This is a genomic window from Paractinoplanes pyxinae, from assembly GCF_026626335.1.
GTDB classification, from domain to species: domain Bacteria; phylum Actinomycetota; class Actinomycetes; order Mycobacteriales; family Micromonosporaceae; genus Actinoplanes; species Actinoplanes pyxinae.
Genome location: NZ_JAPNTZ010000012.1, coordinates 286,571 through 341,624 on the forward strand (window position 1 = coordinate 286,571; position 55,054 = coordinate 341,624).

The window sequence follows — 55,054 nt, forward strand, 5'->3', positions numbered from 1 at the left end:
CGCCGCGCGGTGCATCTGCTCACCCGCGTGCGGCCGTTCGGGCTGATCGCCGCGGCGGCCGCGGTGACGGCGGCGCCGGGGGTGGCCGAGGCCGTGGGCGGCGGGCTGGCGGCCACCGCGGCGGGGGTCGTCGCGGTTCAGCTGTGGGCGATCGCCGCCCTGGTCACGTACGCACAGGCGCGCCGGGCCGACGAGCCGGTGACCAGCCGTTCCCTGATGAACGAGCTGGCCGCCCCAGAGGACTGAGCGGTCCGGGGGCGACCGCCGTTTCCTTGCACTCGCACCACGGGAGTGCTAAACAAGTCATTGGCACTCGGGTCTGCTGAGTGCCAAGCAGGTCGGGACGGTGGGGTCTCGGTCGCGGCGCCGCCATCGGCGCCGGGGCACGGGGCCGGTCGTCGCGGGCTATCCGGCTCGGCCTGAGGACGTCACATCGCCAGGTGGTGACGTCCGCAGAGTTCCGCACACGTGCGGGGGCGGGGCCACGGCCCAGCACCTCGAATGTCCAGGAGGACACAGCCGTATGGCCAAGATCATCGCATTTGACGAGGAAGCTCGTCGCGGCCTCGAGCGTGGCATGAACCAGCTCGCCGACGCCGTCAAGGTGACGCTCGGCCCCAAGGGCCGCAACGTCGTGCTCGAGAAGAAGTGGGGCGCCCCCACGATCACCAACGATGGTGTGTCCATCGCCAAGGAGATCGAGCTCGAGGACTCGTACGAGAAGATCGGCGCCGAGCTGGTCAAGGAGGTCGCCAAGAAGACCGACGACGTCGCCGGTGACGGCACGACGACGGCGACCGTCCTGGCCCAGGCGCTGGTTCGTGAGGGTCTGCGCAACGTGGCCGCCGGCGCCAACCCGATGGCCCTCAAGCGGGGCATCGAGGCTGCCGTGGCCAGCGTCTCCGAGGGCCTTCAGCAGCTCTCGAAGGACGTGGAGACCAAGGAGCAGATCGCTTCGACCGCCTCCATCTCCGCCGGTGACTCCACGGTCGGCGAGATCATCGCCGAGGCCATGGACAAGGTCGGCAAGGAAGGCGTCATCACCGTCGAGGAGAGCAACACCTTCGGCCTCGAGCTCGAGCTCACCGAGGGCATGCGCTTCGACAAGGGCTTCGTGTCGGCCTACTTCATGACCGACGCCGAGCGCATGGAGGCCGTCTTCGACGACCCCTACATCCTCATCGCGAACAGCAAGATCTCCGCGGTCAAGGACCTGCTGCCCGTCCTCGAGAAGGTCATGCAGGGCGGCAAGCCGCTCGTCATCATCGCCGAGGACGTCGAGGGCGAGGCCCTGGCCACCCTGGTCGTCAACAAGGTCCGCGGCACCTTCAAGTCGGTCGCCGTCAAGGCCCCCGGCTTCGGTGACCGTCGCAAGGCCATGCTCGAGGACATCGCCATCCTCACCGGTGGCGCCGTCATCAGCGAAGAGGTCGGCCTCAAGCTCGAGAACGCCGACCTGAGCCTGCTGGGCCAGGCCCGCAAGATCGTCATCACCAAGGACGAGACCACCGTCGTCGACGGCGCGGGCAACGCCGAGCAGATCCAGGGCCGGGTCAACCAGATCCGCGCCGAGATCGAGAAGTCGGACTCCGACTACGACCGTGAGAAGCTGCAGGAGCGCCTGGCCAAGCTGGCCGGCGGCGTTGCGGTCATCAAGGTCGGCGCGGCCACCGAGGTCGAGCTCAAGGAGCGCAAGCACCGCATCGAGGACGCCGTTCGCAACGCGAAGGCGGCCGTCGAGGAAGGCATCGTCCCCGGTGGTGGCGTGGCGCTGGTTCAGGCCGGCAAGACTGCGTTCGACAAGCTCGACCTGGTCGGCGACGAGGCCACCGGCGCCAACATCGTCAAGGTCGCGCTCGACGCCCCGCTGCGTCAGATCGCCGTGAACGCCGGCCTCGAGGGTGGCGTCGTGGTCGAGAAGGTGCGCAACCTGGAGGCCGGTCACGGTCTCAACGCCGCCAACGGCGAGTACGTCGACCTGCTGGCCGCGGGCATCATCGACCCGGCCAAGGTCACCCGCTCGGCGCTGCAGAACGCCGCGTCGATCGCCGCGCTGTTCCTCACCACCGAGGCCGTCGTGGCCGACAAGCCCGAGAAGACCCCGGCTCCGGCCGGCGCCCCGGGCGGCGGTGACATGGACTTCTGAGTCCAGTCCTAGCAACAGGGAAAGGGCGGGTCGCTTCGGCGACCCGCCCTTTCTGCTTTTGTCAGCCGCGGTGGCGGCCCGGGCGGTGGCGACCGGGGCTGCCCAGCAGCGGGACGCCGCCCGCCATCAGCAGGAACCCGCCGACCAGGACGGCGATGCCGCCCGCGGCCACCACGCTGATCACGTCGAGGCCGGTCTTGGCCAGCTTGCCGTCGCCGGTGTGGGCCGCGACCTCGTTGACCGTGACGGTGACGATCGCGGTGGCGGTGCCGCCGTGGCCGTCGCTGATCGTGTACGGGAACGAGTCGACCCCGCCCGCGTACGACTTGTTCGGCGCGTAGGTGACCGTGCCGTCCGGGTTGAGCACCGCCGTGCCGTGCCGCGGCTTGCCGATCTTCACGACCTTGAGGGCGTCGCCGTTGGCGTCCTTGTCGTTCTTGAGCGGCGCGATCACCACGGAGTCGCCGGCGTCGACCGCGACCGCGTCGTTCTTGGCCGCCGGAGCGGTGTTCACGCCGGCCACCTTGATGGTGATCGTGCCCTCGGCGACGTTGCCGTCGGCGTCGACCGCCTGGTAGGTGAAGCTGTCGGTGCCGCTGAAGCCCTTGGCCGCCAGGTAGGTGACCGTGCCGTCGGCGTTCAGCTTGGCCGTGCCGTGCTTGGGCTGGGTGATCGAGCGGACCGTCACCGGCACGCCGTGCTCGTCGGTGGTGGGCAGCGTGATCTTCACGGCCTTGCCCGGGTGGGCGGTGAGTGCCTTGTCCGGCACCGCGGGCGGCGCGCCGACGGTGATCGTGACGGTCGTGGTGACGTGGTTCCCGTCGCCGTCGACAGCCGTGTAGCTGAACTTGGCCACGCCGGTGAAGTCGGCCGGCGGCGTGTACCTGACCTGGTTGCCGACGATCGTGGCGGTGCCGTGGTCGGGCGTGGTGACCGTGTCCAGCTTGAGGCTGTGGTCCGGGTCCAGGTCGTTGGCCAGCACCGGCACGGTGACCGGCTTGCGGTACGGCGTGGTCCGCTCGTCCGGCACGGCGACCGCGGCCCCCGAGCTGACGGTGACGGTGACCGTGGCCTGGGCGGTGCCGCCGTGGCCGTCGCTGATCGTGTACGTGAAGGTGTCGGTCCCGGCGAAGTCGGCCTTCGCCGTGTAGCGGATCTTGCCGCCCACGATGGTCGCCGTGCCGTGGGCCGGCGTGCCGACGGCGGTCACCGTCAGCGTCTGGCCGGTGTTGGCGTCGGTGTCGTTGGCCAGCACGTCCAGGTCGGCGGACTTGCCCGAGAGCACCGCGGCCGCGTCGTCGGCGGCCACCGGGGCGGCGTTGGCCACGGTGACGGTCACCGTGCCGGTGGCGGTGTTGCCGGCGGCGTCGCGCACCACGTAGGTGAAGGTGTCGGCGCCGCTGAAGCCGGTGGCCGGCAGGTAGCGGACCTTGCCGTCGACGACGGTGGCCTGGCCGTGGGCCGGGGTCGAGACCGAGACCAGGGTCAGCGCGCCGCCCTCGGGGTCGGTGTCGTTGCCGGTGACCGCGATGTCCACGACCGTGCCGGCCGCCGTGGTGGCGGTGTCGGCGTTGGCGGTGGGCGCCGCGTCGATGACCACGGTGACCGTGCCGGTGTCGGTGGCCCCGAGGTCGTCGGTGACCACGTAGGTGAAGGTGTCGGTGCCGCCGGTGAGGGCGTTCGGGCGGTAGCTGAGGGTGCCGTCCGCGTTGCGGGTCAGCGTGCCCTTGGCCGGGGTGCTGAACGTCGAGACGGTCAGCGCCTGGCCGGTGTTCGGGTCGCGGTCGTTGGCGAGCACGTCGAGGACGGTGGTCAGACCCGGGCGTACGGTGAACCGGTCGTCCACCGCGATCGGGGCGGCATTGCGGACGGTGACCGTGACCAGCGCCGAGTCGGTCAGACCGTGCGCGTCGCGGATCGAGTAGGTGAACGTGTCGATGCCGAAGAAGCCGGCCCGCGGGGTGTAGGTGACGGTGTCGTCCGCGGCGAGGACGGCGCTGCCGTTGGCGGGCGCGGTGACCGCGGTGACCTTCAGTGCGTCGCCGTTCAGGTCGGTGTCGTTGCCCAGCGGCGTGATCACGACGGCGGTGTCGGTGTCGGTGCCGGCCGCGTCGTCGCGGGCCACGGGCGCGGTGTTGACCACGCCGACCGTGACGGTGGCGCCGGCCTGGCCGCCGTGGCCGTCGTCCACTGTGTAGTGGAACGAGTCGGCGCCCAGGTAGCCCGCGGCCGGGGTGTAGGTGACCTTGCCGTCGGTGCCGACCGTGGCCGTGCCGTGGGCCGGCGCGACGTCGATGGTGACGGTCAGCGGGTCGTTGTTCGGGTCGCTGTCGTTGGCCAGCACGTCGATGGTGGCGACGGTGCCGCCCGGGACGGTGACCGAGTCGGGCTGGGTCACGGGGGCGCCGTTGGTGACGACCACGGTGATTTTCTTGGTGTCGGTGCCGCCCTGGCCGTCGTCGACCGTGAAGTCGAAGCTGTCGGTGCCCGACCAGCCCGGGTTCGGGGTGTAGGTCAGGGTGCCGTCGGCGTTGCGGGCCAGGCTGCCGGCCGTCGGGGTGGTGAAGCCGCTGACGGTCAGCGGGTCGCCGTTGGGGTCGTTCGATCCGAGCAGGGCGTCGATGCGGACGGCGGTGTTGCAGGCCGTGTGCACGGACTGGTCGGCCGCGGTGGGGGCGGCGTTGGCCACGGTGACGGTGACGGTCGCGGTGTCCTCGTCGGTGCCGTCGGTTACGACGTACGAGAAAGTGGCCTGGCCCGAGAACCCGGCCGGCGCCTGATAGACGACCTTGCCGCCGGCGATCGTCGCGGTGCCCTTGCTGGGCGCGCCGACCGACTTGATCGAGAGGGTGTCGCCGTTGGCGTCGGTGTCGTTGTGCAGCACGTCGACGGTGACGCTGCCGCGGTAGGCGACGCCGGCCACGTCGTCGGCCGCGTGCGGCTTGGCGTTGCCGACGATGACCTTGATCTGGCCGGTGGTGCGGGCGCCGAGGCTGTCCTCGACGACGTACGTGAAGGTGGCGGTGCCGGTGAAGCCGGCGGCCGGGGTGTAGGTGACCACGTCGCCGGTCAGCGTCGCGCTGCCCGCGCCGGCCTGGGGCTGGGTGATCGAGTCGACGTGGATCGGGTTGTTGTTGGGGTCGGAGTCGTTGTCCAGCACCGGGATGTCGATGCGGGTGCCCGAGGGCGTCGAGCGGGTGTCGTCGATCGCCACCGGGGCGGCGTTGGCCGTGGTCACGGTGACGGAGCCGTTGGCGCTGGCGCCGTGGCCGTCCGAGACGACGTAGCCGAACGAGTCGGCGCCGGTCCAGCCCAGGTCGGGCGTGTAGGTGATCGTGCCGTCGGCCTCGACGACCGCGTGGCCGTGCGTGGGCTGGGTGCCCAGGGTGACGACGAGGTCGGTGCGGGCGTCGTCGGGGTCGCTGTCGTTCGCGCGTACGTCGATCGAGACCGGCACGCCGTTGGTGGTGCTCGCGGTGTCGGCTCCGGCGGTGGGCGCGGCGTTGACCCGCAGCGCCGCCGAGGCGGTGTTGTTGGCGGCGACCGCGTCCGAGCCGGCGCCCGAGACCTTGGCCGAGGCGACGGCGCTGGGGTCGGCCGACGAGCCGGCCGAGGCCGGGATGACGAAGGTGGCCTGGCTGCCGGCCAGCAGGGCGCCGGCCGAGCAGGTGACGACCGGGGCCGCGAGCGAGCAACCCGACGGCAGCGGGCCGGCGGTGATGCCGGTGGGCAGGGTCAGCTCGGCCTTGGCCGCCGGCTCCAGGTCGGTGCCGTTGTTGGTGACCACGACGGTGTAGGTGACGGCGTTGGGCGAGGTGGCACGCTGCACCGCGGTCGGCGAGACGCTGACCGCGACCGAGAGGTCGGCCTTGGGCTGCTGCACGGTCATCCCGTTGCTGCCCGGGGTGCCGTTGATCATCATGTGGGTGAACTGGGCCTCGTAGGTCGAGTTGGCCACGTTGGTGATCGTGTAGCCGGCCGGGGTGTCGGTGTCGACCCGGACCCGGAACGTGACGTACGAGGTGTCGTTGTGGGCCAGCGTGCCGCCGGAGGTGCCGTTGGGCGACGAGCCGACGCCGAAGGTGGCCGTGCCGCCCGCGAACTGCGCGGTGTCGTCGCCGGAAGCGTCGGTCTTGGCCGTGCCCTCGACCTTGAGCGAGCCCGGGATGTAGGTGGTGTGCGTCGGGATCGCGTTGGACAGCACGGTGTTGAGCGCGACGTCGGTGCCCTCGTTCTTGACCGCGATCTTGTACTCGATCACGTCGCCCGGCAGCAGGTCGCCGCCGTCGACGTCGGTGCCGGTCACGGTCGAGACCACGTCGGGCGCGAACAGGTCGGTGGTGAAGGTGACCACGCCGGGGTAGAAGGTCTCGCCGCCGGTGGTCAGGGTCAGCTGGGCGCTGTGCGCGCTGTTGAGCAGCTTGCCGCTCGCGTCGAACTGGTCGATGTCGACGCCCATCAGGTTGTTCTTGCCCGGCGAGCGCCCGCTGTTGAGCTGCGTGCCGGCCTCGCTGACGGTGCTGTTGAAGAAGTTGTCCTGCGGGTTCACGGCGTCCGACATCTTCTGGGTGTCGAGCGTGAGGGTGTCGCCGGTCAGGCCCAGGTCACCCTCGTAGACGACGGTGCCGATGCTGGCGTGCACGGTGCCGCTCTGCGGGGTCTCGAAGCCGCTGACCGGGATCACGACGCTGGTGTCGCTGCTGCTGACGACGCCGAAGCCGTCGAAGATGCGCAGGCTGTGCATCGGCTCGGCCGAGTTCTGGTACGCGATGGCCAGCGCCCAGCCGGCGTAGCGGTCCTTGCCCGTGCCGGCCTGGATGTCGGCCACGCTGTAGACGCCGTTGCCCGCACCCGAAACCAGCGCGGTCACGTCGGCGAAGCCCTGGTAGGCCGAGTTCGTGGTGTTGGTGAACACCTTCGAGGCGGTCACCGGCTGCCAGGCCGCGACGGGCGTACGGAACTTGACCGTGCCCTTGTCGGCGGCGCTCCTGGCGACGGCGCCGCTGCCACCGGCCGACGTGTCCGCGCTCCAGTAGAGGCCGGCGAACAGCACCTTGCTGCCGGCCGGCATCGCGATGGTCGCGGTGCTGTCGTTGAACGTGGCCGCGTCGTTGTCCGCGTCCGCGTACTCCATGACGTAGTTGTTGTTGTTCAGCGACGCGGTGGTGCCGGTCACCGTGCCGTCCTGGCCGGCCGAGCAGCCGGTCGCCGCGGCCGGGCACACCATGTTGGTGTTGCCGCGCAGCAGGATCGAGCCGTTCACGTTGGCCTCGAAGCGCGAGCCGAACGCGGTGGTGAGCGCGGCATCGGCCCGGTTGCCGAGCAGCGTGATCGTCGCGGTCAGGGCGACGGCGATCACCACCACCAGGATCAACGTTCGATAGGCCTTGGAGCGCAGAACGGCTCGGTGCATGAAGGTCCCCGTCGTCTCGCTGAAGGGCCCCGACTCCGGTGGTCAAGGCATTGAGAACGACGCTAGGAACCGCGAAGAGCGGAACGGTTGCAGCGGCGAGCGAGTTCGGGAGCGGCGCGAGCGCTACCGTGGGACTCGTGCGCGAACCATTCGTCTCCCGCTACGCGGCCGGCCGTCTGTCCCCGATCCGGCGCGTGGCCGACCTCCGGCGCCTGCGTGACGAGCAGTTCGACGTGCTGGTCATCGGCGGCGGCGTCACCGGCGCCGGGGCCGCCCTGGACGCGGCCTCCCGCGGGCTCAAGGTGGCGCTGGTCGAGGCCCGTGATCTCGCGGCCGGCACCTCCAGCCGCTCCAGCAAGCTGATCCACGGCGGTCTGCGCTATCTGGAACAGCTCGAGCTGCACCTGGTGCACGAGGCGCTGACCGAACGCGGGCTGCTCTCGACCCGGCTGGCGCCGCATCTCGTCCGGCCGGTGCCGATCCTGGTGCCGCTGCCGGCCGGCAACCCGGCGGTGCGGGTGGGGCGCCGGGCCTACTACGGGCTGGGCGTGGCGGCGTACGACGTGTTCGCCGGCGTTTTCGGCCCCGGGCGCGGCATGCCGCTGCACCGGCACCTCAGCCGTGACGGCGCCCGCCACATCTTCCCCAGCCTGCGGGCCGACACGGTCAGCGGCGCCATCCGCTACTACGACGGCCAGGTCGACGACGCCCGCCTGGTGGTCAACCTGGCCCGGACGGCGGCCAGCCTGGGCGCGGCCGTGGTCACCAGCGCCCGCGTGGTCGGCTTCGTGCGCGAAGCCCGCGAGGTGGTCGGCGTCCGCGTCCGCGACCTGGAATCGCCCGACTCGCCGGAATTCGAGGTCCGGGCCCGTACGGTCGTGGCCGCCACCGGCGTGTGGAGCGACGACATGTCGCAGATGCTGCGCGACGTCGGCGTCCGCCCCGGGCTGCGGGTCCGCGCGTCCAAGGGCGTCCACCTGGTCGTGCCGCGCTCGGCGATCACCGGCGAGGCCGGGCTGATCCTGCGCACGCCCACGTCGGTGCTCTTCGTGATCCCGTGGGGCGGCCATTGGATCATCGGCACCACCGACACCGACTGGAAGCTCGACCGCTCGCACCCGGCCGCCTCGGCGCGCGACATCCGCTACCTGCTCGACCAGGTCAACACCGTGCTCGACCGGCCGCTGACGACCGACGACATCGAGGGTGTGTACGCGGGTCTGCGGCCGCTGCTCTCCGGTGAGGCCGACTCGACCTCCAAGCTGTCGCGCGAGCACGCGGTGGTCGAGCCGATGTTGGGGCTGTTGCTGGTGGCCGGCGGCAAATACACGACCTACCGGGTGATGGCGGCCGACGTCATCGACCGGGCGGTGCGTCGACTGGGCGTGGAGAGGCCGTCCCGTACGGCCGACCTGCCGCTGCTCGGAGCCGACGGGTACGCGGCGGCCTGGCGCGACCGGCAGGACACGGCCCGCCGGCACGGAGTGACGACCGGGGTGATCGAGCACCTGCTCGAGCGCTACGGCACGCTGGCGGTGCATCTGCTGGCCATGATCAAGGCCGACCCGGCCCTGGCCGCTCCGCTGGCCGGGGCGCCGGAATACCTGGCGGCCGAGGTGGCGTACGCGGCCCTGGCCGAAGGCGCCTTGCACCTCGAAGACGTGCTGACCCGGCGTCTGCGAATCTCGATCGAGACGGCCCACCGGGGCAGCGAGTCGGTGGCGCACGCGGCGCAAGTGATGGGTGAGGCGCTGGGCTGGGACGACGCGGTGCGCGAGCGCGAGATCGAGCACTACGTGGCCCGGGTGACGGCCGAACGGCAGAGCCAGACGATGGACGACGACGTGGCGGCCGATGCAGCCCGGCTGGGGGCGGCCGACGTGCGCGGCTACGCCGCCGACCGGGGGATCGACCTGCTGCAAGTCGACCTTTGATCCTCGTCGACGAGCCGCTGTGGCCGGCCCGGGGCCGCCTGTGGTCACATCTGGTCAGCGATTCCAGCTACGAAGAGCTGCACGTCTTCGCCGAGATGCTGGGCGCCCCGCGCCGGGCCTTCGACCGCGACCACTACGACATTCCGGACATGCGCTTCCGGAGCGCGTTGTGGCTGGGGGCGACGCTGCTGCCGTCCCGCGAGCTGGCTGCGCGTCTGCGAGCAGCCGGCCTGCGCCGCCCCAAACACCTCAACCGTTGAGTTCGCGTTCCAGGTTGGCCCGGGCCTTGGCCTCCCACTGCTCACGCAGGGGCGGCAGCCGGTAGATCGACGGCAGCTCGAGCAGCGCCTTGAGCACCTGCGCGCGGCCGGCCTTGAAATCGTCGTCGGGCACATGGGCGTACTCGCGCCGGATGGCCGCCGTGTAGGCCGCATAGGCCTCGTCGTCGCCCGCCAGCACGGCCAGATCGGCGTCGCAGAGAAGTTCGCCGTCCGGGTCGTCCTCCTCGGTGGCGTGCCCCGCCGTCAGCCCGACCAGCCGAGCCACTTCGGCCGCCGTCTCATCCGGTACGCCCAGCGTGACCAGCAGGCCCTCGGCGAACTCGGCGCTGTCCCGCTCATTGGCGTCCCCGAGCGCGCGCGGGTCGTAGACGGCGTCGTGCATCCAGGCCGCCAGCCGCACCCGCTCCGGGTGAGGAGCCAGCTCGGCGAACCGATCAACCACATCGAGCACGGCGGTCAGGTGCGCCACGGTGTGGTACTGCCGCTGCGGCTCGGACCAGCGCCCGATCAGATAGCCACCGGCGGCCTCAAGATCCCCGTCGGGCGCCGTGGCCCCCGCCGCCCGGACAGCCTCACGGAACCGGCCCACAAGATTCTCCACGCGCCAATCCTGACACCCCGCCGGATTACTGCTCCTAGCCAGCCCACCCGCCCGGGGTGCGGTCAACTTACATTTTTCGTCAAGCCGGTGAAGCCAGTTGTCCACAGGCGCTCGGTTGGTGTCTGTAGGGACAGTTGAGGACCTAGGGTTTGAGGTCATGACCGAGGTCGCACGGCAGGGGCGGGTCGCTCGGGCCGGGGTTCGAGCCAGAACCGGCGTACGTGAGGGGCTGAAACGGGCCCGTCACGGGCTGGCGCTCGCCGTGCAGGCGGGGCTGGCGGCCGGGATCGCCTGGTTCCTGGCGCACGACGTATTCGGGCGGCCGTCGCCGTTCTTCGCGCCGATCGCGGCCGTGATCACGCTGGCCTCTTCGGTCGGGCAGCGGGCCCGTCGCACGGCCGAGCTGGTGCTCGGGGTGGCCATCGGCATCGGCATCGGGGACGCGCTCATCCTGCTCATCGGCAGCGGTCCGTGGCAGATCGGGCTGATCGTGCTGCTTGCGGTGGTCGTCGCGACGGCTGTCGGCGGCGGTACGCCGTTGGTCGTGCAGTCGGCCTCGTCGGCCGTCCTGGTCGCCACGCTCACTTCGAGTACGGGCCTGCCCTGGACGCGGTTCTTCGACGCCCTCGTCGGCGGTGGCGTCGGGCTGGCCGTGATGACGGTGCTCCTGCCGCTCAACCCGCTCAACGTCGTACGCCGGGCGGCCGACCCGGCGCTGCGGGCCCTGGCCGACGGGCTGCACGAGATCGGCACGGGCATGGCCGAGCGCAACCGCGACACGATCGGCGACGCGCTGAGCCACCTGCGCGGGGCGGAGACGTCGTTCGCCGCGTTCTCGGCCGCTGTCAGCGCCGCCCGCGAGAACGTCGCCTTCGCGCCGGCCCGCTGGCGCAGCCGGGGAGCGCTCGCCCTCTACGTCGACGGGGCCAACCACATCACGTACGCGTTGAGGAACTGCCGCGTGATGAGCCGGCGGGCCGACACCGCGCTCGGCGACGACGAACCGATCCCCGAGGTGCTGGCCGTCTCGGTCGGCCTGCTGGGCGACGCGGTCGAGCTGTTGCGCCAGGAGTGGGCCAAGGGCGTCGAGCCGGTGGCCGCCAGGGAAAGGGCCCTGCGCGCCGCGGCCGAGTGCGGCCAGGCGTACGAGGAGGGCGTCGGCTTCTCGGGCGGTGTCATCGTCGCCCAGGTACGCACGGCAGCCACCGACATCCTGCGGGCCAGCGGCGTCGACTACGCCGAGGCGCCGCGCCTGGTCCGCCGAGCTGTCGGCCGCCCCCACTCCAGCCGCCGCCGGCCGTCGTCCCGCTCCGCCTTGGGCCACCCACCGACCTGACCCGCTCCGGCCTGCGGTCACCCGCCTGCCGTGCCGATCGCGCTACACGCTGCACGACGGCGCGCGCCTGCGGGCCGCCGCACGCGACGGGCTGACGTCGTCAGCCTGCGCGACGGGCTGACGTCGTCGGCCTGCGCGCGGCGGGCCAATGCCGCCGGCTTGCGCGATGGGCTGACGCCGCCGGCCTGCGCGACGGGCCGATGCCGCCAGGCTCGCCGACCTGATCATGCGACGTCGCAGACGGTGCGCCGAAGGCTCTGAGGCGATCGGCATGGTCCTCAGCCCGCCGTGATCATCCTTCTCGCTCGTCTCGCCCCCCGCCGGCGGTTATTGCTGCTGCGGGTCGGTCGGGCGGTTCTCCGGATCGGTAGTCCCGGCAGCGGCTTCGGAGGGCGACGGCGCGAACGGCGGCGGGGTCGGGTACCCCGCAGAGGCGGGCTGGTGACCGCGATCGGCGGGGTAGCTGTAGGTCGGCTGGGTGCCGTCGCTGGCTTGGCCTCCGTGGTGCGGCTCAGCGCTGTCGGCTGGCTGGGTGCTGTCACCGGACTGGGCGCTCAGTTGGGAGCCGTCGCCGGGGTGAACGGCATAGGTGGGCTGGTCGCCGTTCGCGGTTGGGGGGCCGTAGCCCGGTTGTGCGCCATGACCATGCGAGGGCTGGCTGCCGTGACCGGGCTGTGTTCCGTAGGCAGGCTGGCTGCCGTATCTGGCCTGATCTCCGTAACTCGCCTGGCTGCCGTAACCCGCTTGGCTGCCGTAACCCGGCTGGGCTCCGCCGCCCGGCTGAGGGGCATAGCCCGGTTGCCCGGCGTATCCGGGCTGGCCGCCATACCCCGGCTGAGTGCCGTATCCGGGTTGAGGGCCGTAGCCGGGCTGTGTTCCGTGCTCGGGCTGGCCGTAGGCAGGTTGTGCCCCGCCGCCGGGTTGAGGGGCATAGCCCTGCTGCCCGGCAGATCCCGGCTGACCGCCGTACCCGGGCTGGCCGCCGTACCCGGGCTGGCCGCCGTACCCGGGCTGAGTGCCGTACCCGGGCTGAGTGCCGTACCCGGGCTGAGTGCCGTACCCGGGCTGAGTGCCGTACCCGGGCTGAGTGCCGTACCCGGGCTGAGTGCCGTACCCGGGCTGAGTGCCGTATCCGGGCTGAGTGCCATACCCGGCCTGGCTGCCATATCCCGCCTGGCCGCCGTAAGCAGGTTGGGCCCCTTGTTCGGGCTGGCCGTAAGCGGGTTGTGTCCCGTAGCTGGACTGGGAGGCGGAGCCCTGTTGCCCGCCATATCCGGGCTGGCCGCCATACCCAGGCTGGGGGCCGTATCTGGGCTGGGGGCCGTTCCCAGGCTGGGAGCCGTATCCGGGCTGAGCGCTGTATCCGCCGGGGTGAGCGCCGTAGCCGGGCCAGGGGGCGTAGCCGGGCGGTGGGCCGTAAGCGCCGCTGGTCGGCTGGGGGCCGTAGGCCGGTTGCCCGGCATAGGGGTGAGCGGGTCCGGCGTACGCCAATTGCGGGACGCGGATCGGTAGCGGGACCACCGGCTCGGCCGGGGGTGGCACTGTGCGCGTCACGCCGTCCGGGAAGGCGATCTGGTAGTTGTGGCCGTCCCAGAAGGCTTGCGGCGCCTGGGGGTCCTTGGCTGTGAAGACCGATCGGTACTCGAGGATTTCGGTGAGTAGGCGCTGTTCCTCGGCCGCCGCGCGGTGCAGGTCTTGTGGCTTGCGGTCGAGGCCGCGGTTCATGCCGTCGCGTAGGAGGGCCAACTGCGTCGAGGCGAACTGGAAGCTCTTCATTGCCTTCTGGCCGGCGTCGCCCGCTACCCGGCGGGCCCACTGGCGGGCCGAGTAGCGCCGGCCCAGACTGCCCAGCGCGGCCACCTCGGGCGGCGAGAACCAGCCGGTCGAGACGTAGAACGGCAGCACCCGTTCGGTGAGCCGGCCCTCCCAGGCGCGCAGCGCGATGGCGAAGCCGACGACCGCGAAGAAGAACGGGACCATGAAGCCCAGATAGCCGTACAGCATGATCAGCGGTTGCGACAGGTTGACCGAGAGCGTCGGCAGCAGATTGAACGTGCCGTGCAGGATCATCGCCAGCAGCAGGCCGGCGATCGGCGCCAGCCAGCGCACCCGGCGGTCGCCGGAGCGGGCCGCGATGCCCAGGCCGATGCCGGTCATGGCCGAGAACAGCGGGTGGGCGAAGCCGGTGAACAGGATGCGCACGATGAAGATGGCGAACAGGTTCTGCAGGCCGGTGGCGGGACCGTACTGCTCGACGCCCGCCTGGTAGCCGTGTTCGCCCAGGTAGAGCACGTTTTCCACCATGGCGAAGCCGAGCGCCGACATGCCGAGGTAGACGATGCCATCGGTGATGCCGGACCATTCGGCGCGCCGCCGCCAGAACAGCAGGAGCGGGCCGGCCGCCTTCATCAGCTCTTCGATGAACGGCGCCACCAGCACCGCCACCAGGGCGTCGGGCAGGCCGATCTTTTCGAACAGGATGGCCGAACCCGTGTTGACCAGCAGCGCCACGGCGGTGGCGATGGCCGCGCCCCAGGCGAAGCAGAAGGCCAGGTAGCGGATGGGCTCGGGCTCGTAGCGGTCGAGCCAGAGGAAGGCCGCCACCAGCAGCGGAACCGGCAGCACGGCGGCCGTCAGGCCGATGACCAGGCCGGTGACGCCGATGTTGACGCCCAGGAACAGCAGCATGCCGATGGCGCCGGCCAGCAGGAACGAGACGACGCCGGCGATCGGCAGCCACCGCCGCCACCCGGTCCGGCGTGCCGCGACCGACAAGCCCGTACCCGGCATGACATCAGTGGCGACGCCCGCGGTCGGCTCAAAAGAAGGAGCGGCGGCCGCGGTCGGCTCCAGGGAGGAAGCAGAGGAGGGCGCGACGGCAGCAGTCGGCTCGCCCTGAGAAGACGCCGGAGAGGCCGGCGGGGAGGAAGGCGGAGGAGCTGACTGGTCGGGCGGGACGTCGGCCATGTGGCCAGCGTAGTCACCCGATAGGCGACAAGCCGCCCCGAGTCGCTTCCTGCATGATCAAGACAGGCGTCAGAGATAGAGCCCGGTGCCATCCGGTTCGACCCTGACGGCGGCAACGGCGTGCACGTCCCGCTCGCGGAGCAGCACATACTCCCGCCCGTGCAGTTCGACCTCGGACCGGTCGTCGGGATCGAAGAGAACCCGGTCGCCCACGACGATCGAGCGGACGTTGGGCCCGACACCCACCGCGGTGGCCCACGAGAGCCGCCGGCCCATCGACGCCGTGGCCGGGATGACGATGCCGGCCGTGGAGCGCCGCTCGCCCTCGCCCCCGTCCTGACGGACGAGTACGCGGTCGTGCAGCATGCGGATCGGCAGTCCGCTCTCGGTCCGGGTGTCGGTGCTCACGACTGCTGACGGTACGCCGCTCGCCGTGGCAGCCACCGTGGGGGAGCGTGCAGCCACTAGGTTGTACCGGTGAGCCGGTTGCAGCGAGTCCGGGAGAATTTCAAGCGCGCCTATGAGTCGGGCCGCGATTCGGTGCGCCTGGCTCGCGAGGATTCGCACACCGAGCCGGACGCCGAGGTCGAATTCGCCCCGCCGCCGCCCGAGCCGGACGAGGTGCACCACTCGACCAGCAGCCGGGACGACGCCGAGGTGCCGCATTCGCTGCGCATCGCCGCGGCCTGGGGCTGGCGGCTGATCGTGGTCGGCCTGGTCGGCTGGGCGTTGCTGCGGTTCGTCGGCATCATCAGCGTGGTCGTCATCCCGCTGGCGGTGTCGCTGCTGCTGTCGGCCCTGCTGGCGCCCGCGGTCGGCTGGCTGCGCCGGTTGCGCCTGCCGCCGTCGCTGGCCACGTTCTTCGTGTTGATCTGTGGCCTGGCCGCGGTGGCGGGAACGCTGACGCTGGTGATCACCCAGTTCGTGAACGGTCTGCCGCAGCTCACCGAGGGCGCCACGGCGGGCATCCGGACCATTCAGGAGTGGGCCAAGACCGGGCCCCTGCACCTGTCGGACGACCAGGTCAACCAGGCCATCGACAACGCGCAGGACTGGATCAACTCGAACACCGCGTCGCTGACCTCGACCGGCATCGCCACCGCGGCCACCGTGTTCGAAGTGCTGACCGGCGCCGTCCTGGTGCTGTTCTCGACGTTCTTCTTCCTGCGGGACGGCCGCAAGATCTGGCGTTTCATCGTGCGGCTGTTCCCGGTGAACGCCCGGTGGTCGCTGGCCGACGCCGGGGACGCCTCGTGGGTCACGCTGGGCGCCTACGTGCGGGCCACCGTGCTGGTCGCCTTCATCGACGCCGTCGGTATCGGCATCGCCCTGGTGATCCTGGACATCCCGTTCCCGTTCCCGCTGGCCGCGCTGGTCTTCCTGGGCGCGTTCATCCCGATCGTGGGCGCGAGCATCTCGGGGGCGGTCGCCGTGCTGGTCGCGTTGGTCGACCAGGGCTGGGTGATCGCGCTGATCGTGCTGGGCGCGGTGATCCTGGTCCAGCAGGTCGAGGGGCACATCCTGCAGCCGCTGATCATGGGCCGGGCGGTGGCGATCCATCCGCTGGCCGTGATCGTCGGGATCGCCTCGGGAGTGGTGCTGGCCGGCATCATCGGCGCGTTGATCGCCGTGCCTCTGATCGCCGTGCTCAACACGGGCGTACGCCGTCTCGCGCGCCGCAGACCAGAAGTGCCGCCGTCCGCCGTGGTGGTGGCGGGCGGCGGCACTTAAAAAACAACTAAGCGGGGCTGACGCTGAGGCCGACCTCGTTGACGCCGACCGTGGCGTCCACGACGACCTCGCCGTTACCGCTGCGCGAAAGGGCGCGCAGCGTCCACGAGCCGGGCGCCGCGAAGAAGCGGAAGACGCCCTCGGGCGACGAGACCACCTCGGCGGTGAACTCGCCGGTCGAGTCGAGCAGACGCACGTACGCGCCACCGACGGGTTCGCCGTCGGCGTTCTGCACGATGCCGGTGAGCACCGTCTCGCGGTTCAGGTCCACGTGGGCGGGCACGGGCGCCGACTGGTCGGGCGCCGCGCAGCCGGCCGCGACATTGGGAGAAGTCATGGTCACGCCTTCCCGGGCTCGTCGCCGAGGGCGATCGGCACGCCGATGAGCGAGCCGTACTCGGTCCACGAGCCGTCGTAGTTCTTGACGTTCTGCTGGCCCAGCAGCTCCTTGAGCACGAACCAGGTGTGCGAGGAGCGCTCGCCGATGCGGCAGTAGGCGATGGTGTCCTTGCTGCCGTCGAGGCCGGCGTCGCCATAGATCTTGGCCAGCTCGTCGTCGGACTTGAAGGTGCCGTCCTCGTTGGCCGCCTTGCTCCACGGCACGCTGATCGCGGTCGGGATGTGGCCGCCGCGCTGCGACTGCTCCTGCGGCAGGTGGGCCGGGGCGAGCAGGCGACCGGCGAACTCGTCGGGGCTGCGCACGTCGACCAGGTTCTTGACGCCGATGGCCTCGACGACCTCGTCGCGGAAGGCGCGGATCGACAGGTCGGGCGCCTGGGCCGAGTAGCTGGTCTTCTCGCGGACCGGCACGTCCTTGGTGTACGGGCGGGCGTCGAGCTCCCACTTCTTGCGGCCACCGTCGAGCAGCTTGACCTGGTCGTGGCCGTACAGCTTGAAGTACCAGTACGCGTACGCGGCGAACCAGTTGTTGTTGCCGCCGTACAGAATCACCGTGTCGTCGTTGGAGATGCCGCGCTCGGACAGCAGGGCGCCGAACTGCTCCTGGTTGACGAAGTCGCGCCGGACCGGGTCCTGCAGGTCCTTCTTCCAGTCGATCTTGATGGCGCCGGGGATGTGTCCGCCGTCGTAGGCGGTGGTGTCCTCGTCGACCTCGACGAAGACCAGGCCCGGGGTGTCGAGGTTCTGCTCGGCCCAGTCGGCCGAGACGAGTGCGGTGTCGCGACTCATCAGGTCACTCCCTTGTCAGGTGAGAGATAGGGGTGAGTCAGCGCACGGAGTTTGGTGTCGCACCGCGCGCGGGACCCAGTGGAGATGGAATGGATCTCGAGCTGTCGTGCGACGGCGCCACGAATCCGGCTGCGTTGCCGGCGGGGAGAGAGCTAGAAGGTGCTCAGCACACGTGGCCCCGTCAGATGACGGGGCGACACAGGCAGGCGGCCATGCGGCACAGGTCGACCGCACGCCTCTTGGTGAGCAACAGGCTCATGAGAACGGACCCTACCAGCGCTTCACGTGCTGGTAACAGAGTCCGACCACGATCCGGGAAGGAGGCCGAGCTCACAGACCGCCCGCGTTGAGTGACACGTTGTCGGCGCCGGCGGTGAACCGGAGGCCGTCGGGCGTGGGTTCGACCTTCTGCACGGCGAGCTTCAGCGGCAGCTCCGGCACCCGCAGATCGACCGAGAGCTTCTGTACGTAACTGTTGATCAGATTGCGGATCAGCGGCACGTTGGGCAGGTTCGCCGCCGTGACGTCGGAGAAGCGCACCTGCACCACGCCCTCCTTGACGGTCACCTCGGCCGTGCCGGAAACGTCGAAGGTCTGACCCAGAGCCTGTACGGGCGCGCTGCCCACGAGTTTGCCGTCGCGCTCGGCCAGCTTGAGCCCGGGCTGGCCGATCAGCTCGGCCAGCTGCGGATAGTCGATCACGCCGGTGCCGGTCACCGTCTTCGCCACGATGTCGCCGTTGCCGCTGCGGATGGTGTCGAGCGGCGCGTTGACGTTGTCGGCGTTCACGTCCAGGTTGCCCACCCGGACGGTCCGGTTGTTGCCGGCCGGGCCCGAGAGGTTGGCCAGCTTGATCCGGATGCGCTCGTAGTTCCCGTCGAGCACCTGGGTCAGGAAGGGCACGCCCTCGATCGTCACGTCCGGCTTCTCGCTGGTCGCCTTCTGATCGGCGATCTGCTCACTGACCCGGTCGCCGATCATGCGCTCGGCGTAGCCGGCGGCGAACCGGTCGAGCGCCACCAGGACACCGGCCAGCAGGATCAGCAGCACGATCAGGGTGATGAGCAGGCGGCGTCCCCACCGCTTCTTGCGCGGGCGCTCAGTGCCGTAGACCTCGCCGCTCACCGACCGTCCTTCCGCCGAACTGCCGAGCCGAAACTGCCGAGAACCGTACATGCCCCTATCGAGGGCCCGGCGAAACTGCTAAGCGAGGAACCAATGGCTCAGGGCGTACGTGACCGGGGCGAGCAGAGCGAAAGCGCCCAGCGGCCCCTGCATGTGCCGGGCCACCCAGAAGGTCGGCGCGTCACCGGCCAGCCGGCGGTCGGCCTGCCCGAAGTTGACCGCCAGGTCGACCAGGTGCGCCACCAGCACCGCGATCAGGCCCAGCACGGCGCCCTTGGCCGGCGTGAACGGCAGCACCAGCCGGCTGCCCAGCGCGGCCGCGGCCAGCGTGCCGAGCATCGCCCCGAGCACGATCCCGGCGGCGCCGCGGGGCACCTGGGCGGCCAGGCGGGGCTTGGGGAAGACCGCGTCGGTGCCGCGGGCGACCAGCAGAGCCACCCCGGCGGCGACGGCGCACACGGTCAGAGCCTGCGTGCCCACCTCCTGCCGGGTCAGGATGATCGGGATCGCGTACGCGACGACGCCCGCCACGATCACCAGCGTGGTCCGCCACGAGTCGGTCACGCGCTTGCGGTCCTCGGCCCGGATGAGCTGGCCGAGCACCGCCGCGACGAAGCCGCCCAGGGTCACCCAGACCATCGGCAGGAAGGCGGCCCGCGTACTGGTGACGGCGATGTAGTCGGCCACCAGGGCGACCACCACGCAGACCCCGGCCGTGATGGCCGCGGCCGGCGGGGCCAGCGCCATCACCCAGGCCAGCAGGGCCAGCAGCTGAACCCCGAACAGCACGATGGCGTACGGCATTCGCGAGTCGGGCGCCGAGGTCAGGGCGCCCAGCACGAGGCCGGCCGCGAGCAGCCCGGCGAACCCGGCGATGGCCAGCGACAGCTCGCGGCGGACGGGAACGACCTCGACCTCGCCGAACTCGTCGTCCTCGCCCTCGTCGGGTTCGTTCTGGCTGACGACGTCGGGTTCGGGCTCCTCCCGGAAGCCGGCGGACGGGCGCTTGCCGCCGCCCCGCGCGATCTCGCGTGAGGCGTCGGCGTCCCAGGACTCGTCCTGCGGCATGGTGGGGAACACGCAAGCGATCGTGCCAGAACGAACGCGAAGGCCCAATTCGGCCGGCTGTGTAAAACCCCTGTTACGAAACTGCCGAACGTCGCTCTTTAGAGCGTTCACTACATCACTCAGACAAACGATCGAGGCGTTCCCGGTGATGCATCGGTTAAGGTAAGCCCAGCCCACCCGTCGGTGACGCCGGGAACTGTCCGCCGATGACGGAACCGAAAAGTAACGCCATCGAGTCACCCGAGCGGCCTCGCGCCGCAAGGACGGAGGTGAGTGTGGAAATCCTTCTGTTGGTGACGGCACGCGACGGTGAGCCGTCGGCTGTGCTGCCCGCGCTGGATCTGCTTCCCCACTCCGTACGCACCGCCCCCCGCGACGTCCGCACCCTGGTCTCCGGGCCCAGCCCCGACGCCGTGCTGGTCGACGCCCGCTCCGAGCTCTCCGAGGCCCGCGCCACGTGCCGCATGCTGCACGCGACCGGCATCGGCGTCCCGCTCATGGCCGTCGTCACCGAGGCCGGCCTGATCGCGCTCAACGCCGACTGGGGTGTCGACGACGTCATCCTGGCCGCCGCCGGCCCGGCCGAGGTCGAGGCCCGGCTGCGTCTGGCCGTGGGCCGCCTGAGCAACGCGACCGCGGGCGCCGGCGGCTCGATCCGCGCGGGCGAGCTCAACATCGACCCCGACACGTACGCGGCGAAGCTCAAGGGCCGTCCGCTCGACCTCACGTACAAGGAGTTCGAGCTGCTCAAGTTCCTCGCCCAGCACCCGGGCCGGGTCTTCACCCGCGACCAGCTGCTGCGTGAGGTCTGGGGCTACGACTACTTCGGCGGCACCCGCACGGTCGACGTGCACGTCCGTCGCCTGCGGGCCAAGCTGGGCTCCGAGTACGAGTCGATGATCGGCACCGTGCGCCAGGTGGGCTACAAGTTCGTGGTGCCGCCGTCCGGCCGCCAGCTGCCCGACAACGCGCCGGTCTCGCTTCCGGTCTAGTGTCGAGGGCATGACGACCGTCCGCCCGCTTGACCGGTTGAGTGCTGCTGAGGCGGCCGAAGTTCTGGCCTTGGCGGCCGCGGCCGAGCAAGCCGACGGGGTCTACCCGCTATCTGAAGATGTAGTTCTGCGTGTGCGCGGTGGGGGCGACCCTTCCGCGCACACTCACTTTCTGGCCTACTCCGGCGACGATCACCTCGCGGGCTACGCCTACCTCGAGCGTGGAGGCTCGGGCGAGCTGTTCGTGCACCCGTCCGCCCGCCGCCACGGCCACGGCACCGCCCTGCTGGCCGCGGCCGGTGGCGGGCCGCTGCGCTTCTGGGCGCACGGCGACGAGCCCGGTGCCCGGGCCTTCGCCGAGAAGAACGGCTTCGAACGCGTACGGGTTCTGTGGCAGATGCGCCGTTCGCTGACCGAGCCCCTGCCCGACATCCCGCTGCCGCCCGGGGTCACGCTGCGCGGTTTCCGCCCCGGTCACGACGAGCAGGCCTGGCTCGGGGTCAACTCGCGGGCCTTCGCGCACCACCCCGAGCAGGGCCGCTGGACGCTCGACGACCTGCGCCTGCGCGAGGCCGAGCCGTGGTTCGACCCGGCCGGCTTCCTGCTCGCCGTCGACATCGAGGACACGCTTCTCGGCTTCCACTGGACCAAGGTGCATCCCGCGTCGGGCGACGACCCCGCCCTCGGCGAGATCTACGTGCTGGGCGTCGACCCGGCCGGGCACCGGCGGGGCCTGGGGGCAGCGCTGAGCGTCGCCGGCCTGAGCCACCTGGCCGCCCAGGGGCTCACCGTGGCCAACCTCTATGTCGACGAGTCGAATGCCGCCGCCGTCGCGCTCTATCGCCGTCTTGGCTTTGCCATTTATAAGACGGACATCTCCTACTTCCGGCCATAATTCCTGGTAGGTGGCCTTCGCCACAGCGCACGGTGAGACGGCGAACCTCAGGAGTAACGAGCCGGACAAGGACGTGTCTCAGGGCGATAACCTCCGCCCGGATATGTCGGACAAGTCGGTCTCTAGTCACTCAGTTCACGCAACGGACAACTCGCCCTCAGGGTAAGGCCACATTCGAGCGTCGACGTGTTCACCGCGCGTTCATTTAGGCCCGGCTAACCGGCTACCTCGCGCTTTTAGCTTCGGTGATGCCGGTGCGACGCCGGCGTGCACACCACCGAAGGGAATATTGTGAAGCTCCAGCGGTCCGGTTTTCTCGCAGCCGGCATTGCTTTGACTGCGACGCTCGCGCTGACCGCGTGCGGTTCGGACAACAACGAGCCGTCGAGCGGGGGCGGCGAGTCCGCCGCTGCCGGCAACTGTGTCGCCGGCAGCCTGACTGCCCAGGGTTCGTCGGCGCAGAAGAACGCCATGGACGAGTGGATCAAGACCTACCAGGGTCAGTGCGCTGACGCGAAGATCGACTACCAGGGCACCGCCTCGGGCGCCGGCATCCAGGCGTTCATCGCGGGCACCGCCGACTTCGCCGGTTCCGACTCCGCCCTCAAGGAGGAGGAGCAGCCGCAGGCCGACGCGAAGTGCCCCGGTGGCGCCGCGCTCAACCTGCCGATGGTCGTCGGCCCGATCGCCGTCGTCTACAACGCCGAGGGCCTGGACAACCTCCAGCTCGACGCCCCGACGCTGGCCAAGATCTTCGACAGCAAGATCACCAAGTGGAACGACCCGGCGATCGCGGCGCAGAACTCGGGCGCCAAGCTCCCGGACACCGCCATCACCGCCGTGCACCGCTCGGACGAGTCGGGCACGACTGACAACTTCACCAAGTACCTGAGCAAGACCGCCGAGGCCGACTGGACCTACGGCAACGCCAAGGCGTGGAAGGCCAAGGGCGGCACCGGCGCGGCCAAGTCGGACGGCGTGGCCACCGCGGTCAAGAGCACCCCGGGTGCCATCTCCTACGTCGAGCTCTCGTACGCCGAGAACCAGGACCTGCAGAAGGCCAAGATCAAGAACGGCGCCGGCGAGTACGTCGAGCTGACCGGCGAGTCGGCCGGTAAGGGCATCGAGGGCGCCAAGATCGAAGGCACCGGCAACGACCTGAAGCTGAGCATCGACTACACCGCCACGACCGCGGGTGCGTACCCGATCGTTCTGGCCACGTACGAGATCGTCTGCAGCAAGGGCAGCGCGAAGGCCAAGGAGCTGAAGGCCTTCTTCACCTACACCTCCAGCACCGGCGGACAGCAGGCGCTGAACGACCTGGGCTACGCCCCGCTGCCGGAGAGCATCCGCAGCAAGGTCGAGACCGCGGTCGCCTCGATCTCCTGATCTGACTGAATCCCTCCGAGACGACAGCGAGCGAGCAGATGGGTGACAACCCCTCCCGCTCGGAGAACGCCACCGCCGGCGACCTGGGTGTGACTGGACGTCACGCCCGGGGCGCCGGCACCGGTGTTTCCCCGAGTAGCTACGAAGAACCCCCATTCGGCGGCGGGGGCGCCCTGCCCAAGAAGACCCGCTTCGGCATGGAGGCCGGCTTCAAAGGCCTCTCCGTGGCTGCGGGCGCGATGGTGCTGGTCATCATCGTCGCCATCGCGGTGTTCCTGATCTCCAAGGCCGTGCCGGCGATCAACGCCGACACCGAGAACTTCCTGACCTTCAACCAGTGGTTCCCGAACGAGACCCAGCCGCGGTTCGGTATCGCGGTCCTCGCCTTCGGCACCGTGCTGACCTCGATCATCGCGTTGCTCGTGGCGGTGCCGATCGCTCTCGGCATCGCGCTGTTCCTCTCGCACTACGCGCCCAAGCGGCTGGCCACGCCGCTCGGGTTCGTGATCGACCTGCTGGCCGCCGTGCCCAGTGTCGTCTTCGGCCTCTGGGGCCGGGACGTCTTCATGGAGCCGGTCCGCAACTTCTCCGCGTGGCTCAACGAGTACTTCGGCTGGATCCCGATCTTCGGCGGCGACGGCCCGTTCGGCCGCTCGGTGCTGCTGGGCAGCCTGGTCCTGGCGATCATGGTGCTGCCGATCGTCACCTCGCTGTCCCGTGAGGTCTTCATGCAGACCCCCGGCATGAACGAGGAAGCCGCGCTGGCCCTCGGCGCCACCAAGTGGGAGATGGTCCGCACCGCGGTCCTGCCCTACGGCAAGCCGGGTGTGATCGCCGCGGTGATGCTCGGCCTCGGCCGGGCCCTCGGCGAGACCATCGCCCTGGCCCTGACGCTGGGCGTCGTCTTCAACATCTCGTTCAACATCATCGAGAACGGCGGTAACTCGATCGCCGCCAACATCGCCAACGCGTTCGGCGAGGCCAACGAGACGGGCCGCGGCGCCCTGATCGCGTCCGGTCTCGTGCTCTTCGCGATCACCCTGGTGGTCAACATGGCGGCGCGGGCGATCATCTACCGTCGGCGCGAGTTCCGGGACAGCGCGGCATGAGCGACTGCACCGAGCGGCACTCAGCCGCACCGATGAACGGCCTCGCAGGCGAGGGCCAGGAGCGCATGCCCCAGGGAGCACAGCATGAGCCTTCTTGAACGTGAGTCCTCCGGCGTCGTCATGACGACGGACAACATCCGGTCCCAGAAGCTCCACGTGGGCCTGAACATCGGCATCGCCGCGGCCGCGCTCGTCGTCGGGCTGGCCCTGGCCTACGGCTTCGGCATCGGCAACTACGTGCTCGGCGTCGTCCTCGGCGTCGTCATCTACCTGATCGGCCTGCAGATCGTGGCGGGCCGCATCGAGGGCCGGCGGGCCGCGCGCGACCGCATGTGGAAGACGCTGATCTACGCCGCCTGCGTGCTCGCCATCCTGCCGCTCGCCTCCGTGGTGTGGACGCTGATCTCCAAGGGTGCGGGCCGCCTCGACGGCAACTTCTTCGGCTCGTCGATGAACAACATCGGCGCCCGGGACCCCGAGGGCGGCGCCTACCACGCCATCATCGGCACCCTGGAGCAGGTCGGCATCGCCACCCTGATGGCGGTTCCGCTCGGCGTCCTCGGTGCGATCTACCTGGTCGAGTACGGCCGGGGCAAGTTCGCCACCACCGTCCGCTTCTTCGTCGACGTCATGACGGGCATCCCGTCGATCGTCGCCGGCCTGTTCATCCTCTCGTTCTGGGTGCTCATCGTCAGCCCGTGGTTCAACAACGGCACCCCGCGGTTCTCCGGGTTCGCCGCCTCGCTGGCGCTGACCGTGCTGATGCTGCCGACGATCGTGCGCTCCACCGAAGAGATGTTGCGCCTGGTGCCAGGGCCGCTGCGCGAAGGTGCGTACGCCCTCGGTGTGCCGCAGTGGAAGACGATCCTCAAGGTCGTGGTCCCCACGGCCCTGCCCGGCATCGTCACCGGCATCATGCTCGCCGTCGCCCGTGCGGCCGGCGAGACGGCGCCGGTGCTGCTGGTGGCCGGGGGCGCAGCGGCGATCAACTTCGACCCGTTCGCCGGCGGCCAGCAGTCGCTGTCGCTCTTCGTGTACCAGCAGGCCGGTGACGCCTCCCGGTACGCCCCGGCGCGGGCCTGGACCGCCGCGCTCACCCTGGTCGCGATCGTGCTCGTCCTGACGGTCGCCGCCAAGCTGCTCGCCCGTCGCAACAGTCTGTCGAAGTAGAGGTAACCCCACATGGCCAAGCGCATCGAGGCGAGCAACGTCTCGTCCTACTACGGCTCGTTCAAGGCCATCGACAGCGTGTCGATGGTCGTCGAGCCCAAGACCATCACCGCCCTGATCGGGCCGTCGGGTTGCGGCAAGTCCACGTTCCTGCGGTCGATCAACCGCATGCACGAGGTGCTGCCCAACGCCCGCATCGAGGGCTCGCTCACGATCGACGACCAGAACATCTACGACCCGGACGTGGACGTCACCGCCGTCCGCCGCCTGATCGGCATGGTGTTCCAGCGCCCCAACCCGTTCCCGACCATGTCGATCTACGAGAACGTGGTCGCCGGTCTCAAGCTCAACGGCGTCAAGAAGAAGTCGGTTCTCGACGACGCCGCCGAGCAGTCGCTGAAGTCGGCCAACCTGTGGAACGAGGTCAAGGACCGCCTGGGCCGTCCCGGCGCCGGTCTCTCCGGTGGTCAGCAGCAGCGTCTCTGCATCGCTCGCACCATCGCGGTCGAGCCGCAGGTCGTGCTGATGGACGAGCCCTGCTCGGCCCTCGACCCGATCTCGACGCTGGCGATCGAGGACCTGATGTTCAAGCTGAAGGACCGCTTCACGATCATCATCGTCACGCACAACATGCAGCAGGCCGCTCGTGTCAGCGACAAGACCGGCTTCTTCTCGATCGACAAGACCGGTGACCCCGGCCGCCTGATCGAGTACGACGACACCCAGAAGATCTTCAGCAACCCGACCGAGAAGAAGACCGAGGACTACATCACCGGTCGCTTCGGCTGATCCTTCGTTCCACCGGCGGCGCCCTACTGGATGTGCAGGAGGGCGCCGCCGTCGTCTGTCAGTTCCACGCGCGGCATGACGGGCGTTGCGGCATCGCGACGGCTCGCGGCCGCGACTATTTGCGCCATTTCCCCGTACGCCGAGAGTGAGTCGACCGTGCGCCGGGTGGGCGGCAGCATGGGCAGGCCGGCCGTGGTGCTCGCGGTGGCCCAGGTGGCCTCGGTGACCTCGCCGGAGACGTCCCGAGCGGACTGGCCTTCGGGCAGCAGCGAGACGAAGAACCAGGTGTCGTAGCGCTTGGGTTCGAATTCCGGCGTGACCCAGCGGGCCCACGGGAACAGCAGATCGTCGCGCAGGCGCAGCCCGCGCCGGCGCAGCAACTCGTCCAGGGTCAGCTCGCGGGCGGCGACGGCGGCCCGGTCGGCCTCCCAGTCCGGGGTGCTGACGTCGCTCAGGGTGCGGTCGGGCTGCCCGGCCGGGCCGGCCAGCAGGACGCCGGTCTCTTCGAACAGCTCCCGCACGGCGGCGCCGACCACCGCGTGGGCCCGGCCGGCGGGCACACCGAGGCGGTCGGGCCAGTCGGTGCGGAGGGGTTCCGGGCGGTCGGACGGGTCGACGCCGCCGCCGGGGAAGGCGTACAGGCCGCCGAAGGCCATCGTCTTCGCACGCTTCAACACGTACAGCTCGAAGGAAGCGCCCGCCGGGCGCAGAAGCACGACGGTGGCCGCGTCGCGCACCGGGGCCGGATCGCCCGAGAACTCGCGTGCCCTCTTGACCATTGCCGGGGGAAGCCGCACAGGCGTCGGATCGGTCACGTCCCGATCGTCCCACCCGAGGGCGGAGGAACGATACCGTAAGGATCATGACGGAACAGAAGGTTCGCTGGGGAATCCTCGGCCCCGGCGGGATCGCCGCCCAGTTCGCCGGTGACCTGTCGCTCGTGCCCGGCGCCGAACTGGCCGCCGTCGGCTCCCGCCGGCCCGAGACGGCCACCGCGTTCGCCGAGCGGTTCGGCTTCGCCCGGGCCCACGGCTCGTACGCCGACCTGGCCGCCGACCCCCGCGTCGACGTCGTCTACATCGCGACGCCGCACGCCTTCCACGCCGAGGCGGCGCACCTGTGCATCGAGGCCGGCAAGTCCGTGCTGGTGGAAAAGCCGATCACCCTCGACCTGCCGTCCACCGCCCAGCTCGTGGCCCACGCCCGCGAGAAGAACGTCTTCCTGATGGAAGCGATGTGGATGCGGCTCAACCCGGCCATCCGCAAGATCGCCGAGCTGGTCGAGGAGGGCGCGATCGGCTGGGTCAGCGCTATCCACGCCGACTTCGGCCTGCAGGGCCCGTTCGAGGCCGGCCACCGCCTGCGCGACCCCAAGCTGGGCGGCGGCGCCCTGCTCGACCTGGGCGTCTACCCCCTCAACTTCGCCCAGCTGATCATGGGCGCGCCGGCCTCGGTGCAGGCCTGGGCCCACCTCACCCCCGAGCGGGTCGACGAGAACACCGGCATCCTGCTGGGCTGGGAACCGGGCGCGGTCGGGGCGCTGACCTGCAGCATCAACGGTCAGAGCCGCAACAACGCCACGATCACCGGCACCGACGGCCGCATCGAGCTGCCCGAGGGCTTCTTCGTCCCCCGCACGTTCACCCTGCACCGCCCCGGCCGCGACCCCGAGACCTTCGACCTCGACTTCCCCGGCCGCGGCTACCAGTTCGAAGCGGCCGAGGTTCAGCGCTGCCTGCAGGCCGGCGAGCTCGAGAGCCCGCTGATGTCGCACGCCACCACGCTCGAGATCATGACCCTGCTGGACACGATCCGCGAGGAGATCGGCGTCATCTACTGAGCCGGGGCCTCAGGAGAAGACCGGGCGGAAGAGGAAGTAGAGGGCGCAGGCGATCAGACCGGCCGCCGGGAACGTGGTTATCCAGGCGATGACGATGTTGCCGGCCACGTTCCAGCGGACGGCGTTCAGGCGCTTGGTGGCGCCGACGCCCATGATGGCCGACGTGATCGTGTGGGTCGTCGAGATGGGGGCGTGCAGCACGTACGCGTTGAAGAAGAGCACCGTGCTGGCCACCGTCTCGGCGGCGAAGCCCTCGGCCGGCCCCAGGTCGATGATCTTGCGGCCGAGTGTGCGGATGATGCGCCAGCCGCCGGAATACGTGCCGGCGGCCAGCATGGTCGCCGTCGTGATGTAGACCCACCACGGGATGTCGGTGGCGTTGTCCTGGAAGCCGCCCGTGTAGAGGGCCAGCACCACGATCCCCATCGTCTTCGCCGCGTCCTGAATGCCGTGGCCCAGCGACATGAGCGCGGCCGAGAGGGTCTGGGCGACGCGGAAGCCGCGGTTGAGCCGGCCCGGGTTGCCGCGGCGGAAGATCCACATGATCGCGACCATCACGGCGAAGCCGAGCAGGAAGCCGACGACCGGCGAGGCGACCATCGGGATGAGCACCTTGTCGACGATCGTGCGCCACTGCACCTCGCCCAGGGCCGGCCCGGCCACCAGAGTGGCCCCGACCAGGCCGCCGAACAACGCGTGGGACGAGCTCGAGGGCAGGCCGAACCACCAGGTGATCAGGTTCCAGGTGACCGCGCCGAGCACGCCGGCGAAGACGATGCCCAGGCTGGGCACGCCGAGGTCGAGCTTGACCAGCCCGTCGCCGACCGTCTTGGCCACGTCGCCGCCCAGGTGGGCGCCGATGAAGTTGCCGACGGCGGCCATGGCCAGCGCGATCCGCGGGGTCAGGGCCCGGGTGCTGATGCTGGTGGCGATGGCGTTGGCGGCGTCGTGGAAGCCGTTGGTGTAGTCGAACGCCATCGCGGCGACGATCACCGCGAGGACGGCGAAGAACTCGGGCGACAAGGCCTAGGACTCCTTGACCGCGATGGTCTCGACGGTGTTCGCCACGTGCTCGAACGCGTCGCAGGCGGCCTCGAGCTCGTCGGCCACCTCTTTCATCTTGAGCACCGTGAGGGCGTCGTACTCGCCCGAGAAGAGCCGGACCAGAAGCATTCGGTACGACCGGTCGCCCTCGTTCTCGAGCCGGTTGATCTCGATCCAGTACTCCTCGAGGCCCTTCATCGCGCGCAGCTTCGGCATCGCGTCCGCGGTGATCTTGGCCTGCTGGTCGAGCACGTCGGCCAGTTCGTGCATCTCGCGCGGCAGCGACGGCAGCTCGGTCAGCCCGTACAGGTAAAGCAGGTTGCCGACCGCCTCGAGGTGGTCCATCACGTCGTCGAGCTGCGAGCCCAGCGAATAGATGTCCTCGCGGTCGAACGGCGTGATGAAGGTCGAGTTGATCTTCTTGTAGAGAGCGTGGGTTATCTGGTCGCTGTCGTGCTCGACGTCGGTCAGCCGGTCGCTGACCGATTGCACGTCGACGCCGGGCAGCGCCAGCTCGTTGAGCAGCGCGGTGCCCTTGACGAGGTTGTTCGCGGCCTGGGTGAATAGGTCGTAGAACGCGCCCTCGACCGGGCGGAAGGAGAACTTCACGGGGCGAACCTCGTTCGACGGACGACGGTTTGATCTCCGGAGATGCTACGGCCTCCCCTGGTTCACCCGTTGGTCGCCTGTTAAACGGGTTCGTGGCGCCGATCCGCCCGGGCCGGGTGGGGCCGCGGCGAGCCCCGGCGGACGGCCCGGGTGGGCAGGGATTCCCGCCCTTCCCAGCGGTCCACCGGGTGCCGCCGCAGGTGCCGGGCCAGCCCGCGCTGGTCGCGATCGGCGATCACGTCGACGCCGGCCGCGCCCAGCTCGGTCCAGATCGCGGCCCGCGCCTTGCGGGGCCCTTCGGGCAGGCCCGAGATGCGCACCGTACGGCCGTCGTCGTGGGCCGAGCGCACCATGGCGTGCAGCAGATGCCGTTCCTCGGCCGGGATCGGCTCGAGCCCGTCCCAGCCGAACCGCCGGCTCCAGGGCTCGCTGATCATCGGTACGAGCGAGGCCGGCGCCGTGCGCGAGCCGATGTCGTCGAACGACCCTTCGGCGAACGCGTACCGCAGCTCCTGGGCCGCCAGCAGCTCACGGACGTCGACGATGCCGGTCACCGAGACGGTCACCGCGCCCGGCGCCGGTTCCCCGCGGTCGCAGTGGCTGAGCAGCGCGGCGTGGTCGCGCAGCTGCTGGTCGAGGATCCGGTAGGCCCGCAGGAGCGTGTCGGCGTCGCGGACCGAGCCGGTGATCTCGACGACGAGCCGGAACGGCACCTGCTGGTCGCGGGCGAGCCGCCCGCCGTTGCCGCGGGCACGGGCGAACAGCGGGGTGAGCACGAGCCGGCGCAGGGTGCGGCCGGGCTGCGGGGCACCGGGTCCCAGGAAGAGTTCGCCGCGGGGGCCGGGAGTGACCGGCACGGTGAGACCGCCGAGCCCGCGCTGGAACACCTTGGGCAGCGGGTCGACGTCGTCCGGGCGCGCCAGCGCGTGCCCGGCGGCCAGATAGGACCCGCGGCGGTGCCGCAGGGCGAGTCCGGCCGCGGTTACTCCGGCCAGGCCCGCGACCCCGGCCAGGCCGCCTGCGATCGCAAGCCCGTTGTTCACGTCACACACCATCCGATTCGGGCAAAAATGGGCGTTTTATACTCTGACACAAGTGCTACCCGACCCCGGGAATGTCGCGCAGAATTCCCTCATGCCACCGTCCGCCGAGGCCTTCGAGGCCGAGCGTCCGCACCTTGTCGCCGTCGCCTACCGGATGCTCGGCAGCATCGCCGAGGCGCAGGACGTCGTGCAGGAGGCCTGGCTGCGCTACATGCGGGCGGGCGACGACATCCGCGACGTACGGGCCTGGCTGACCACGGTCACCGGCCGGCTCTGCCTCGACGTGCTCAAGTCGGCCCGCGTGTCGCGCGAGGCCTACACCGGCCAGTGGCTGCCCGACTACTTCGTCGACCCCGACATCGGCCCGGCCGGGCAGGCCGAGCAGCGCGACCAGGTCGGCCTGGCGCTGCTCGTCGTGCTGGAAAGGCTCACCCCCGAACAGCGGGTGGCCCTGGTGCTGCACGACGCCTTCGCGGTCCCGTACGGCGAGGTGGCCGAGGTGCTGGGCACGACCGAGGCCACCGCCCGGCAGCACGCCTCCCGCGGGCGGCGGGCGGCCGCCGAGGGCACGGTGCGGCACAACGCCGGCCTGGCCGAGCAGCGCCGCGTGCTGGCCGCCTTCATCGACGCCGTGAACAGCGGGGACATGCAGGCGCTGGCGGCCGTGCTGGCCCCCGACGTGGTGTCGATCAGCGACGGCGGCGGCTTCACCAGCACCGCGCTGCGCCCGATCGTCGGGGCCGACAAGGTGTCCCGCTTCTTCGTCGGCATCGCGCACGGCCGCCGCATGGAGGGCGCCGTCCTGGAGCCGGCCCTGATCAACGGCACCGCGGGGGTCTTCGTCCGCGGGAACGGCCTCTACGGCGCGCTCGGCGTCACCGTCGCCGACGGCCGCATCACCGGCCTGTTCCAGCAGCTGAACCCGCAGAAGTTGCTAGTCAGCGACCTTCTGTAGGTACTGGTGGAAGTGGGTGGCGAACGGCTCACTGCCGTCGCCCAGCGCCACCAGCAGCTTGTCGGCGGCGGCGCGGGCCTCGCGGACCAGGTCGTCGGGGTAGCCGAACTGGGTGCGGTGCTCGTCGAACTCGTCCTCGTCGCGCAGCTCGACCACGCCCGTGGTGCGCCGGCGCACCACGTCGAGGTCGAGATCGATGATGTGGACGGTGTCGCCCTCCCAGCGCGCGGGGGTGGTGATGTCGCAGTAGACCTCGCTGGTGCGCGGCTGCGGGTTGAACATGCCCGTCCACCACGCGTGGTGGGGGATGAGCAGCACGAACGGGATCTGCTCGACGGACGGGCGGCCGTGGTAGACCGACGCCGTGCCCTTGGTGACGCCGACCCACACCCCGAGCTCGTCGGAGTGAAAACGGCGGGCTGGGTAGTCCCGATGGGCCGAACCGTCGTACTTCGTGTAGACGACCCGGACCGTGTCACTCGGCATGCGAGAACACTAACGGTGGTCGGCTTCTGTCGGTGGTGGCGGGTACCGTCTGCCCGTGCCCGCAGCAACGAAGAAGCCGGTGTCCGCAGAACAGCTCCTCGAGGCCGCCGTCGGCGCCGTGCCCGGCGGTTCCTCCCGCCCCGGTCAGCAGGCCATGGTGGCCGCCATCGACAAGGCCGTCCGCGAGCGTGAGCACCTGCTCGTGCAGGCCGGCACGGGCACCGGCAAGAGCCTGGCCTACCTGACACCGTCGCTGCTGGTCGACGGCCCGGTCGTGATCTCGACGGCCACCCTGGCCCTGCAGAACCAGCTGGTCGAGCACGATCTGCCCCGCCTCGCGGCCGCGGTCGAGCCGGTGCTCGGCCGCAAGCCCACCTATGCCGTGCTCAAGGGCCGCCACCACTACCTCTGCGTGGCCAAGATGGAACACGCCGACGAGGAAGAGCCGACCGACACGCTGTTCGACGACGCGCCGCCCAAGGCCACCCAGTGGCTGGGCGAGGCGGGCCGGCTGGGCAAGCAGATCCAGCGGCTGCAGGCCTGGGCCGAGAAGACGAAGACGGGCGACCGCGACGAGCTCGATCCCGGCGTCGACGACACGGCCTGGCGCCAGGTCTCGATGCCGGCCCGCGACTGCGTCGGCGCTCAACGCTGCCCGTACGGCGCCGAGTGCTTCGCCGAGGCGTCGCGCGCCCGCGCCCGCGAGGCCGACATCGTGGTCACCAACCACAGCCTGCTCGCGGTCGACATGCTGGCCGACCGCCACATCGTCCCGCCGCACAAGCTGCTGGTCATCGACGAGGCGCACGAGCTGGCCGACCGGGTCTCCTCCGCCGCCCAGGCCGAGCTAACGCCCGAGGCGATCGAGCGCTCCTCCCGCCGGGCCCGCACGCTGCTGTCCCCGGCCGCCGTCGAGTCGCTGGCCGAGGCGGCCGACGCGCTCACCGTCGCGCTGGCCGAGGCGCCCGCGGGCCGCATCACCGGCGGCCTGCCCGAGCCGCTGGCGGTGGCCGTGGCGCTGATCGAGTCGTCCACCCGGGCCGGCCTCACGGCAATCGGCGACGTCAAGTCCGACGACCCCGACCCGGTCCGCAAGCAGCAGGCCAAGGCCGCCTTCGACGATCTCAACGACACCGCCCAGCGCCTGCTCGAAGAGTCCGACTTCGACGTCGCCTGGGTCGAGAAGTCCGACCTGGGCAACGGCCGCCGCGCGCTCGTGGTGGCCCCGCTCTCGGTCGCCGGCACGCTGGCTCAGGGCCTCTACGCCGACCGCACGGTGGTCGCCACCTCGGCCACCCTCACGCTCGGCGGGCGGTTCGACACCGTGGCCCGCTCGCTCGGCCTGCCGGTGGCCGCCGCGCCCGCGAACGGCCCCGAGACCTCGGGCGACGGCTGGACGTCGCTCGATGTGGGCTCCCCGTTCGACTATCCCCGCCAGGGCATCCTCTACGTCGCCGCCCACCTGCCCCGGCCGCAGATGTCCGGCCTGCCCGCCGCGGCCGGTGAAGAGCTGGTCAAGCTGGTCGAGGCGCTGGGCGGCCGCACGCTGGGCCTGTTCTCGTCGCGCCGGGCCGCCACCCAGGCCGCCGAGCTGCTGCGTGCCCGCACCGACCTGCCGATCCTGCTGCAGGGTGAGGAGTCGCTGCCGGTGCTGGTCCGCAAGTTCCGCGACGACAAGGCGAGCTGCCTGTTCGGGGTCATGTCGCTCTGGCAGGGCGTGGACGTGCCCGGCGACGCCTGTCAGCTGGTCGTGATCGACCGGCTGCCGTTCCCCCGCCCCGACGAGCCGCTGGCCGCCGCCCGGGCCGCCGCCGTCGACGCCGGTGGCGGTTCCGGCTTCGCGTCGGTGAGCGTGCCGATCGCCGCCGTCCGGCTGGCCCAGGGCGTCGGCCGCCTGATCCGGTCCACAGGCGACAAAGGCGTGGTCGCCGTGCTCGACTCCCGGCTCGAGACGGCCCGCGGCTACGGCGCCTTCCTGCGCAAGTCGCTGCCCCCGTTCTGGTACACGACCCGGTCCGAGGTTGCCATGGGCGCCCTGCAGCGCCTCGCCGGCCAGTGAGGCCCACGCGCCGCTGGTGGCTGATCGGCCTCGTCGCGGTCTGGATCGCGGTGGTGGGCGGGCTGGCCGTCTGGTCGGTCGGCCACGAGCGGGCCACCGTGCCCGAGCAGCGTGACATCGGGCTGGCCGTGGCCGACCTGCAGCGGGCCGCCGGCACCGCCTACGCTGCCGCGACCGGCACCGACCGGGCCGTGGTGCTGGGCGAGGTCGAGCTGGCCCGCGACTGCCGCATCACGCCGGTCCGCTCGGGCCTGGCGGCCGCCCGTGCCGTGACAATCTACGTCGACGACACGAAGGCGCCCGAGGTGGTCGAGGACATCGCGGCCCGGCTGCCCGGCGACTGGGCGGCCGACTGGGGGCTCAGCAGCGGCGGCACCCGCATCTCGCTGCACGCCGACGCGGGCAACTTCGTCGGCCTCGACCTGAGCGCCGCCGCGGTGGCCAGCACGCTGACGCTGCGATTGACCACCGGCTGCCGTCCCCTCGACGGCGCGGCGCCGAGCACGGCCGACGCCTCCGCCGCTCCGGCCCCGGCCCGGCTGGCCACGGTGGTCAAGGCACTGGGCGCTCAGCCGGCCGCGTCCGTCGCCCGTACGGTCGTGTGCCCCTCGGGCGGCGTGGCCGGCTCGTGGACGGTCGACGGGCTGCCCAAGCAGGACGGCCGGAAGGTTCCGGCCCAGCCCGTCCGGGTCGACGACACGCTGGGCGCCTATCTGGCCGGCGCCGATTCGGTGGTCGTCCGGCACGACGCCGACCAGCTCAGCGTGACCGTGAGCACCGCCTGTCAGTAGACGAGCGCCTGCGCCCCGTCCGACATGATCTCTTCGACGAAGACGGCGGCGCCGGCGATGCGGATGCCCGGCAGCACGTCGTCCGGCGTGATGCCGCGGCGGGCCGCGCACTGGGTGCAGGCCGTCACCCGGCCCGCCGAGAGCAGCAGGTCGAGCAGGTCGGGCAGGGGAGCGGCGTGCGGCAGCTCGAACTCGGCGGCCCGGCCCGGCACGGCGAACCAGGCCGACTCGCCGGTGAGCCAGAACGACACGTCCACGCCGGACGACAGGGCCGTGCTCGCCACCGTGAAGGCCTGCGAGCAGCGTTCCGGGGCGTCGGTTCCGGCGGTGGCCTTGACGACCAGCAAGCGTGCCATGAGCGCCAGCATAGGATGGGCCGGTCATGGTTACCGAAATCGGGTTCGTGAGCCTGCTGGTCGCCGGTCTCGGCGCGCTGGCGGGCGGCTTGGGCTATCTGGCTGTGCGCGTTTCGAGGGGGCGTTGGTGAGCGATCAGGAAAACCCGCTGGGCCCGCCGCCCTGGCTGAACGCCCCGCCGGTCGACCCCTATCCGTACGAAGAGACGCACGACCTGCGTCAGGGCGCCGACCTCAACCCGGCGCTGCTCGGCCTGCTGCCGTTCGTCGGGCTGTGGCGCGGCCGCGGGCAGGGCGGCTTCCCGGCCGAGAAGGACTACGACTTCGCCCAAGAGGTGCGGATCAGCCACGACGGCCGGCCGTTCCTGCGCTACGAGTCGCGCTCGTGGCTGCTCGACGACGAGTCGAAGCCGGCCGGCGAGTGGATCGTCGAGTCGGGCTTCTGGCGCCCGGTGCCCGATGCCGAGGGCCGCGCGACCGACGACATGGAAGCCGTCATCGTCACTCCCGAGGGCACGGTCGAGATCTACGTCGGCAACACCGTCGGCACCACCCGGCTCGAGATCGACACCGACGCGGTGGCCTACACCCCGACCGGCCAGCACCTGACCGGCGCGCGGCGGCTCTTCGGCATCGTCGAGGGCGCCCTGCTCTACGCCCACGAGGTCTCGATCGACAAGAGCGATCTGCAGCCGCACATGTCGGCGCGGCTGCTCAGGGTCGGCGGATAGGTAGCCCGACGGCGTAATCTCGTAGCGTGTCCGCCACTTCGCTTGCCGCCATGCTCCGGGAACGAGGGCTGCGTCTGACCCCGCAGCGTCAGCTCATTCTCGAGGCGGTGCACGAGCTCGGCCACGCCACACCCGAGCAGGTGCACAACCATGTGCGCGAGCGCGCCGCCGGCGTCAACATCACCACCGTTTACCGCACCCTTGAGCTGCTGGAAGAGCTCGGGCTGGTCACCCACACCCACCTGTCGCACGGCTCGCCCACCTACCACGCGGCGGGTGAGGATCAGCACGTTCACCTCGTGTGCCGTGGCTGCGGGTCGATCAGTGAGGTAGACCCGAGTGTGATGCAGCCGGTGACCGACCGGTTGTTGAACGAACGGGACTTCCGCGTCGACGTGGGCCACGTGTCCCTGTTCGGGGTGTGCGGCGACTGCAAGGAGCTGTGACATGACCGTGGTGATGGTCGAGGATCTCGATCCCTCCGCCGCCGACGCCGGGGTGCCGGCCCACTACGGCGATCCGATGCGCGAGCAGCGCACGCTGGCCACCGCCGTGGGTCTGGTCGACCGCTCGAACCGCGATGTCATCGCCGTGCCGGGCGAGGAACGCGCGAGCTGGCTGCACACCCTGACCACTCAGCATCTGTCCGATCTGTCGCGCGGGCAGGGCACCGAGCTCCTGGTCCTCTCGCCGCACGGGCACGTCGAGCAGCACGCCCTGGTCACCGAGGACGGCGAGACCACGTGGCTCGACACCGAGCCGGGCGCCGGCGCCGGGCTGCTCAAATACCTCGAGATGATGCGGTTCTTCACCAAGGTCGAGCCGCGCGATGCCACGTCCGAGCTGGCCGTGCTCTCGCTGGTGGGCCCGGGCGCGGCCGACGTGATCCCGGGGCTGGCCGAGCCGCGGGTGCAGCCCGTGCCGGGCGCGAAGTTCGCGGCCGGTGATGTCCGGCCCGAGGCGACGAGTCTCTACGACGTACGGGAAACCGAATTCGGCCTGGCTCGGCGCGTGCCCTTCGGCATTGATCTGCTGGTCCCGCGTACGGAAAAGACCGCAGTCATCGAAAAGCTCGGCGTTCCCCTGGCCGGCCTGTGGGCCTACGAGGCGATCCGCGTCGAGCAGCGCGTCCCGCGGCTGGGGTGGGAGACCGACCACCGCACGATCCCGGCCGAGGCCGAGTTCATCGCGGCCGCCGTCCACCTCGACAAGGGCTGCTACCGCGGGCAAGAGACGGTGGCTCGCGTGCACCACCTCGGCCGCCCGCCCCGCCGGCTGGCCCTGCTGCACTTCGACGGCATCGCCACCGACCAGCCGCCGGCCAAGGGCACGCCGGTGATGCGCGAGGGGCGCGAGGTCGGCTTCGTCGGCACCGCCGTGCGCCACCACGAGCTGGGCCTCATCGCCCTCGCCGTGCTCAAGCGCAACGCCACCGACGAGCTCACGGTCGGCGAGTCCGTGGTGGCGGTCGATCCGGCCTGAGGCCAGGTTAAGGTCTGTCCCATGACCGGGACCGTGATCACCGTTGCTCCGACCGGCGCCGAAAGCAGCAAGGCCGACGTGCCCGCGCTGCCCGTCACGCTCGACGAACTCGTGGCCACCGCCAAAGAGTGCGAAGCGCTGGGCGCCGCCATCATCCACGTCCACATCCGGGACGACGACGCCGCACCGACGCTCGACCAGGGCCGCCTGCGGGCGACAGTGGCCGCGCTGCGAGAGTCGACCGGCCTGATCGTGCAGCTGTCGTCGGGCGGCGCGGTCACCGACCCGGAATCGGACCGGCTGGCCGTGCTCGACGCCGGCCCCGAGATGGCCTCGTGCACGATGGGCACGGTCAACTTCGGCGACGGCGTGTTCCTCAACCGCTGGGAGTTCATCGTCGACCTGCACACCCGCATGCAGGAGCGGGGCATCGTGCCGGAGTACGAGATCTTCGACCTGGGCCAGCTCACCACGCTGCAGCGGCTGCTGAGCAAGTACGACCTGCCGTCCGGCGGCCACGTGCACGTCGACCTGGTGATGGGTGTGCCGGGCGGGATGCCGGCCACCACGGCCGCGCTGGTCGCGTGTGAGCAGGCGATCCGCGACCTGCCGGCGGGCACCACGTTCTCGGCCACCGGCATCGGGCGCGGCACCATCCCGGTCATGCTGGCCTCGCTGAGCGCGGGTGGGCACCTGCGCGTCGGCATGGAAGACACGATCACGTACGCCAAGGGCCGGCCGGTCGAGTCGAACATGCAGCTCGTGGCCCGCGCCGTCGGCTTCGCCCAGCTGGCCCAGCGCCCGCCGCTGACCGCCCGTGAAACCCGCGAGCTTCTGGGGATCCCCGCCCGATGATCATCGCTGAAGTAGTGCGCTCCGGGTTCGTCGAGAGCGTCCACCACGGTTCGGTCTTCTCGAGTGCCGGCAGCCGGGGCGACGTGACCACCCCGATCTTCCCGCGCTCGTCCAACAAGCCGCTGCAGACGGTCGGCATGCTGCGCGCCGGCCTGGTCCCGCGCGACGACGCCGACCTGGCCCTGATCAGCGGCAGCCACTTCGGCGAGGCTTTCCACGTACGCCGGGTCCGCGAGATCCTCGAGTCGGCCGGCCTGACCGAGGACGCCCTGCGCTGCCCCACGTCGCTCCCGCTCAACGAGGAGTCCCGCGACGCCTGGCTCCGGTCCGGCGGCGGCCCCGAGCGGGTGCTGATGAACTGCTCGGGCAAGCACGCCGGCATGCTCGCGACCTGCGTGGCCAACGGCTGGCCGCTCGAGACGTACCGCGACGCCAAGCACCCGCTGCAGGTGGCGATCACCGAGGCGGTGGCCGAACTGGCCGGCGAGCCGATCACCGCCACCGGCGTGGACGGCTGCGGCGCGCCCGTGCTGGCCCTCTCGCTGACCGGGCTCGCCCGCGCGTTCGAGCGGCTGGTCGAGGCCGAGCCGGGCACCCCCGAGCGGCGGGTGGCCGACGAGATGCGCGCCCACCCCGAGCTGGTGGCGGGCACCGGGGCCGACGACACGGTGCTGATGGCGACCGTGCCGGGCCTGCTGGCCAAGGGCGGCGCCGAGGGCGTGGTGGCGGTGGCCGTGCCCGGCCGCGGCGCCGTCACCATCAAGATCGACGACGGCGGCATGCGCGCCCGAACCCCCGTCCTGCTCAAGGAACTGCAGCGCCTCGGCGTCGACGCACCCCAGATCGGCGAGCTGGTACTGGGCGGCGGAGAACCAGTAGGGGAAATCCGCGCGGTCTCGTGAGCGAGCACCCGCACATCGACCTCCCAGGGGCGAAGTGCCCGCCGAGCGGAGCGAGGCCATAATCACAGCTAGCTAGAGTTAGCACTTTGCTTGCAATAGCTAGCACTCCGAGCTACGTTCGGATGCATGGCCACACCCAAGGATCTGCCCGAGGACATCGGCGGTTTCATCCGTGACCTCCGGCAGACCGCCAAGATCTCGCTGCGCCAGCTCGCCGACAAGGCGGGCGTGAGCAACCCGTACCTCAGCCAGATCGAGCGTGGCCTGCGCAAGCCCAGCGCCGAGGTGCTGCAGCAGATCGCCAGCGCGCTGCGGGTGTCGACGCCCGCGATGTACCTGCGGGCGGGGCTGCTCGACAGCGAGGGCCAGCAAGGCGTGCTGGCCGCGATCGCGGCCGATCCCGAGCTGACGATCGCGCAGAAGCAGTCGCTGTCGCAGATCTACGAGACGTTCCGCAACGAGAACGCGCGCAGCAAGCCCGAGGCCGCTCCGGCCGAACCCGAGTCCACTCCCGTCACAGAGGAGCAGAAATGACCGAGCAGACCAAGACCCGCTTCCCCGCCCCGCTCTACGCCGCCGCCGGCGCCGGTGACATGGCCGTCGAGCAGCTGCGCAAGCTGCCCGCCGTGCTCACCGAGCTCAGCGAGCGCGCCGAGGCCGCCCTGCGCGTCTACAACGAGCAGGCCGGCACCAAGGCCGCCGAGCTGCGGGACAAGGCCTCCACCACCGACTTCGTCGCGCTGCGGGGCAACGCCGCCAGCGTCGCCACCTCGTTCGCTCAGATCGCTCAGGACCGTGCCCTCGCGGCGTACACGGCCCTGATCGCCCGCGGCGAGCGCGTGGTCGGCACCGGCGTCGTCGAGGCGGCCGACGTCGTGAATGCCGACATCGAGACCACCGAGGAGCCGGCGGCCATCGAGGCCCCCGCGGCCGAGAAGAAGCCCGCCGCCACGCCCAAGCCGCGCAAGCGCGCCGCGGCCAAGTGACGACCCGGTAAAAGATGATCAGCGGGGCCCGGCATGCGCTGGGCCCCGCGGCATAGACTTTCCGTCATGGCCTCTTCCGCGCCGATCTTCTACGACATCGCCGTCGGCTATATCAACCTGCTCATTCTCATTTTCTCGCTGGTCGTCCAGGCGGTCGCGCTCATACACTGCCTCACCCAGCGGGGCGACGGTTTCCAGGCCATCGGCACTTTGCCCAAGGGCGCTTGGGCGGCGATCCTCGCCATCTGCATCGTGCTGACGCTTCTGGTCAGCAGCGCGGTCGGCATCTTCAGCCTGATCGGCATCGCCGCGGCGCTGATCTATCTGCTTGACGTGCGTCCGGGCCTGAAGGATCTGTCGGACGGCAAAGGCTTCTGGTGAGGCGGTTCGGTCCGCCGCCACCCGACGGCGGGCCGCGTCTGCATCGTCGTGAGCCGACGGGGCCGCGTTCGGGCCGCCCCACTCTTCCCGAGCCCCCGACCGAAATGGTGTCGACCCCTTCCGGCGTACGGCTGGAGGGTCTGACAACCGGCGTCGGTGATCCCGTCACTGTGTTCGCCCATGGGCTGGCCGGTGACATCGCCGGCACCAGGCCGCTGGGCAGCGCGGTGACCGGGCGCCGGGTCTTCTTCCACTTCCGCGGGCACGGCCGTTCCGACGCGCCGCCCGGCCCCTGGAGCTTCGCCGACCTGGCGGCCGACCTGCGCGCCGTCGCTGACCTGAGCGGGGCCACGCGCGCGCTCGGCGTCAGCATGGGCGCCGGGGCGCTCGGCCGGTTGCTCAGCGATACGCCCGAGCGGTTCGAGCGGGTGGTCTTCTATCTGCCCGCCCCGCTGGACGGTCACCGTCCCGCGGCGGCCGAGGCCAGGCTTGACCGGTTGCTGGCCGCGGTGGAGTCGGGCGAGGCGGCGTCGATCGCGGCCGCCGTCGAGCCGGAGTTGCCGCCCTCGGTGCGCAACACGCCGGCCGGGTGGAGCTTCCTGCGGCAGCGGGTCGAACAGCTGCAACGGCACGGCCTGGCGCCCGAGCTGACCACGCTGTGGCACGAGCCCGCGGTGGCCGACGAGTCGGCGTTGCGAGCCTTCCGGGGCCGGGCGCTGGTGCTGGGCTGCGTGGGCGACGAGCTGCACCCGGTCGCCTGGGCCGAGCGGCTGGCGTCGCTGCTGCCGGGGGCCGACCTGCACGTCTACGACCATCCGGCCGTGCTGTGGACCAATCGCCGCGAGCTGCGCGAACGCATCTCCACGTTCCTCAACGACTGAGGGCCCGCCCGGATCCTCCGGACGAGCCCTCGGCGGTGCTGCGGATGCTCAGCTGCTGATGAACGCCGTGGCGATCTTCATCGGACTGACGTTGCCCACCTTGTCGAAGACCCAGTAGTAGACCTCGAGGTGGTAGCCCTTGGACAGGCCGGAGGCCGGCACCGACCAGGTGCCCGACGAGGTCACCGGCGTGATGGCGGCCGCCGCGTCCGGCAGATCGGCCGCCGGGTTGGTGATCTTCACCCACTTCTTGCTGGTGAAGTTGTAGTAGTAGTCCGACGACGCGTTGTACTTGAACGCGATCACCTGGGCGATGTCCGCACCGGACTGCGAGTCGCGGCCGGTGCCCTTGAACGCCTTCCACGAGCTGCCCTTGCCGGCGCTCGGCGGGAATGTGAAGCCCGAGGACGGCGGGGTGTCGTCGATGTTGACGTTGAGCACCTGGGCGTCCTGCGGGGTCGCCTGGCCGTACTCGTTGGACAGCTGCACTCGCGGGATGAACCGGCCGGAACCGAAGTAGTGCGGCACGGTGGTCGAGGTGGCGTCCTGCTTGAGCAGGCTGAGCTCGCCGTCGCCCCAGTCGGTCCACGCCTCGTCGGCCGACAGCGGCAGGTTCGACGGCGTGAAGACGGCCTCGGTCAGGTAGGTGCCGCCCAGGCCGTCGCTGGTGGTGTAGACGGTGTTCTTCTGCCAGCCCAGGGTGCCGGGGCCGTCGACGACCTTGACCGTGGGGGAGGGGACCGTGCCGGTGCCGGTGCCGGGGACGGTGCCGTCGTTCAGCTCGACGACCACATCGTAGGAGCCGGAGCCGTTGTACTGGTGCTTCCACGACGTCTCGCCGGCCACGGCCGTGGTCTCGACGCCGTCGCCCCACCGGATCTTCCGGCTGATCTCGGCGGGCGGGATGTCGTCGTCGTCCAATGCGGTCTGCGTGAGCGTCACCGTCTGGCCGGACCACAGCGAAGTCGTGTTGAGGGTGAAGGTGCCGGTGGGCGCCGCGCCGGCCGCCAGCGCCGGGGTTCCGGCGCCGATCACGCCGGCCGCGAGCACCGCGGCGCACAGGCCCGGTAGGGCCCGGCGGTAAACGAGTTTCATGTGTCCCCCGTTGATGTGTCCCCCCGTCCCGACAGAGGGGAGCCAGCGGACAGTACCGGCCCGTAACCTCATTGATCAAGCCCGTTCTGCCTGTTGAGCCGTAACCTTTTTCGGCTCCCGGCACGTTGTCTACAACGTGCGGCTATCCCCCAAATCAGTCTTTGTCGGACTCGTGGCGTTCGGACTGCCGATCGCCGTGGCGGTCGGCTGGAACCTCGCCGTCCCGGCCCAGCGCCCCGCTGCAGTGGGCGTTCCCGGTGGCGAGGGCATGCTCGGCGCCGCCCCGGCGCCGGCCGGAACCGAGCCGGTGGCCGTCCGCTACTCGGCTCGCCCGTACCGCCCGATGCCCTCCACGTCCACGTCCCTGTCCACGTCGGCGATCCCCATCCCGTCGACCCCCGTCCCGGCCACCACGTCCTCCGCCGTCGTCGTGACTTCCCCAGCGACGCCGTCCACCACGCCGACCGAGGTCACGGAGGTTCCGCTTCCGCCCCTCGACGAGCCACCCGTCCCCACGCCCACCGACCCCGGCCCCGGACCCGGACCGTCGGATCCGAGCGGCCCGCGCGAGGTCGAATCCCCGTCATCGGCCCCCACCGCCGAGTTCTCGTCCTTCGTCCCCGGTGGAGTGGCCTCGGACCATCGCCGCCGCTTTTTCCACAACCACCCCTGACAGGCCGCGTCTGGCCTGTGGACAACTCGGTCGCCACTCAGCCCCCGCCGATAGACTGACCACATCCGCCCCTCCCAGGGTGGGCGGGGGTGGTGGTGGCACACCCCGGGTGATCGTCGCGATCGTGATCACGGCGAAGCTTTCGGGGCTGCTCTACGCTGCTGGGCGTGAATGCTGATCCCGGCCGGCCGTTGGGCGTCGTCAAGCAGTTCTTCCTCGGCGCGGGGCTGCTCGGGCGCGGGCTCGGCATCGTGCTGCGCAGCCCCAAGCTGCTGGGGCTCGGGCTGGTGCCGGCGCTCATCGCGGGCGCGCTCTACGGCACCGCCCTGTTCTTCCTGATCGACTTCCTGCCCGAGCTGTCGGAGCAGGTCACCTGGTTCGCCGACGGCTGGGCCCAGGGCGTCCGGGACGTCGTGCGGGTGTTCGCCGGGCTGGGGCTGCTCGGGCTGTCGGTGCTGCTCGGCATCCTGACCTTCACGGCGGTCACTCTGCTCATCGGTGACCCGTTCTACGAGCGGATCTCGGAGCTGGTCGAGGACAGGTTCGGCGGCGTGCCGGACGAGGTCGAGGTGGGCTTCTGGCCCTCGCTGCGGCGCAGCCTGGTCGACTCGTTGCGGCTGATCGGACTGTCCATCCTGATCGGTGTGCCGCTGTTCCTGCTCGGCTTTCTGCCGGTGGTCGGCCAGACCGTGGTTCCGGTGCTGGGCGGTGCGCTCGGTGGGTGGCTGCTCGCCGTCGAGCTGACCGGCGTCCCGTTCCAGCGGCGGGGGCAGCGGCTGCGTCAGCGGCGGGCCGTGCTGGGCGCGAACCGGCCGCTCGCGCTCGGCTTCGGCGTCGCCGTCTTCTGCTGCTTCCTGATTCCGCTGGGCGCGATCCTGCTCATGCCGGCCGCCATCGCCGGCGCCACCCTGCTGGCCCGGCTGTCGCTGGGCCACGACGTCGCGGGCCGGCGCCCCGGCTCAGGCCGACTCGCGGACCACCAGCTCGGTCGGTAGCACCACGGCGTCGGGCAGGCCGTGCTCGCCGTTGATCAGGCGCAGCAGCTGGCGGGCCATCGTGCGGCCCATGTCGGCGATCGGCTGGCGGACCGTGGTCAGCGGCGGGTCGCTGTAGCGGCTGATCTCGAAGTCGTCGAAGCCGATCACCGCCACGTCCGACGGCACCCGGCGCCCGGCGTCCTTGAGGGCGATCAGCGCGCCGTGGGCCATCATGTCGGAGGCCACGAAGACGGCGTCCAGCTTCGGGTCGTCGGCCAGCAGCGTACGCATGGCCTGGATGCCCGACTCGCGGGTGAAGTCGCCGAGCGCGACGTGCTGGGCCAGACCCGCCTCGTCCAGGGTGGCCTGGTAGCCGGCCAGGCGGTCGATGCCGGCCACCATGTCCTGCGGGCCGGCGATGGTGGCTATCCGGCGGCGGCCGGCGGCGACCAGATGACGTACGGCGGCACACACCCCGCCGAAGTGGTCGACGTCCACATAGGGCACCTGCGTGCCCCTCAGATTTGGCAAGCTCAGCGGTCGGCCGCTGCAGATGACCGGGATCCCCAGCGAGGCCAGCGTGCCGGGCAGCGGGTCCTCGCCGTGCATGGAGGCGAACATGACGCCGTCCACGTGGCCGGCCACGGCGTACCGCTCGACCCGGCCGTGACTCTTCAGGGAGCCCGCCATCATCAGCACGAGCTGCTTGTCGGCCGCCTCGAGCTCGACGCCGACGCCACGGATGATGGCCGGGAAGAACAGGTCGTCCGAGAAGACCCGGTTGGCCGTCTCGGGCAGGATCAGCGCGATCGACTCGGTGCGCTGGGTGACCAGGCTACGAGCCGCCTGATTGGGCACGTAGCCCAGTTCGTCGACGGCCCGGGTGACCGCCTCGCGGATGGAGGCGGCCACCGAGGTCGAGCCGTTGACGACGCGGGAGACGGTCGCCCGGGACACCCCGGCGCGGCGCGCCACTGCTTCCAGGGTCGGCCGCTCCCGCGTCACCACTGAAACCTCACCCCTCGCTGGAGTCCGACGCCGCGATGCCGTTGCGCCGGATCACCTCCCGGTACCACTTCGCGCTGTCCTTGAGGGTCCGCTGCTGGGTGGTGTAGTCGACGTGCACGACACCGAACCGCTTGCGGTACCCCTCGGCCCACTCGAAATTGTCCATCAGCGACCAGACGAAGTAACCGCGCAGATCGACGCCGGCCGCCAGGGCATCATGGCAGGCCCGCAGGTGGCCGTCGAGGTATTCGACCCGCCGGCTGTCGTGAACCTCGCCGTCGGCCGACGGTCCCTCGGGGTACGCCGCGCCGTTCTCGGTGATCAGCAGGGGCACGCCGGGGTAGTCGTCGTTGATGCGCTTGAGCAGGCCGGTGAGCGCGGACGGCTCGATCAGCCAGTTCATGTCGGTGACCGGGCCGTCGGGCGCGCGCCAGGCGATGCCCTCGCTGCCCGGCTGGTCGAGCGCCGACGGGGCGCCGGGCTTGGCCGACACGTACGACGGTTGGTAGAAGTTGATCCCCAGCACGTCGATCGGGGCGTTGATCGTGGCCAGGTCACCGTCCGCGATGTACGACAGGTCGGTGAAGCGGGCCATGTGCTCGAGCATGTCGGCCGGGTACTGACCCTTGAACAGCGGGTCGAGGAACATCCGGTTGGAGAGCCCGTCGATGATCCGCACGGCCTCCTGGTCGGCCGGGCTGGTCGGGTCGACCGGCAGCGCGACGTTCGGGTTGAGCGTGATGCTGATGCTCTGGGCGCCGGCCGAACGCAGCGCGCGAGCGGCCAGGCCGTGACCGAGCAGCAGGTGGTGCACCGCCGCGAAGACGGCCGCCGGGTCCTGCTTTCCGGGTGCGTGTACGCCGCTGCCGTACCCGAGGTAGGCCGAGCACCAGGGCTCGTTCAGCGTCGTCCAGGTCTTGACCCGGTCGCCGAGCCGGGCGTGCACGATCTGGGCGTACTCGCCGAAAGCCTCCGCCGTCAGACGGTTGGCCCAGCCACCGAGGTCTTCCAGGGTCTGCGGCAGGTCCCAGTGATAGAGCGTGACGACCGGGTCGATGCCCTTGCCCAGCAGTTCGTCGGTGAGCCGGTCGTAGAAGTCCAGGCCCTTGAGGTTGACCGGGCCGGTGCCGTCGGGCTGGATCCGCGGCCAGGCGACCGAGAACCGGTAGGACGCCAGGCCGAGGTCCGCCATCAGAGCCACGTCGTCGACGTAGCGGTGGTAGTGGTCGCAGGCCACGTCGCCGGTGTGCCCGTTGAAGACGCGTCCCGGCGTACGGCTGAAGGTGTCCCAGATCGACGGGCCTCGACCGTCCTCCCGCGCCGCGCCTTCGATCTGGTACGACGCCGTGGCGGCGCCCCAGATGAAGTCGTCGGGGAAGGTGATCGCGGCGAGGGCCGGCTGCGCCGACGTGGACGTGACGGTTGCCGTCATTCGTGCCCCGCTTCCTAGTTAGATCGCGAAACCTCAACTTAACCGGTTAATCATAGGGGCGGAACCGCTCCCGGCTAGACCGGTAAGTTGAATGTAAGCGCGCTAGCCCGTGCGGAGGGCCGAGATGAGGCGGGAGTCCCCGGTCACTACCAGGCGTTCGGTGTCGATCCGCCCCATCAGCATCAGCAGCAGATCGCTGGCCGTGCCGGTCGCCTGACCGCGGGCGTGATGGTCGTCGGAGTCGAGGATCGTGCCCGTGTCGAGCAGGGCCACCCCGGGGCCGCGCAGCCGCACGAACCACTCGTAGGCCGCGTCCGTCGCCACCAGGTGGACGACGCCGTGCAGGTCGGTCGGGCCCTTGCGGCGGCCGGCCGGCAGCCACGTGTCCAGCACCTCGTTGACCCCGTCGGCGGCCAGCTTGGCCTCGATCGGCGTGGCCCGCTCGGCCGCCGATTCGGCGTCCCAGCGGTGCACCGAGACCTCGTGGGCCATGCGGCGCTGCCAGAACGACGCCTTCTTGGCCTGCGGCGCCCAGTTCCACGCGGGGAAGTCGGCGTCCAGGGCCTCGAGCGTCTCGATCGTGCCGGTGAGCTCGCGGCGCAGGCCGTCGAGCGCGGCCTCCCACTCGGGGCGGGGCGGCACCTCGGCCGTCTCGGGCCGGTCGGTGACGCCGCGGGCGGCCACCTCGCGCACCCAGTGCAGTTCGGAGGTGAGGTGCTCGACCAGGTCGGCCACCGTCCACCCGGGGCACGAGGGCACGGGCGCGGCCGGGCCGGCCTGGGCGACGGCGTCCTGCAGCGCGGGGCTGTCGGCCCGCAACGCGGCCAGCCAGAAGTCCTTTGTCGCGTGCAGCCTGTTCATCGCCTTGCTCTCCGCTCCACCGGACCGCCGATGAGAATGCCCCGAACCGTTGAGCCTAGGGTGGTTGCCGTGCCTGACGCTACCGCCGCCCCGCAAACCGACCTCTCGGCGTACACGACGCTACGCCTAGGCGGCCCGGCCGGCATCTTGACGGTCGCCACCGAAACGGATCAAGTGGTTGATACGGTGCGTAACTCCGCCGGCAAGGTGCTGATCCTGGCCGGCGGCAGCAACGTGGTGATCGGCGACAAGGGCTTCGACGGCACCGTCCTGCTGCTGCGCACCCGGGGCGTACGGGTGGTGGAAGAGCACGAGAGCAGCGTCGTGGTCCGGGTCGCGGCCGGCGAGCCGTGGGACGACTTCGTGGCGTACGCGGTGGAACGGGGTTTCTCCGGCGTCGAGTGCCTGAGCGGGATCCCCGGCTCGGCCGGCGCCACCCCGATCCAGAACGTCGGCGCGTACGGGCAAGAGGTCGCGCACACCATCGTGGCCGTCCACGCGTACGACCGGGAAACCGGCGCCATCCGGGTGATGCCCGCGGCCGAGTGCGGCTTCGCGTACCGGGCCAGCGTGTTCAAGCACAACGACCGCTACGTGGTGCTCGAGGTCGACTTCCGGCTGGCCCGCTCGTCCGAGTCGGCGCCGATCCGCTACGCCGAGCTGGCCCGCAACCTGGGCGTCGAGGTGGGCGACCGGGTTCCGCTGCAGCTGGCCCGCGACACCGTGCGCAAGCTGCGGGAGCAGAAGGGCATGGTGCTCGACCCGGACGACCGCGACACCTGGTCGGTCGGCTCCTTCTTCACCAACCCGGTGGTGAGCGCGGCCGAGTGGGCGGCGCTCGGGCTCGACGCCCCGCACTGGCCGGGCGACGACGGCACGGTGAAGATCCCGGCGGCGTGGCTGATCGAGCACGCCGGCTTCGCCAAGGGCTTCGCCGGCGACGGGGTGGCCATCTCGAGCAAGCACACGCTGGCGCTGATCAACCGCGGCCCGGGCACCACAGAGGCTTTGCTCGGCCTGGCCCGGACGGTTCGTGACGGCGTACGGGCGAAATTCGGGGTTGAACTGCACCCCGAACCCGTGCTGATCAACTGTGCGCTGTAGGCCTCAGTCCCAGCCGAAGACCTGCGTGTAGTACGGAACGCCGTTGGTCGCGTAGACCACGCCGGTGCCGATCGAGTGGGCGCCGCAGTTCAGCATGTTGGCGCGGTGCCGCGGGCTGGCCATCCAGGCCCGGATGACCTCGCTCGCGGTGCGATAGCCCCACGCGATGTTCTCGCCGGCGGGCTGCTCGTAGCCGGCCAGATGTGACCTTCGTACGAAGGTGGTGCCGTCGCTCCAGACGTGGCTGAACCGGCCGGTGCGCGCCATGTAGAAGCTCTGCCGCACCGAGGCGACGGTCAGCTCCCTGTCCACCGCGAGCAGGCGCCGGCACCCGTTGGCCCAGCGCTGCTGGTTGGTCATGGTGACCACCTGGGACATCAGCACGCGGGGCGAGACAACGCCGGGCGCCTCCGCGTGGGCCGCCACGGGTACGGCCAGCGACGCGGCCGTGGTGACGGTGAGCAGGACGAGACGTCGCACCACCAGGTGGAGCACGGTTGCCTCCTCTTTCCGGGGCCGAGTCGCCCACCAGGGCTGAGTTGCCCCATAGAGACATGGCATCCGTTTTCTGGCCGTACGTCCCATCTTTGCCGGAAACCGGAATCCCGGGCCGAAAAATTTGTCAGGCTGAAGGGATTCGCGTGATCGCGCAGCCGGCAAGGTTTAGCTCGCTAAACTTTCACTGTCCGTAAATAGACCGTGACATCACGCTATCGTGAGCTTTGCGCGGTTGATTCCGCCGCCGACGGTCGCGCCGACGGCGCCGAGCACACGACAACGACCCTCTCACCGGGCGCCTAGGCGCGCGGCGGGCGGTCGTGTCCGGACACGAGCACCAGCGAGGGGTGGGGCAGGGTGAGCACAGGATGAGTCGCCTACTCGTCGTCGAGGACGATCCGGACATCGCACTGGCTCTGCGGATGCTGTTCAGCCGGGCGGGCTACGAGGTGGCGCACGCCGGGGACGGCCGTACCGGTCTCAAGGAGGCGTACGCCGAGCACCCCGATCTGGTGGTGCTGGACGTCGGCCTGCCCGAGATGGACGGCTGGCAGGTGCTCGAGCGTCTGCGCGACGTCTCCGACGTGCCGGTGCTGGTGCTGACCGCGCACGGCCAGGAGGCCGAGAAGGTGCGCGGCCTGCGCGGCGGCGCCGACGACTACCTGACCAAGCCGTTCGCCAACAACGAACTGCTGGCCCGGGTCGAAGCCCTGCTGCGGCGCTCGTCGAGCGGGCAGAACAGCTGGGCCAGCCAGGTCTACGACGACGGTCTGGTGCACCTCGACCCGACCAAGCGGCGGGTCTATGTCAAGGGCGACGAGAAGCGCCTCACGCCCACCGAGTTCCGGCTGCTCAACGCCCTCGTGCGGCACGCCGGGGCGGTGCTCAGCCCCAACCAGCTGCTGACCCAGGCCTGGGACGACCCCACCGGCATCGGGCAGGAGCGGGTGAAGTTCGCCGTGCTGCGGCTGCGCCGCAAGCTCGGCTGGTCCGATCCCGACGAGTCGCCCATCGAATCCGTACGCGGGTTCGGCTACCGCTACCGCCGGCCCGGCGGAGAGGCCTGATTTCCCTTCGGGAGTGGAACAGGTGCGCTCAGGTGACCCGGACCCGGGTCGATGAGGGCCTTGGACCGCCGAGCAGGAGGTAACGAGCGTGGAAGACCTTGGTGAGATCGTTGGCGAATTCCTCATGGAAAGCCACGAGAACCTGGACCAGATCGACCGTGATCTGGTGGAGCTCGAGCAGGACCCGAACTCCCGCGATCTGATCTCGCGCATCTTCCGGGCGATCCACACGATCAAGGGCACCAGCGGCTTCCTGGCCTTCGGGCGCCTCGAGAAGCTGGCCCACGCCGGCGAGTCGCTGCTGTCCAAGTTGCGCGACGGTGTGCTGCCGGTGACGCCGACGACGATCACCACCCTGCTCGCCACCATCGACGGCGTGCGCTCGATCCTGGCCTCCATCGAGGAGACACAGGCCGAGGGCGACGTCGACATCGAGAGCATCATCGAGCAGGTCAACGCCCAGATGAACGCGGGCGAGGCGCCGCCGGCCGCCGCGCCGGCTCCGGCGGCGGAAACCGCTGAGGCGCCGCAGCCGCTGGAGGAGACGCCCGTACGCCCGGCGCCGGAACCGGTCGAGAACCAGCGCAAGCCGATCGGCGAGATCCTGGTCGAGACCGGCGCGGCTCAGGCCCAGGACGTCGGCTCGGCTCTGGCCCAGCAGATCGAGGGCGACGAGCGCAAGCTGGGCACGATCCTGCTCGACGAGGGCAAGGCCCAGCCGGCCGCGGTCAGCGAGGCCCTGCAGGCCCAGACGCCCAAGCGCAGCATCGCCGACAGCGCCATCCGGGTCGACGTCGACCTGCTCGACACGTTGATGAACATGGTCGGCGAGCTCGTGCTGGCCCGCAACCAGCTGGTCCGGGGCGTCATGGAGACCGGCGACGCCACGCTCGTGCGCAGCGCCCAGCGGCTCGGCATGATCACCAGTGAGCTGCAAGAGGGCATCATGAAGACCCGCATGCAGCCCATCGAGCACATCTGGTCGAAGCTGCCGCGAGTCGTCCGGGACCTCAGCCAGTCGCTCGGCAAGCAGGTCCAGCTGGTCATGCAGGGCAAGGAGACCGAGCTCGACCGCAGCCTGCTCGAGGCGGTCAAGGACCCGCTGACCCACCTGGTGCGCAACGCGGTCGACCACGGCATCGAGAACCCGGACCAGCGGATCGCCACCGGCAAGGGCCCCGAGGGCACGCTCACGCTGCGCGCCTATCACGAGGGCGGGCACGTGGCGGTCGAGGTGGCCGACGACGGCGCCGGGCTCAACGTGGAGCGGATCGCGCAGAAGGCGGTCGAGAACGGACTGCTGCGGCCGGATCAGATCCCCAACATGGACCGCCGCGACATCATGGCGATGGTCTTCCAGCCCGGCTTCTCCACGGCGGCCAAGGTCACCAACGTCTCCGGCCGCGGCGTCGGCATGGACGTCGTCAAGACCAACATCGAGAACATCGGCGGTGCGGTCAGCGTCGACTCCACGCCCGGCGAGGGTACGGTCTGGCGCCTCACCATCCCGCTGACCCTGGCCATCATTCAGGCCCTGACCGTCGACTGCGGCGACCAGCGCTACGTCGTGCCTCAGGTCGCGGTCCTCGAGCTGGTCTTCATCGACGGGCAGTCCACCAAGATCGAGTACGCCTCAGGCGCCCCCGTCTACCGCCTGCGCGGCAAGCTGCTCCCGCTGGTGCGGCTCGACCGGGCGCTGGGCCTGGACGTCGGGGCCGACGAGGGCGTCTACATCATGGTGCTGCAGGCCGACGGCCGCCGGTTCGGCCTGGTCGTCGACCGGGTGCTCAACACCGAAGAGGTCGTCGTCAAGGCGCTCAACAGCCGGTTCAAGGACATCGGCCTGTACGCCGGCGCGACCATCCTCGGCGACGGCAAGGTGGGCCTGATCCTCGATGTCTCGTCGCTGGCCCGGCGCAGCCACCTGACCGCGGACGCCGAGCGGCAGAACCTGGAGGCCTCGGCCCGGGCCGGCAAGGGCGCCGGATCGGGCGAGCGGCTGCTGGTCACGGCGGTCGGCGAGCGCCGGGTGGCGATCCCGCTCGACACCGTCACCCGGCTCGAGGAGTTCCCGCGCAACCGCATCGAGCACGCCGGCTCGCGGGAGGTCGTGCAGTACCGCGGCCAGATCCTGCCCCTGGTGCGGCTGTCGCACCTGCTCGGGGCGTACGGCGAGGAACCCGAGGGCGACACCGTGTCGGTCGTCGTCTACAGCGAGGGCGCCCGCAGCGTGGCCCTGGTCGTCGACCGGATCGTGGACATCGCCGAGAACTCGACGACGGCCCGCCGCGACGCCGAGGAGGACGGCCTGGTCGGCACCGCGGTCATCCAGCAGCGGGTGACCGAACTGCTGGACGTGCGCCGGGCCATCCTCGCGGCCGACCCCAACTTCTACACCGACCTGGAAAACGACGAGTTGCTGGTGGAGGCCTGAGATGGCGAGCCGACAATTCGCCACGTTCGAGGTGGCGAACCAGCTCTTCGGGGTCGAGGTGCACACGGTGCAGGAGGTGCTCTCGTACAGCGAGTACACCCCGGTGCCCCTCGCGCCGCCGGCCATCGGCGGGCTCTTCAACCTGCGGGGCCAGGTGATCGCGGCGGTCGACCTGCGGGTGCAGCTCGGCATGGCCCGCAAGGCGCTCGAGGGCCAGGTGATGAACGTGATCCTGCGCGGTGACGGCGAACCGGTGAGCCTGGTCGTGGACCGGATCGGCGAGGTGGTCGACCTCGACGACGACACGTTCGAGCCGCCGCCGGACACGCTCAGCGGGCCGACCCGGGAACTCGTGGTCGGAACGTTCAAGCTGGACGGCCGCCTGATGCTGGCCCTCGACGTCAACCAGGCCGTCGACACGCAACGCGTCACCACCTGATGTACAGCCTCGTCAGCGCCCCGGTGCTCGGCTTCGACCTGACCCGCCTCACCGGCGGGTCGGCCACGGCCGAGGTGATGCTGCGCGGCCTCCGGCTGCAGGCGGCCGACCTGCCGGTGCTCGCCGACCGGCTGCCGGACGAGGGCGTCCGGGGCCCGCTCTGGGTCGAGGTGGAGAGCGCCGCCCGCCGGATGCCGTCGCTCAAGGGACTCAACAAGGACGACGCCGCGGGCAGCCTGGCTCTGGTCGAGCGGGCGCCCATCGGCACCGTCGACTCGCTGCTGACCTGCCTGCGGTACGACGTGATGGCCTGGACCTGGACCGGCACCGGGCGTGACGCGCAGCAGAGCGAGGTGGCGGCGTCGGCGACGGCGCTGCTGTGCGACGCCGCCGTGGCCAGCTATCTGCGCGAAGTGCTCGACGCCGACACCCGCCGCGGGCTGGGCGCCGGCTGGGTCGCCGCCATGCGCAAGCTGCCGACGGGCGCCCCGATCGACCTCGGCCCGCACCACTACACGGTCTCCGCCCTGCTCGACCGGCTGCGGTCGCTGCGCTCGAACGATCTGAGCCGGCTCATCGCCTCGGCCGAGGACTCGCGGCGCAATGCGGGCGGCTGGTCGCCGGCCGTGCATTCGGCGTCCTGGGCGGCCTATCTGTCCGATCGGGTCCGTACGGCGGCCGCAGCGCAGATGCTGTTGGTGCAGGCCGTCGACACGGCCGGTATCCCGCTGGCCGACCGGGCCGGCGGTGTCTGGAACATGCTCAGCGGCGCGGTGCAGGCGCTGGTCGTACGCGACCTGCTCGACACCTCGACCGCTCATCGGCTGCTCGCCCCGGTGGTCGCGGCCCTCGGCCCCGCGTGGCTCGGGTAAGGGAGGTGACCGGATGATTTCGGTCCTCGTCGTCGACGACTCGGTGGTCGTCCGTCGCTTGATCGTCGACGCCCTCGGTGGCGCCGAGAACATCGAGGTCGTCGGCACGGCGTCCAACGGGCAGCTGGCCCAGGCCAAGATCGACCAGCTCAAGCCCGACGTGATCACGATGGACATCGAGATGCCGCAGATGGACGGCATCACGGCGGTCCGGGAGCTGCGCAAGCGGCACAAGCAGACCCCCGTGATCATGTTCAGCACGCTGTCCGCCTCGGGCGCGACGGCCACGCTGGAGGCCCTTTCGGCGGGCGCGACCGACTACGTGACCAAGCCGAGCAACGTCGGTTCGGTCGAGGAGTCGATCAAGGCGGTCCGTGAGGAGCTGGTACCCAAGATCTACGCCCTGGCCGGCAAGCGCCGCCCCGGGGCGGCTCCGGCCGCGCCCAGCGCTCCGGCCCGCCCGGCCACGCGGCCCGGCACCGCCCCGCCGCGCGCCGGCGTGCCGCCGACCGGGCCCGGCCGTCCGCCGGCCGGTCCGCCGGGTGCCCCGGCCCGCCCGGCCGCTCCACGCCGTACCGCACCCGGCGGCCGCATCGAGATCCTGGCCATCGGCTCCTCCACCGGCGGCCCGGACGCGCTGACCAAGGTGCTGACCGGGATCCCGGCCGACATTCCGGTGCCCATCGTCATCACCCAGCACATGCCGCCCGTCTTCACCAAGATGTTCGCCGAGCGGCTGGACCGCAGCACGCCACTGCGGGTGGTCGAGGCCGGCGACGGCATGGAGCTGACGCCCGGCTGGGCCTACGTCGCGCCCGGCGACCAGCACCTCGTGCTGCACCGGCGGGGCACCACCACGCTCACCCAGCTCAGCGGCGCGCCGCCGGAGAACTCGTGCCGCCCGGCCGTGGACGTCATGTTCCGGTCGGTCGCGGCGCTGTACGGGGGTTCGGCGTACGCGGCCGTGCTGACCGGAATGGGCCACGACGGAAGAGGTGGTGCGAAGGTGCTGAGGGACGCGGGCGCCGAGGTGCTGGCCCAGGACGAGGCCACCTCGGTC

Annotated in this window: 53 protein-coding genes and 1 pseudogene (1 of these 54 only partly in view); 34 read left to right on the top strand and 20 right to left on the bottom strand. The window is 70.8% G+C overall.

The genetic code is table 11. The annotated features are described in order from the left end of the window. Window positions 1-246: the final stretch of a hypothetical protein gene (locus tag OWR29_RS32245; protein ID WP_267567147.1), read on the top strand. The gene continues 672 nt to the left of window position 1, outside the view; the window shows 246 of its 918 coding nt (coding positions 673-918); the start codon falls outside the window, past its left edge; its stop codon occupies window positions 244-246. A gap of 277 nt (window positions 247-523) precedes the next feature. Next, window positions 524-2,146, top strand: a complete 1,623-nt coding sequence (gene groL, locus OWR29_RS32250) for a chaperonin GroEL (RefSeq protein WP_267567148.1) — start codon at window positions 524-526, stop codon at window positions 2,144-2,146. 61 nt (window positions 2,147-2,207) lie between these two features. Here the strand turns inward: groL and OWR29_RS32255 are convergent, their stop codons facing one another. Next, window positions 2,208-7,559: an Ig-like domain-containing protein gene (locus OWR29_RS32255; protein ID WP_267567149.1), complete on the bottom strand. Its 5,352-nt coding sequence runs from the start codon at window positions 7,557-7,559 to the stop codon at window positions 2,208-2,210. Between the two features lie 137 nt (window positions 7,560-7,696). Here OWR29_RS32255 and OWR29_RS32260 point away from each other — a divergent pair, with 137 nt between their 5' ends. Next, window positions 7,697-9,493, top strand: a complete 1,797-nt coding sequence (locus OWR29_RS32260; protein WP_267567150.1) for a glycerol-3-phosphate dehydrogenase/oxidase — start codon at window positions 7,697-7,699, stop codon at window positions 9,491-9,493. Continuing rightward, the gene (locus OWR29_RS32265) at window positions 9,490-9,753 is read left to right on the top strand and encodes a DUF4031 domain-containing protein (RefSeq protein ID WP_267567151.1); all 264 of its coding nucleotides are present in this window, start codon (window positions 9,490-9,492) and stop codon (window positions 9,751-9,753) included. The genes OWR29_RS32260 and OWR29_RS32265 overlap by 4 nt, the downstream gene beginning before the upstream one ends. Here the strand turns inward: OWR29_RS32265 and OWR29_RS32270 are convergent. Further along, the gene (locus tag OWR29_RS32270) at window positions 9,743-10,375 is read right to left on the bottom strand and encodes an HD domain-containing protein (protein WP_267567152.1); all 633 of its coding nucleotides are present in this window, start codon (window positions 10,373-10,375) and stop codon (window positions 9,743-9,745) included. The two genes, OWR29_RS32265 and OWR29_RS32270, sit on opposite strands and share 11 nt — an antisense overlap. A 157-nt stretch (window positions 10,376-10,532) precedes the next feature. Here OWR29_RS32270 and OWR29_RS32275 point away from each other — a divergent pair, with 157 nt between their 5' ends. Then, window positions 10,533-11,711 (top strand): FUSC family protein, encoded by a 1,179-nt coding sequence (locus OWR29_RS32275; RefSeq protein WP_267567153.1) that lies wholly within the window; start codon window positions 10,533-10,535, stop codon window positions 11,709-11,711. A gap of 327 nt (window positions 11,712-12,038) precedes the next feature. On the opposite strand, the gene OWR29_RS48335 is transcribed toward OWR29_RS32275, so the two are convergent. Beyond that, window positions 12,039-14,678, bottom strand: a complete 2,640-nt coding sequence (locus OWR29_RS48335; protein ID WP_438872685.1) for a PrsW family glutamic-type intramembrane protease — start codon at window positions 14,676-14,678, stop codon at window positions 12,039-12,041. A gap of 69 nt (window positions 14,679-14,747) precedes the next feature. Continuing rightward, the gene (locus tag OWR29_RS32290) at window positions 14,748-15,044 is read right to left on the bottom strand and encodes a GroES family chaperonin (RefSeq protein ID WP_249999670.1); all 297 of its coding nucleotides are present in this window, start codon (window positions 15,042-15,044) and stop codon (window positions 14,748-14,750) included. 111 nt (window positions 15,045-15,155) lie between these two features. Here OWR29_RS32290 and OWR29_RS32295 point away from each other — a divergent pair, with 111 nt between their 5' ends. Further along, window positions 15,156-16,409: an AI-2E family transporter gene (locus OWR29_RS32295; protein ID WP_267567154.1), complete on the top strand. Its 1,254-nt coding sequence runs from the start codon at window positions 15,156-15,158 to the stop codon at window positions 16,407-16,409. A gap of 7 nt (window positions 16,410-16,416) precedes the next feature. On the opposite strand, the gene OWR29_RS32300 is transcribed toward OWR29_RS32295, so the two are convergent. The 5 genes from OWR29_RS32300 to OWR29_RS32315 form a co-directional block, all read right to left on the bottom strand. Then, complete coding sequence (locus OWR29_RS32300) at window positions 16,417-16,746, bottom strand: DUF1416 domain-containing protein (protein ID WP_438872686.1); 330 nt, start codon at window positions 16,744-16,746, stop codon at window positions 16,417-16,419. A gap of 2 nt (window positions 16,747-16,748) precedes the next feature. Then, the gene (locus OWR29_RS32305) at window positions 16,749-17,597 is read right to left on the bottom strand and encodes a sulfurtransferase (RefSeq protein ID WP_267567156.1); all 849 of its coding nucleotides are present in this window, start codon (window positions 17,595-17,597) and stop codon (window positions 16,749-16,751) included. Between the two features lie 181 nt (window positions 17,598-17,778). Beyond that, window positions 17,779-17,856: an Ms5788A family Cys-rich leader peptide gene (locus OWR29_RS48080; RefSeq protein WP_324291286.1), complete on the bottom strand. Its 78-nt coding sequence runs from the start codon at window positions 17,854-17,856 to the stop codon at window positions 17,779-17,781. Between the two features lie 71 nt (window positions 17,857-17,927). Then, window positions 17,928-18,722: an LmeA family phospholipid-binding protein gene (locus OWR29_RS32310; protein ID WP_267567157.1), complete on the bottom strand. Its 795-nt coding sequence runs from the start codon at window positions 18,720-18,722 to the stop codon at window positions 17,928-17,930. A 78-nt stretch (window positions 18,723-18,800) separates the two neighbouring features. Beyond that, window positions 18,801-19,802: a hypothetical protein gene (locus OWR29_RS32315; protein WP_267567158.1), complete on the bottom strand. Its 1,002-nt coding sequence runs from the start codon at window positions 19,800-19,802 to the stop codon at window positions 18,801-18,803. Window positions 19,803-20,065: 263 nt separating this feature from the next. Here OWR29_RS32315 and OWR29_RS32320 point away from each other — a divergent pair, with 263 nt between their 5' ends. The 6 genes from OWR29_RS32320 (at window position 20,066) to pstB (ending at window position 26,134) form a co-directional block, all read left to right on the top strand. Beyond that, a complete protein-coding gene (locus tag OWR29_RS32320) occupies window positions 20,066-20,782 on the top strand; it encodes a winged helix-turn-helix transcriptional regulator (protein WP_267567159.1) in 717 nt (238 codons plus the stop codon). Window positions 20,783-20,792: 10 nt separating this feature from the next. Next, window positions 20,793-21,677, top strand: a complete 885-nt coding sequence (gene mshD, locus OWR29_RS32325; RefSeq protein WP_267567160.1) for a mycothiol synthase — start codon at window positions 20,793-20,795, stop codon at window positions 21,675-21,677. A gap of 291 nt (window positions 21,678-21,968) precedes the next feature. Continuing rightward, on the top strand, window positions 21,969-23,066 hold the full coding sequence (pstS, locus tag OWR29_RS32330; protein ID WP_267567161.1) for a phosphate ABC transporter substrate-binding protein PstS: 1,098 nt from the start codon (window positions 21,969-21,971) through the stop codon (window positions 23,064-23,066). 38 nt (window positions 23,067-23,104) lie between these two features. Then, entirely contained in the window at window positions 23,105-24,175 is a 1,071-nt protein-coding gene (pstC, locus tag OWR29_RS32335) for a phosphate ABC transporter permease subunit PstC (RefSeq protein WP_267567162.1), read from the top strand. Between the two features lie 120 nt (window positions 24,176-24,295). Then, a complete protein-coding gene (gene pstA, locus OWR29_RS32340) occupies window positions 24,296-25,345 on the top strand; it encodes a phosphate ABC transporter permease PstA (RefSeq protein WP_438872689.1) in 1,050 nt (349 codons plus the stop codon). A 12-nt stretch (window positions 25,346-25,357) separates the two neighbouring features. Continuing rightward, a complete protein-coding gene (pstB, locus tag OWR29_RS32345; protein ID WP_267567164.1) occupies window positions 25,358-26,134 on the top strand; it encodes a phosphate ABC transporter ATP-binding protein PstB in 777 nt (258 codons plus the stop codon). Window positions 26,135-26,157: 23 nt separating this feature from the next. Here pstB and OWR29_RS32350 read toward each other — a convergent pair whose 3' ends face one another. Then, complete coding sequence (locus OWR29_RS32350; protein WP_267567165.1) at window positions 26,158-26,949, bottom strand: NUDIX hydrolase; 792 nt, start codon at window positions 26,947-26,949, stop codon at window positions 26,158-26,160. Between the two features lie 47 nt (window positions 26,950-26,996). On the opposite strand from OWR29_RS32350, the gene OWR29_RS32355 reads away from it, so the two are divergent. Continuing rightward, the gene (locus OWR29_RS32355) at window positions 26,997-27,974 is read left to right on the top strand and encodes a Gfo/Idh/MocA family protein (RefSeq protein WP_267567166.1); all 978 of its coding nucleotides are present in this window, start codon (window positions 26,997-26,999) and stop codon (window positions 27,972-27,974) included. Window positions 27,975-27,983: 9 nt separating this feature from the next. Here the strand turns inward: OWR29_RS32355 and OWR29_RS32360 are convergent, their stop codons facing one another. From OWR29_RS32360 to OWR29_RS32370, 3 genes are all read right to left on the bottom strand, one after another. Further along, the gene (locus OWR29_RS32360) at window positions 27,984-28,997 is read right to left on the bottom strand and encodes an inorganic phosphate transporter (protein WP_267567167.1); all 1,014 of its coding nucleotides are present in this window, start codon (window positions 28,995-28,997) and stop codon (window positions 27,984-27,986) included. A gap of 3 nt (window positions 28,998-29,000) precedes the next feature. Further along, window positions 29,001-29,627: a DUF47 domain-containing protein gene (locus OWR29_RS32365; protein WP_267567168.1), complete on the bottom strand. Its 627-nt coding sequence runs from the start codon at window positions 29,625-29,627 to the stop codon at window positions 29,001-29,003. Window positions 29,628-29,707: 80 nt separating this feature from the next. After that, window positions 29,708-30,670: a PI-PLC domain-containing protein gene (locus tag OWR29_RS32370; protein WP_267567169.1), complete on the bottom strand. Its 963-nt coding sequence runs from the start codon at window positions 30,668-30,670 to the stop codon at window positions 29,708-29,710. 91 nt (window positions 30,671-30,761) lie between these two features. Here OWR29_RS32370 and sigJ point away from each other — a divergent pair, with 91 nt between their 5' ends. Further along, a complete protein-coding gene (sigJ, locus tag OWR29_RS32375; protein WP_267567170.1) occupies window positions 30,762-31,625 on the top strand; it encodes an RNA polymerase sigma factor SigJ in 864 nt (287 codons plus the stop codon). Here the strand turns inward: sigJ and OWR29_RS32380 are convergent. Then, entirely contained in the window at window positions 31,605-32,111 is a 507-nt protein-coding gene (locus OWR29_RS32380) for a DUF402 domain-containing protein (RefSeq protein ID WP_267567171.1), read from the bottom strand. The two genes, sigJ and OWR29_RS32380, sit on opposite strands and share 21 nt — an antisense overlap. A 55-nt stretch (window positions 32,112-32,166) precedes the next feature. Here OWR29_RS32380 and OWR29_RS32385 point away from each other — a divergent pair, with 55 nt between their 5' ends. Together OWR29_RS32385 and OWR29_RS32390 are read left to right on the top strand one after the other, a co-directional pair. Beyond that, window positions 32,167-34,170, top strand: a complete 2,004-nt coding sequence (locus tag OWR29_RS32385) for an ATP-dependent DNA helicase (protein ID WP_498371638.1) — start codon at window positions 32,167-32,169, stop codon at window positions 34,168-34,170. Beyond that, window positions 34,167-34,961 carry a hypothetical protein gene (locus OWR29_RS32390; RefSeq protein WP_267567172.1) on the top strand — a complete coding sequence of 265 codons (795 nt, stop codon included), beginning with the start codon at window positions 34,167-34,169 and terminating at the stop codon, window positions 34,959-34,961. Before OWR29_RS32385 ends, OWR29_RS32390 begins: the two co-directional genes overlap by 4 nt. On the opposite strand, the gene OWR29_RS32395 is transcribed toward OWR29_RS32390, so the two are convergent. Further along, window positions 34,955-35,329 (bottom strand): DsrE family protein, encoded by a 375-nt coding sequence (locus OWR29_RS32395; RefSeq protein WP_267567173.1) that lies wholly within the window; start codon window positions 35,327-35,329, stop codon window positions 34,955-34,957. The two genes, OWR29_RS32390 and OWR29_RS32395, sit on opposite strands and share 7 nt — an antisense overlap. A gap of 14 nt (window positions 35,330-35,343) precedes the next feature. Here OWR29_RS32395 and mtfM point away from each other — a divergent pair, with 14 nt between their 5' ends. The 10 genes and pseudogenes from mtfM (at window position 35,344) to OWR29_RS32445 (ending at window position 41,534) form a co-directional block, all read left to right on the top strand. Continuing rightward, on the top strand, window positions 35,344-35,448 hold the full coding sequence (mtfM, locus tag OWR29_RS32400) for a small membrane protein MtfM (protein ID WP_267567174.1): 105 nt from the start codon (window positions 35,344-35,346) through the stop codon (window positions 35,446-35,448). After that, window positions 35,442-36,047 carry a heme-binding beta-barrel domain-containing protein gene (locus OWR29_RS32405; RefSeq protein WP_438872687.1) on the top strand — a complete coding sequence of 202 codons (606 nt, stop codon included), beginning with the start codon at window positions 35,442-35,444 and terminating at the stop codon, window positions 36,045-36,047. Before mtfM ends, OWR29_RS32405 begins: the two co-directional genes overlap by 7 nt. Before the next feature lie 50 nt (window positions 36,048-36,097). Then, a complete protein-coding gene (locus OWR29_RS32410; protein WP_267567206.1) occupies window positions 36,098-36,493 on the top strand; it encodes a Fur family transcriptional regulator in 396 nt (131 codons plus the stop codon). A 1-nt stretch (window position 36,494) separates the two neighbouring features. Next, window positions 36,495-37,529, top strand: a complete 1,035-nt coding sequence (ygfZ, locus tag OWR29_RS32415; RefSeq protein ID WP_267567176.1) for a CAF17-like 4Fe-4S cluster assembly/insertion protein YgfZ — start codon at window positions 36,495-36,497, stop codon at window positions 37,527-37,529. A gap of 21 nt (window positions 37,530-37,550) precedes the next feature. Next, window positions 37,551-38,384, top strand: coding sequence for a beta-keto acid cleavage family enzyme (locus OWR29_RS32420; protein WP_267567177.1), 834 nt, complete (start codon window positions 37,551-37,553; stop codon window positions 38,382-38,384). Further along, window positions 38,381-39,286: an asparaginase gene (locus tag OWR29_RS32425; protein WP_267567178.1), complete on the top strand. Its 906-nt coding sequence runs from the start codon at window positions 38,381-38,383 to the stop codon at window positions 39,284-39,286. The genes OWR29_RS32420 and OWR29_RS32425 overlap by 4 nt, the downstream gene beginning before the upstream one ends. 126 nt (window positions 39,287-39,412) lie before the next feature. Continuing rightward, a pseudogene (locus OWR29_RS32430) lies at window positions 39,413-39,811 on the top strand (helix-turn-helix domain-containing protein); the annotation flags it as partial. A gap of 5 nt (window positions 39,812-39,816) precedes the next feature. Next, on the top strand, window positions 39,817-40,272 hold the full coding sequence (locus OWR29_RS32435; RefSeq protein WP_267567180.1) for a hypothetical protein: 456 nt from the start codon (window positions 39,817-39,819) through the stop codon (window positions 40,270-40,272). Between the two features lie 66 nt (window positions 40,273-40,338). After that, entirely contained in the window at window positions 40,339-40,653 is a 315-nt protein-coding gene (locus OWR29_RS32440; protein WP_253238737.1) for a DUF2516 family protein, read from the top strand. After that, window positions 40,650-41,534: an alpha/beta fold hydrolase gene (locus tag OWR29_RS32445; protein ID WP_267567181.1), complete on the top strand. Its 885-nt coding sequence runs from the start codon at window positions 40,650-40,652 to the stop codon at window positions 41,532-41,534. The genes OWR29_RS32440 and OWR29_RS32445 overlap by 4 nt, the downstream gene beginning before the upstream one ends. A gap of 48 nt (window positions 41,535-41,582) precedes the next feature. On the opposite strand, the gene OWR29_RS32450 is transcribed toward OWR29_RS32445, so the two are convergent. Continuing rightward, on the bottom strand, window positions 41,583-42,629 hold the full coding sequence (locus tag OWR29_RS32450; RefSeq protein ID WP_267567182.1) for a hypothetical protein: 1,047 nt from the start codon (window positions 42,627-42,629) through the stop codon (window positions 41,583-41,585). Between the two features lie 172 nt (window positions 42,630-42,801). On the opposite strand from OWR29_RS32450, the gene OWR29_RS32455 reads away from it, so the two are divergent. Together OWR29_RS32455 and OWR29_RS32460 are read left to right on the top strand one after the other, a co-directional pair. Then, a complete protein-coding gene (locus tag OWR29_RS32455; protein ID WP_267567183.1) occupies window positions 42,802-43,302 on the top strand; it encodes a hypothetical protein in 501 nt (166 codons plus the stop codon). A 167-nt stretch (window positions 43,303-43,469) separates the two neighbouring features. Beyond that, window positions 43,470-44,297 (top strand): EI24 domain-containing protein, encoded by an 828-nt coding sequence (locus OWR29_RS32460; protein ID WP_267567184.1) that lies wholly within the window; start codon window positions 43,470-43,472, stop codon window positions 44,295-44,297. Here the strand turns inward: OWR29_RS32460 and OWR29_RS32465 are convergent. The 3 genes from OWR29_RS32465 to OWR29_RS32475 form a co-directional block, all read right to left on the bottom strand. Continuing rightward, entirely contained in the window at window positions 44,262-45,287 is a 1,026-nt protein-coding gene (locus OWR29_RS32465; RefSeq protein WP_267567185.1) for a LacI family DNA-binding transcriptional regulator, read from the bottom strand. The genes OWR29_RS32460 and OWR29_RS32465 overlap by 36 nt on opposite strands. Window positions 45,288-45,294: 7 nt before the next feature. Then, complete coding sequence (locus tag OWR29_RS32470) at window positions 45,295-46,719, bottom strand: GH1 family beta-glucosidase (RefSeq protein ID WP_267567186.1); 1,425 nt, start codon at window positions 46,717-46,719, stop codon at window positions 45,295-45,297. A gap of 102 nt (window positions 46,720-46,821) precedes the next feature. Further along, on the bottom strand, window positions 46,822-47,580 hold the full coding sequence (locus OWR29_RS32475; RefSeq protein WP_267567187.1) for a maleylpyruvate isomerase family mycothiol-dependent enzyme: 759 nt from the start codon (window positions 47,578-47,580) through the stop codon (window positions 46,822-46,824). Window positions 47,581-47,616: 36 nt separating this feature from the next. Here OWR29_RS32475 and OWR29_RS32480 point away from each other — a divergent pair, with 36 nt between their 5' ends. Next, window positions 47,617-48,684 carry a UDP-N-acetylmuramate dehydrogenase gene (locus tag OWR29_RS32480; protein WP_438872690.1) on the top strand — a complete coding sequence of 356 codons (1,068 nt, stop codon included), beginning with the start codon at window positions 47,617-47,619 and terminating at the stop codon, window positions 48,682-48,684. A 3-nt stretch (window positions 48,685-48,687) separates the two neighbouring features. Here the strand turns inward: OWR29_RS32480 and OWR29_RS32485 are convergent, their stop codons facing one another. After that, window positions 48,688-49,179, bottom strand: a complete 492-nt coding sequence (locus OWR29_RS32485; RefSeq protein ID WP_267567189.1) for a CAP domain-containing protein — start codon at window positions 49,177-49,179, stop codon at window positions 48,688-48,690. A 371-nt stretch (window positions 49,180-49,550) separates the two neighbouring features. Here OWR29_RS32485 and OWR29_RS32490 point away from each other — a divergent pair, with 371 nt between their 5' ends. From OWR29_RS32490 to cheB, 5 genes are all read left to right on the top strand, one after another. Then, the gene (locus tag OWR29_RS32490; protein ID WP_249999465.1) at window positions 49,551-50,249 is read left to right on the top strand and encodes a response regulator transcription factor; all 699 of its coding nucleotides are present in this window, start codon (window positions 49,551-49,553) and stop codon (window positions 50,247-50,249) included. An 88-nt stretch (window positions 50,250-50,337) separates the two neighbouring features. Beyond that, window positions 50,338-52,683: a chemotaxis protein CheA gene (locus OWR29_RS32495; protein WP_267567190.1), complete on the top strand. Its 2,346-nt coding sequence runs from the start codon at window positions 50,338-50,340 to the stop codon at window positions 52,681-52,683. A gap of 1 nt (window position 52,684) precedes the next feature. After that, window positions 52,685-53,122: a chemotaxis protein CheW gene (locus OWR29_RS32500; RefSeq protein WP_267567191.1), complete on the top strand. Its 438-nt coding sequence runs from the start codon at window positions 52,685-52,687 to the stop codon at window positions 53,120-53,122. Then, window positions 53,122-53,994 (top strand): hypothetical protein, encoded by an 873-nt coding sequence (locus OWR29_RS32505; protein WP_267567192.1) that lies wholly within the window; start codon window positions 53,122-53,124, stop codon window positions 53,992-53,994. Before OWR29_RS32500 ends, OWR29_RS32505 begins: the two co-directional genes overlap by 1 nt. Window positions 53,995-54,007: 13 nt before the next feature. Continuing rightward, the coding region (gene cheB / locus OWR29_RS32510; RefSeq protein WP_267567193.1) for a chemotaxis-specific protein-glutamate methyltransferase CheB at window positions 54,008-55,054 on the top strand (1,047 nt) is incomplete at its 3' end.

Excerpts from the sequence above, each read along its gene's own strand:
- OWR29_RS32305 (WP_267567156.1), bottom strand. The coding sequence starts at position 17,597 with ATGAGTCGCGACACCGCACTCGTCTCGGCCGACTGGGCCGAGCAGAAC.
- OWR29_RS32420 (WP_267567177.1), top strand. The coding sequence starts at position 37,551 with ATGACCGGGACCGTGATCACCGTTGCTCCGACCGGCGCCGAAAGCAGC.
- OWR29_RS32440 (WP_253238737.1), top strand. The coding sequence starts at position 40,339 with ATGGCCTCTTCCGCGCCGATCTTCTACGACATCGCCGTCGGCTATATC.
- ygfZ (WP_267567176.1), top strand. The coding sequence starts at position 36,495 with ATGACCGTGGTGATGGTCGAGGATCTCGATCCCTCCGCCGCCGACGCC.
- OWR29_RS32275 (WP_267567153.1), top strand. The coding sequence starts at position 10,533 with ATGACCGAGGTCGCACGGCAGGGGCGGGTCGCTCGGGCCGGGGTTCGA.
- mshD (WP_267567160.1), top strand. The coding sequence starts at position 20,793 with ATGACGACCGTCCGCCCGCTTGACCGGTTGAGTGCTGCTGAGGCGGCC.
- OWR29_RS48080 (WP_324291286.1), bottom strand. The coding sequence starts at position 17,856 with ATGAGCCTGTTGCTCACCAAGAGGCGTGCGGTCGACCTGTGCCGCATG.
- OWR29_RS32480 (WP_438872690.1), top strand. The coding sequence starts at position 47,617 with ATGCCCCGAACCGTTGAGCCTAGGGTGGTTGCCGTGCCTGACGCTACC.
- pstB (WP_267567164.1), top strand. The coding sequence starts at position 25,358 with ATGGCCAAGCGCATCGAGGCGAGCAACGTCTCGTCCTACTACGGCTCG.
- sigJ (WP_267567170.1), top strand. The coding sequence starts at position 30,762 with ATGCCACCGTCCGCCGAGGCCTTCGAGGCCGAGCGTCCGCACCTTGTC.
- OWR29_RS32500 (WP_267567191.1), top strand. The coding sequence starts at position 52,685 with ATGGCGAGCCGACAATTCGCCACGTTCGAGGTGGCGAACCAGCTCTTC.
- OWR29_RS32505 (WP_267567192.1), top strand. The coding sequence starts at position 53,122 with ATGTACAGCCTCGTCAGCGCCCCGGTGCTCGGCTTCGACCTGACCCGC.
- OWR29_RS32475 (WP_267567187.1), bottom strand. The coding sequence starts at position 47,580 with ATGAACAGGCTGCACGCGACAAAGGACTTCTGGCTGGCCGCGTTGCGG.
- OWR29_RS32435 (WP_267567180.1), top strand. The coding sequence starts at position 39,817 with ATGACCGAGCAGACCAAGACCCGCTTCCCCGCCCCGCTCTACGCCGCC.
- OWR29_RS32355 (WP_267567166.1), top strand. The coding sequence starts at position 26,997 with ATGACGGAACAGAAGGTTCGCTGGGGAATCCTCGGCCCCGGCGGGATC.
- pstA (WP_438872689.1), top strand. The coding sequence starts at position 24,296 with ATGACGACGGACAACATCCGGTCCCAGAAGCTCCACGTGGGCCTGAAC.
- OWR29_RS48335 (WP_438872685.1), bottom strand. The coding sequence starts at position 14,678 with ATGGCCGACGTCCCGCCCGACCAGTCAGCTCCTCCGCCTTCCTCCCCG.
- OWR29_RS32255 (WP_267567149.1), bottom strand. The coding sequence starts at position 7,559 with ATGCACCGAGCCGTTCTGCGCTCCAAGGCCTATCGAACGTTGATCCTG.
- OWR29_RS32395 (WP_267567173.1), bottom strand. The coding sequence starts at position 35,329 with ATGCTGGCGCTCATGGCACGCTTGCTGGTCGTCAAGGCCACCGCCGGA.
- groL (WP_267567148.1), top strand. The coding sequence starts at position 524 with ATGGCCAAGATCATCGCATTTGACGAGGAAGCTCGTCGCGGCCTCGAG.
- OWR29_RS32450 (WP_267567182.1), bottom strand. The coding sequence starts at position 42,629 with ATGAAACTCGTTTACCGCCGGGCCCTACCGGGCCTGTGCGCCGCGGTG.
- OWR29_RS32425 (WP_267567178.1), top strand. The coding sequence starts at position 38,381 with ATGATCATCGCTGAAGTAGTGCGCTCCGGGTTCGTCGAGAGCGTCCAC.
- OWR29_RS32290 (WP_249999670.1), bottom strand. The coding sequence starts at position 15,044 with ATGCTGCACGACCGCGTACTCGTCCGTCAGGACGGGGGCGAGGGCGAG.
- mtfM (WP_267567174.1), top strand. The coding sequence starts at position 35,344 with ATGGTTACCGAAATCGGGTTCGTGAGCCTGCTGGTCGCCGGTCTCGGC.
- OWR29_RS32490 (WP_249999465.1), top strand. The coding sequence starts at position 49,551 with ATGAGTCGCCTACTCGTCGTCGAGGACGATCCGGACATCGCACTGGCT.
- OWR29_RS32300 (WP_438872686.1), bottom strand. The coding sequence starts at position 16,746 with ATGACTTCTCCCAATGTCGCGGCCGGCTGCGCGGCGCCCGACCAGTCG.
- OWR29_RS32470 (WP_267567186.1), bottom strand. The coding sequence starts at position 46,719 with ATGACGGCAACCGTCACGTCCACGTCGGCGCAGCCGGCCCTCGCCGCG.
- OWR29_RS32410 (WP_267567206.1), top strand. The coding sequence starts at position 36,098 with ATGCTCCGGGAACGAGGGCTGCGTCTGACCCCGCAGCGTCAGCTCATT.
- OWR29_RS32380 (WP_267567171.1), bottom strand. The coding sequence starts at position 32,111 with ATGCCGAGTGACACGGTCCGGGTCGTCTACACGAAGTACGACGGTTCG.
- pstC (WP_267567162.1), top strand. The coding sequence starts at position 23,105 with ATGGGTGACAACCCCTCCCGCTCGGAGAACGCCACCGCCGGCGACCTG.